The sequence below is a fragment of the Streptomyces sp. DSM 42067 genome, from assembly GCF_055792885.1.
In genome coordinates, this window is record NZ_CM147706.1 from 4,726,433 (window position 1) to 4,784,103 (window position 57,671).

Consider the following 57,671-nt stretch of genomic DNA (forward strand, 5'->3'; position numbering starts at 1 on the left):
TGGAACCGACCGGGCCACATTTCTCCCATGACCGTCCGACCCGTGGTCAAGCGCACCGCACGTGCCGTCCTTCTGGACGGCGATGACCTGATCCTGATCAAGCGGACCAAGCCCGGGGTCGACCCCTACTGGGTCACCCCCGGTGGCGGGGTCGAGCCCGAGGACGCGACCGTCGTCGACGCCCTGCATCGCGAAGTACACGAGGAACTCGGCGCCAAGATCATCGATGTGGTGCCCTGCTTTGTGGACACCGTGGAGCACATCGGCGAGGACGGTGGCGCCACGGGCGTCAAAGTGCAGCACTTCTTCGTCTGCCGACTCGAATCCATGGACGAGGCCCATCGGCATGGCCCGGAGGTGGAGGACCCGTGCGGCGAGTACGAGATCGTGCGCGTGCCCTTCACACGTGTGGGCATCGCATCCGTGCATCTCGTCCCGCTGTCGCTGCGGCACTACCTGGACGGCAACATCGAGGGCGTACGCGCGATGCATGCCCCTGACCTGGGCTGATCCCCGGAACCGAGCAGGTCAGTCCCCGACCGCGACGAGCTCCTCCACCGCGTCGTGGCGTATCCGGTTCGAGGGAATACCGATATCCCTCAGGGCATCCACGCCACGGCGGATCATGCCGGGAGGGCCCGACAGATACGCGTCGTACTCGTTCCACGGGCCGTAGGCGCGTATGGCGTCGGGAAGCTGGAGATGGGCCTGCTGATCGACGACCGGGCGCACCTCCAACCAGGGGTGGGACTGCTGCAGCCGCAGCATGGTGTCGATGTCGTACAGGTCGTGATCGGTACGCGCGCCGTAGAAGACCTCGACCGGGCGTCGCTCACCGTGCTCGGCGACATCCTCTATGAGCGCCTTGATGGGCGCGATGCCGGTGCCCCCGCCGAGGCAGAGCAGACCGCTGTCGCTGCCGTGGTCGACGGTCATAGAGCCCGCGGGCGGTCCCAGCCGGATCACATCGCCCGGGCGGGCGCGGTGCACCAGAGCGTTGGAGACCCAGCCGGCCGGTACCGCTTTGACATGGAAGGACAGCAGTCCGTCGGACCGTGGCGCGGAAGCGAACGAGTAGTGCCGCCATATCCGCGGCCACCACGGCGTCTCCAGACTGGCGTACTGACCGGCCAGAAACGGATACGGCTGGTCCGGGCGCACTGTGATGACAGCGATGTCGGACGTCCTGAGATCGTGCGAGACGACCTCGGCGTACCACCACGCGGGGGCGCGCAGCTCGTCCTCCGCCGCGGCATCGATCATGACCTGGGAGATCGTCGTGTAGGTGCGAACCCAGGCAGCCTCGGTCTCGTCGTCCCATGTGTTCGTGGCGTACCTGGTCAGCGCCGCGATCAGGCACTCGCCGACAGCCGGATAGTGCTCGGGCCGGGTGCCGTACTTACGGTGCCCGCGGCCGAGATTCTGCAGATAGGCGACGAGGACGTCGGTGTTGTCGATGTGCTCCGCGGCGGTCAGCAGCGCCTTGAGGAGACGGTCCCGCTGGGTGTCCATGGCCGCCGGGAACAGGGGCCGCAGGTCGGGGTGGCGGACGAAGAGCAACGCATAGAAATAGGACGTCACCTTGTCGGCCACAGGGCCGACCTCGGCCATGGTGCGCCGGACGAGAACGGCGTCCGGCGATGCTCCGTCCGACGCGGGGTGGCTCGCGGGGGCGCGGTCGGGGGCGGGCGCTTGTAGAGGCTCGTGGCCGTAGGCGGGGCCTGGTGCAGGAGCGGTCGCTTCAGGAGCAGGCGGCTCAGGATGCCCCGGGAAAAGGGCCGCTGGACCAGCTGCCGCCTCAGGTCGGGTGAGAAGCGTTCCGGCGCGTGCGGGGGCCGTCCGCGCGTCCGTTCCTGGGCTCGGCTTCGACGTGACGGCCGTCTCGGTGGTTGCCGTTTCGGCCGCGCGCCCGAACGATGGCGTCGGAGCCGATGTCGCGGCCGGAGCCGATGTCAGCGTCGGGGTAGCCGATGCCGGCGTCGCGGTTTCCGGTGTAGGCGTCGGGCGATGTGATGGTGTCGGCGCGGGTGATGGTTCCGATGTGGGCACGGGGCCTGATCCGGGCCTGCCGACGGGGCGTATGGCCGATATGCGACGGCCGTCAGCCGCCTCCGGCTCCTCGCCGGCGGGCCGCGCGGGCTGCTTGCGCGGCGTGAACCAGCCGCCCCCGCCGCCGCTGTTGTCGCCGGAAGTGCCGTCGTCGGCCGACTTGGTGGTCGGAGCGTCCATGCTGTGCCTCGCCTCGAACATCTTTCGGTCGTCTGCGCACTTCCCCTGTCGGAAGGTGCTTGATTCTCCCGCTGCCGCTTGATCGTTTTGTTGCACTGCCCGGATGCAATGCGATCCACATTGAACCTTGGCCTCCCGCCTCCCAGGGACAAGTAGGGCGGGATTGTGACAATGGCCGCAGCCTTCTGACGGCAGCATCCCACCCTGCGCCATGACGCCGGCCGTGTAGCGGAAAGTGCGGGTCTTCGATCTCTCCGTCCCATTAGGCTGCGAAGAACTGCGCTCGGCCCCGCGGAATACCTGAGGAGCACCGGGGCCCGAACCGGAGTCGACCATACCGGCAGATCCCCCACACACAAGTCCCACCTTCCTTCACCAGGAATTCAGCGGACTGCACCGGGAAATGGCACCAATTCGCCGGGCGGCCACGCCAATTCCTCGGTCATGCCAGGTACTTGAGGCCGGTACGCGCGACTGCCCGCCCTAGTCGGACGGCGTCACCGCCCCTGGCCCGGCCTCGTGTTTCACGTGAAACTGTGACGCCCGCAGGGCTGGACCATGCGAGGCGGCCGGGCGTGCGACGCGGCAAGGCGGGAGCACTCAACGTGGCACAGCGGGGGCCACACGACATGGCCGAAAGGTGTGTGCAGCGGTTCACAAACCGGTGGACGCCATGGCTCTGCGTCAGACAGCCTGACCTGCGTGTCGACACCTTCCCTCACCGCCCTGCCGATCCGTCGTCTCACCCCGCAAGATCTCGAGTCCTGCGCCGATCTGTCCGAGGACCGCGGCTGGCCACGCGAAGAACACAAGTGGAGTCTTCTCCTGACCGCCGGTACCGGCTATGGCATCGATGACCGCGACGGGGGCCTTGTCAGCGCCTGTGTCGTGACCGAGTACGGGCCACGGGACTGCCCTGATCTGGCGGCGGTCGGCATGGTTCTGGTCGCCGAGCGGCACGCCCGCAAGGGGGTCGGCCGCCGGCTGATGCAGCACGTCATCGCCGAAGTCGGCGCGACCCCGCTCACGCTGCACGCAACGTCTGCCGGTCGGCCTCTCTACGAAGAGCTGGGATTCAAGGCCGTGGGACAGGCGGAGATGGTTCGGGGCCACTTCCGTCCCGGCGGTCCCCCGCCCGCTGTTCGCACCCGTCGCGCCACCGCCGAGGATCTGCCCGCCATTCTCCGGCTGGACGGCGGGGTGTTCGGCCCGGACCGTACCCACATGATCACGCGACTGCCCGCGTTCGCCGACCAGTTGAGGGTTGCGGAGGAGGGGGGCGAGATCGTCGGCTACGCGGCCGCCTGGCCCAACATGGCGACCCATGTTGTCGGCCCGCTGATCGCCCGCGACACGGAGACGGCCAAGGCACTCGTCACCTCACTCGCCGCCGGCACGGACCGCCCCCTGCGCACAGACATCGACGTACGCCACGAAGAGCTGCTCGCCTGGATCAAGGAGCGAGGGGTGGAGCAGCAGGGGCTCAACTCCGTGATGACGTACGGCATCCCGGATCTGCCGGGCGACTGGACACGGCGCTTTGCACCCCTGACGGTCGCCGCAGGCTGACAGAGGCCTTGAGGCGCGGTCCCCTTGGAGAGGCCGTGAGGCCCGCTCCCCTTGGGGCGCGGGCCTCACGGTGCGTCTGGCCGGAGCAGAGCCGTTGGTCAGTGGTGGACGGGACTGGCCTGTTCGGCGGGCGTCGCGCCCGCGACAACACGGCTGGGCTGGTCCGTCCGGCGCTCCAGCGCGGCGGACAGGAATGCCAGGACGAGCGCGGCGGTCGCCAGGGAGGCGCCAACCCAGTTGGGTGCGGTGTAGCCGAGGCCGGCGTCGATGACGAGACCGCCGAGCCAGGCAGCCAGCGCATTGCCCAGGTTGAAGGCGCCGATGTTCACCGCCGAGGCCAGCGTGGGCGCCCCGTGCGCCTGGTCCAGGACGCGCTTCTGCAGCGGCGGTACGGTGGCGAAGCCCAGGGCACCGACAAGTGCGATGGTGACGGCCGCAAGTACCTTGGCGTGGGCCGTGACGGTGAAGAGGCCGAGGACGATCGCAAGCGCTCCCAGGGCCGCGTACAGCATCGGCATCAGGGCACGGTCGGCATACTTGCCGCCGACGAGGTTGCCCACGACCATCCCGAGGCCGAACAGGACCAGCAGCCAGGTGACGGAGCCGTCAGCGAAACCGGCGACATGGGTCATCATCGGCGCGATGTACGTGATCGCGGCGAAGACACCACCGAAGCCGAGAACGGTCATCGCCATGGCGAGGAGCACCTGGACGTTGCGGAAGGCAGCCAGTTCGTGGCGCAGGTGGACACCTTCCGGCTTCGGCATGTCCGGGACGAGCCTGGCGATGCCGGTCAGACCGATGATGCCGAGGGCGGCGACGAGGGCGAAGGTGATCCGCCAGCCGAGGCTCTGGCCTATGAGGGTGCCGAGCGGGACACCGACGACATTGGCGACGGTCAGGCCGGTGAACATCATGGCGATGGCTCCGGCCTTCTTCTCCGGGGCTACGAGGTCCGCGGCTACCACGGAGCCGATGCCGAAGAAGGCGCCGTGGGCCAGGGACGCGACGATGCGTCCGGCGAGCATCACACCGAAGGCGGGAGCCAGGGCGGACAGCAGGTTCCCGGCGATGAACAGCCCCATGAGCAGCATCAACATGTGTTTGCGGGTGATCTTGGTGCCCAGCACGGTCATGAGCGGGGCCCCGATCACGACGCCGAGGGCATAGCCGGTCACAAGAAGACCGGCCGCGGGGATGGAGACGCCGAAATCGCCCGCAACCTCGGGGAGCAATCCCATGATCACGAATTCCGTGGTTCCGATGCCGAAGGCCCCGATGGCGAGGGCCAGAAGCGCGAGAGGCATGGAATGTACCTTCCAGACGATTGCAGGTGCACTTAACGCGCGTCCACAATAATTGCAGACGCTCTATACTTGCAAACGCGGACTATTGCGTCCCTGTCTTATCCTGGGTGTCAGCCGCTCCGGGACGAAGGACCAAGAGCCATGACCGCTACCAACCCCGCACTCACCGCCCTCGCACAGGGCTGGTGTGCGCTCTCGCTGCTCCACGGAAGGATCGAGGCGCACATCGAGCGCGCCCTTCAGGCCAAGCACGGCCTCAGCGTCAGGGAGTACTCACTGCTCAACACCCTCAGCCGTCAGCACGACGGTGAGGGCGGCCATCTGCAGATGAAGCAGGTCGCCGATGCCGTTGTGCTCAGCCAGAGCGCGACGACCCGCCTGGTCACCCGGCTCGAGGACCGCGGTCTGCTCAAGCGCTACCTGTGCCCCACCGATCGACGCGGCATCTACACAGACGTCAGCGAAGCCGGAGCCCGGCTCCTCGCCGAGGCCCGTCCCACCAACGACACCGCGCTCCGTGAAGCCCTCGACGAAGCGGCAAAGAACCCGGAACTGGCCCCGCTGGTCAGGGCCGTGGAGTCGGCCGGCACGTCCGGCGAACCCTCGCACGGGCCAGACGAATCGTCGGACGCAGGCGCCGAGCAAGTGATCGTGCCCGCCTAGTTGCAGGTCTAGGCTGCCATTCATGGCAGATCTCGAGATACGGGCCGCCACCGCCGAGGACATCCCGGCCATCGTGGGCATGCTGGCCCCCTGGGCGCCCAGCGGGAGTCGCCGGACGATCTCCAGCCGTACACGACCGCGTATGCGCGACTGGCCGGAGACCCGCATCAGCACCTGGTCGTCGCCGTGCGCGATGGCCGGGTAGTAGGCACGCTTCAGCTCACGATCATTCCTGGACTGTCCCGGCGGGGCTCCACCCGCTCGATCATCGAAGGCGTACGGATCCATGCCGACGAACGCGGCAGCGGTCTCGGCAGCCGGCTCATCGAGTGGGCCGTCGACGAATCCAGGCGGCAGGACTGCCAGTTGGTGCAACTGACCTCCGACGCAACCCGCACGGACGCCCACCGCTTCTACGAGCGGCTCGGCTTCACGGCCTCACACGTGGGCTTCAAACGTCAGCTCTGAACACACACGGGCAGCCCAGACGCGGAAGAGCTGCCTGTTTCACGTGAAACAGGCAGCTCTTCCGTCTTCTCGACTTCCGGGACTTCTTCTCCTCGCGAGTCGGTTACTGGGGCAACGCGCGCCAACCCTCCGGGTCCACTCCGCCCGGCACTGAGGCGCCCTCCTCGTACGGCTCGCGCGTAAAGACGAACGACCCCAGGTCCATGTGGCTCACCGAGCCGTCCGGCCGCCGCACGGCCCGCAGGACCTCTCCCGCGTAATAGCCGTCCAGCCCCGTCCAGGTCCCATCACCGTTCGCCCGGAACCGCGAGCGTCGGCCCGGCCCAGACAAGGGCCCGAGCTCAAGGTCCCCGCCGGATGCCATCCGCAGCACCCCGGCCTGCGTGCCCCAGTACCAGGGACCCGCCAACTCCAGGACGGCCGTGTCGACTTCGGCCACTGGCCGCCAGGGCTCGGGGATGCGCGGCTCAGCCTCGGCGACGATCCGTACGAGATCGCCGGCGACCATCGTCACGAGCGGCCCCGATGTGGCGTTGGCGAGCACGATCGCCGCCAGGTCGTCGTCCACACTGATGGTGAGGCCCGCAAGAAAGCCGGGCAGGGAGCCGGAGTGCCCCACCAGCATCCGTCCATCCCTGTACTGAATCTGCATACCGAGGCCGTAGGCACGGCCCTCCGCAACCTCGGCAGTCTCGGGCGGAGCCGCGGGCGTACGCATCTCCAGCACGGAGTCCGCGCTCAGTACCCGCTCATCGCCCTTGGCCAGAAAGACAGCGAAACGCGCCAGATCCCCGGTTGTCGACCAGAGTTGCCCGGCCGGTGCCATGCGCCCCAGATCCTCCGCAGGCTCGGGCATCATCACATCGGCCCATGGGTGCACCGCCCAGCCACCCGCGTGTGGAGCCGCCGGCTGACCGCTCGTGCGATGCAGACCGAGCGGCTCGAGGACCTCACGGCGCAGCACCTCCTCCCACGGCGCTCCGCGGAGCTCCTCGACCAGCGAACCGAGCAGCGTATAGCCGGAGTTGGAGTAGTGGTGCCGACGGCCGGACGGGTGTCTGAAGGGCTGATCGCCGAGTACATCGGCGAGCTCGGGCCGCAGGGAGCCGGGCGTGCGCTCCCACCAGGGCCCGGGGGCCTCGGCCGCCAACCCGCCCGTGTGCGCGAGCAGTTCGCGGATCGTGACCTCCCCTGCGCCCGTGCCCGGCAGATGCTTCTCCAGCGGGTCTCCGAGATCGAGCACGCCCTCGTCACGCAACCGCATGACCAGCACAGCGGTGAACGTCTTGGTGATCGAACCGATGCGGTACTGGACGTTGTCGTCCGGGGCGTGCCCGTCCACGCAGGAGCGGGCTCCGCTCCACACCAACTCGTCGCCGCGGACGACCGCTGCCACCAGCGAGGGCGTCCTCCCCTCCGCCTGAGCCGTGGCGATACGGTGCAGCAGCGCGCGACGCGTGGCCGGCAGAAGTTCTCCATGGAGTGTTGTCATGGCCCCCAGTCCACCCGCCCGGCCACGGCACGTCGACCCATTTCCCGAGGCACCTGCAGGCGTGCCCCGGATAGGGTGTAGGACCTCGGGCTCGTGGCATATCCCGACGCGGGGGCGGTTCTTCGTCCTGGCCCATGGGGACAGAACGAAGACACGTTCGCGGCCCCTCAGTCGAGACAGAACTCGTTGCCCTCGATGTCCTGCATCACGAGGCACGACTCGTTGACTCCATCGGCAAGCAGTAGTCGCGCGCGTACCGCGCCGAGCGCGACAGTCGTGCGCACTCGGCCTCAAGTGCGGCCAGGCGCTCTTCACCCACGAGCCCGGTGCCGACCCGCACGTCAAGATGCAGCCGATTCTTGACGACCTTGCCTTCGGGAACGCGCTGGAAGAACAGCCGCGGGCCCACACCTGAGGGATCAATGCATGCGAACGCTGAACCCTGATGCTCAGGCGGCAGCGAGCGATCGAAATCGTCCCAAGTAGCAAACCCCTCCGGTGGCGGCGGTACGACGTACCCCAACACCTCGCACCAGAAACGAGCGACGCGCTCAGGTTCTGCGCAGTCGAAGGTGACTTGGAACTGCTTGATCAACGCCATCGGTCGACCATAGTGGCTCGTGCTGTTCACCGACACCCCGGATGTCATGGCCGCGCGGGGTCGAGGTCTCGCGTGACATGACTTGGTGACGCGCTGGGCCGGGTCGCATCCGCGGGCCGTTCCATCTTCGACGGCGCCGCCACCACGCACCGAATGCCGATCCCGTCCAGGGCCCGGGCCAGCACGAACCCGGTCGGCCCGGCCTCATAGGCGACTGCGGCCGGCTGCGGCAGCGTGGTCACCCACGCCAGCACGTTGTGCGTCTCGGCGTCGAGACGCTCACTGAAAACCTCGCCCGTCCCGCCGCCCAGGGCCCAGGCCGTCGTGGTGCGGGCGGCGTGGACATCCAGGCCGACCGAAGTACGCTCGGAAAACATCCGGTGCCTCCCGAGGTAATTGCGGCACTACCCGCCACCGTGCCCACCGGTAGGCCCGCGTCAACTTCCCTGCGGGGGCATCGGTCTCCGGTGCGGCAGCCGCCCTCATCACCCAGCTCAAGACGGCCACTTCATACGGTCTACACAGGGTGGATCAGGTCTGCGCCATATCCACGAACCGCGAATAGTGCCCCTGGAAGGCGACCGTGATCGTCGCCGTGGGGCCGTTACGGTGCTTCGCCACGATCAGGTCCGCCTCGCCCGCACGGGGCGACTCCTTCTCGTAGGCGTCCTCGCGGTGGAGCAGGATGACCATGTCGGCGTCCTGCTCGATGGAGCCGGACTCGCGCAGGTCCGAGACCATCGGCTTCTTGTCGGTGCGCTGTTCGGGACCACGGTTCAACTGGGAGAGCGCGATGACCGGGATCTCAAGCTCCTTGGCCAGCAGCTTGAGGTTTCGCGACATGTCCGAGACCTCCTGCTGACGGCTCTCCGCTCGCTTCGAGCCCCCTGACTGCATCAGCTGCAGATAGTCGATGACGACGAGCTTCAGATCATTGCGCTGCTTGAGGCGGCGGCACTTGGCGCGGATCTCCATCATCGACAAGTTCGGCGAGTCGTCGATGTAGAGCGGGGCCGCCGACACATCCGGCATCCGACGCGCCAGCCGCGTCCAGTCCTCGTCCGTCATCGTGCCGGACCTCATGTGGTGCAGCGCCACCCGCGCCTCCGCGGACAGCAGACGCATCGCGATCTCGTTCCGCCCCATTTCCAGGGAGAAGATCACGCTGGGCAGGTTGTGTTTGATGGAGGCGGCACGCGCGAAGTCCAGAGCGAGCGTCGACTTACCCATGGCGGGACGGGCAGCAATCACGATCATCTGGCCCGGGTGCAAGCCGTTCGTCAGGGAATCGAAGTCGGTGAAGCCCGTCGGCACACCGGTCATCTCGCCGCTGCGCGAACCGATCGCCTCGATCTCGTCGAGCGCGCCCTCCATGATGTCGCCGAGCGGCAGATAGTCCTCGCTGGTGCGCTGCTCGGTGACGGCGTAGATCTCGGCCTGGGCGCTGTTGACGATCTCGTCGACGTCGCCGTCGGCCGCGTATCCCATCTGGGTGATGCGCGTGCCCGCCTCCACCAGGCGGCGCAGGACAGCGCGCTCGTGGACGATCTCCGCGTAGTACTCGGCGTTCGCAGCGGTCGGGACGGTCTGGACGAGGGAGTGGAGATACGGAGCCCCGCCGACCCGGGTGATCTCACCGCGCTTGGTGAGCTCCGCGGCCACCGTGATCGGGTCGGCCGGCTCGCCCTTCGCATACAGGTCGAGGATCGCCTGATAGATCGTCTCGTGTGCAGGCCGGTAGAAGTCGTGGCCCTTGAGCACCTCGACGACATCGGCAATGGCGTCCTTCGACAGCAGCATGCCGCCAAGGACCGACTGCTCGGCGTCGAGATCCTGCGGCGGTACGCGCTCGAAGGAAGGACCGCCGCCGTCCCAGGAACTCCCCTCGCGGCCGCGGTCGTGCTGCTCGTCGCGGCTCCGGCCGGACTCACGGCGCGGGCGGGAGACAGGCAGACGGTCCCCTGGACCGCTGTCGGCCCAGGGTTCGTCCAAGGGCTCGGAAATACTCACCGGGCCACCTCCTCCCGTGCTCCGCGCGGACATTCCGCGCCCCTCTTTCTACGGCACGGCACTGACAAAATGAGAGGCCCAGCTCCGGTTCTGACGGTCGGTTTCTGCGACGTTCACAAGGCCGCGGAACGGGTCGGGCGCCGGACCACGGTAGGCCCCTCAGCACCGTCAGCCAATCTGGTTATCCACAGGCCCTGTGGACGACGGCGCCGATGCTGTGGAGAACCTCGCCAAACCTGTGCACGACCCGGTGGACAGCACTGTGAACAAGCCCTCAGCTTCACTGGAAAACCCATTCTGAGCTGCGGTTTTCCCGTCCACCGGCTGTGCAGAAGAAAAACTTCCCCCATCGGACCAAGTTCGCTGCGACCGGTGCATGACCGAGCGTCAACCAGACCCCTGAGTAAGGGATGAAGGGGCGTTGCATCACTTACCTGTGGACGATTACATTGGTGCACATGACACAGGCTTCCGCGACCACCAAGGTCGCCCGGCGCCGGCACGATCGAGAGATCATCGCGCTGGCCGTCCCGGCCTTCGGTGCACTCGTCGCCGAGCCCCTCTTCGTACTGGCCGACAGCGCCATCGTCGGTCATCTCGGCACCGCCCAGCTGGCCGGTCTCGGCGTGGCCTCGGCCCTTCTGATGACGGCCGTGAGCGTCTTCGTCTTCCTCGCCTACGCCACCACGGCCGCCGTCGCCCGCAGGGTCGGTGCCGGAGATCTGCAGGCAGCCATCCGTCAGGGTATGGACGGCATCTGGCTGGCCCTTCTGCTCGGTGCCGCCGTCATCACCGTCATCCTGCCCACGGCGCCAGCCCTCGTGGAGCTCTTCGGCGCCTCGGACACCGCGGCGCCGTACGCGATCACCTATCTGCGGATCTCCGCGCTCGGCATCCCGGCCATGCTCATCGTGCTCGCCGCCACCGGCGTGCTGCGCGGTCTGCAGGACACGAGGACACCGCTCTACGTGGCGATCGCGGGCTTCGTCGCCAACGCCGGCCTCAACGCGGGCCTCGTGTACGGTGCCGGGCTCGGCATTGCCGGTTCCGCATGGGGCACCGTCATCGCCCAGTGGGCCATGGCCGCTGCGTATCTCGTCGTCGTCATCCGTGGGGCCAGGCGGCACGGTGCGTCGCTGAGGCCGGATGCCGCCGGTATACGAGCCTGTGCCCAGGCCGGTGCGCCACTGCTGGTCCGCACGCTCTCGCTGCGGGCGATTCTCATGATCGCCACCGCGGTGGCCGCCCGGCTCGGCGATGCGGACGTGGCCGCCCACCAGATCATTCTGTCGTTGTGGAGCCTGCTGGCCTTTGCGCTCGACGCGATCGCCATCGCGGGTCAGGCCATCATCGGACGCTACCTCGGAGCCGGAGACGCCCAGGGAGCACGTGATGCCTGCCGCCGGATGGTGCAGTGGGGCGTCGCCGCCGGGATCGTGCTCGGCCTACTGGTGATCGTCACCAGGCCGCTGTTCATCCCACTCTTCACCGGTGACTCGGCCGTCCAGAACGTGGCGCTGCCCGCCCTCATCGTGGTGGCCGTTTCCCAGCCGATCTCGGGCATCGTCTTCGTCCTCGACGGAGTCCTGATGGGCGCTGGAGACGGTCCGTATCTGGCCTGGGCCATGCTGGTCACCCTCGCTGTCTTCACTCCCGTGGCGCTGCTCGTACCCGTCTTCGGAGGGGGACTCACCGCGCTGTGGGGTGCGATGACGCTGATGATGGCTGTGCGAATGCTGACCTTGTGGCTCCGCTCCCGCTCGGGCCGCTGGATCGTCACAGGCGCGACGCGCTGATACGTGGCGCAGGCCACTGAGGCAGTCGTTCCTTCCCCAGCTAACGCTGGGAGGTGCCGCACGACGGGAGGCAGCAGAAGCTGCGCACCCCGTTTCACGTGAAACACAGCAACGCCACCACCAAGACGTAACGCAGTAAGAAGGGCCGCACCTGGATGGGTGCGGCCCTTCTCTCAGCTCTGCCGAGCGCAGCGCTTACGCGGCGACGACCTCGATGTTGACCTTGGCGGCAACCTCGGGGTGCAGACGCACGGACGTCGCGTGGGCGCCCAGGGTCTTGATCGGCGCACCCAGCTCGATGCGGCGCTTGTCGACCTCGGGGCCACCGGCAGCCTTGATCGCCGAGGCGATGTCGGCCGGGGTGACGGAACCGAAGAGCCGACCGGCGTCGCCGGAGCGGACGGCCAGGCGGACCTTGACGCCCTCGAGGCGGCCCTTGATCTCGTTGGCCTGCTCGATGGTCGCGATCTCGTGGATCTTGCGAGCACGACGGATCTGCTCGACGTCCTTCTCGCCACCCTTGGTCCAACGGATCGCGAAGTTCCGCGGGATCAGGTAGTTGCGAGCGTAACCGTCCTTGACGTCGACGACGTCGCCCGCGGCACCGAGGCCGGAGACCTCGTGAGTAAGGATGATCTTCATGTGTCGGTCACCCTTCCCTTATCGCGCGGTGGAGGTGTAGGGCAGCAGCGCCATCTCACGGCTGTTCTTGACGGCCGTGGCGACGTCACGCTGGTGCTGCGTGCAGTTGCCGGTCACGCGGCGGGCACGGATCTTGCCGCGGTCGGAAATGAACTTCCGCAGCATGTTCGTGTCCTTGTAGTCCACGTACGTGACCTTGTCCTTGCAGAAAGCGCAGACCTTCTTCTTCGGCTTGCGCACAGGCGGCTTCGCCATGGTGTTTCTCCTGTGTGATCAAGAAGTTTGGGTACGACCCGCCCCTGGCCCGAGGGCCTAGAAGGGGGGCTCGTCCGAGTAGCCGCCGCCGGAGCCGCCGCCCCAGCCACTGCCGCCCTGCTGGCCGCCGCCGGCCGGCGCACCGGTCGCCCAGGGGTCGTCGGCGGGAGCGCCGCCGCCCTGCTGCTGACCGCCACCGGGGCCGCCGCCCCAGCCGCCGCCGCCCTGCTGGCCGCCACCGCCGTAGCCACCCTGGCCGCCTCGGCCGGAGGTCTTGGTGACCTTGGCCGTGGCACTGCGCAGGCTCGCGCCGACCTCGTCGACATCGAGCTCGTAGACCGTGCGCTTGACGCCCTCACGGTCCTCGTAGGACCGCTGCTTCAGCCGGCCCTGCACGATGACGCGCATGCCTCGCTGGAGCGACTCGGCGACGTTCTCCGCCGCCTGACGCCAGACCGAGCAGGTCAGGAAGAGGCTCTCGCCGTCCTTCCACTCGTTCGTCTGGCGGTCGAAGGTGCGGGGAGTGGACGCGACACGGAACTTCGCGACGGCCGCACCGGAAGGGGTGAAGCGCAGCTCGGGGTCATCGACGAGATTGCCGATGACCGTGATGACGGTCTCGCCTGCCATGGGGGAACCTCTCGGCGGGTTTGCTGGCTGCTTGCTGCTACTCGAATCCCGGTTACCGCTGAGCTAGGAAGCTCAGTGGGTCTCGGGACGGAGGACCTTGGTCCGGAGGACCGACTCGTTCAGGTTCATCTGGCGGTCGAGCTCCTTGACGACCGCAGGCTCGGCCTGCAGGTCGATGACCGAGTAGATGCCCTCGGGCTTCTTCTTGATCTCGTACGCGAGACGACGACGGCCCCAGGTGTCGACCTTCTCGACCTTTCCGTTGCCCTCACGGACGACGGAGAGGAAGTTCTCGATCAGCGGGGAGACAGAGCGCTCCTCGAGATCGGGGTCGAGGATGACCATCACCTCGTAGTGACGCATGTGGAACCCACCTCCTTTGGACTCAGCGGCCACGGTCGTTCCGTGGCAGGAGGGTTGTGATGCGTACGCAACGGTATCGGCCGCCACTGACAACGCCTCCGGCAGCATTACTGCCGGACACGCGCCGTTGGTGGAGTTCCCGGCCATGATCTGGGCAGGGCTGGGCAGACACCGGTGCAGACGGTACAGACTACCCGCACACCGGCTTCCGGTTGAAATCCGGCGGCGGACACCGGCAATCTGTACACATCGGGTGTGTATGGCGCTACGATGCGCCGTCTTCCGCAGGAGGTGCCCCTATGGCACAGGCAGTACGACCCAACTCCGCGACCTCCCTCTTCGCCACGGACGGCAAGCCCCACCCTCGCCAGGATGCCCTGGCCGCGGTGACGCTGGTCCTCGGCGCCATCGCCTTCATCACGGCGATGTTCCACAGCCTCCATCTGATCAGCTCATGGGCCGGGTTGATCGGGATCATCACGGGCGCCTACGGCCAGTTCATCTCGGAGACGACGCGGGAACGCTTCGGTCTGATCCTGGGCCTGGGCGCCTCGGCGATCGGGTTCTTCCTGGGCATGGCTCACGGTGGCCTGTTCGGCGGAGTCCTCGGCTGAGACCGATCGGCCGGCGGCTGATGGCGATCGATTCCTTGACTGCACAAGACCGGTCGACGGCTGCGCAGGACCGGTCGGAGATCGAGAACGATCGTGTACTCGGCTGAGTCCGCCCGCTCGGCGACCGAGGTCGATCGAGTCTTCGGTTGAGAGCCGATTGACGGTCAGAAACACCCCGGTCGGGTGCCGGCCGGGGTCAAGTTGCGTACGCCCAGACAGGGCGCTCGAACGGCGCAGTAGGCTTCGGCGCGAGAGCCGGAGCCCCTGTACCCATGGGGACACACCAGCCCGAGGAGCGCCCCGAATGAGCCTGACCCTGAGGACCATCAGCCGAGAGCAGCATCTGGCGTACATCCAGAGTCTGCCCGCGGCGAGCCACATGCAGGTCCCGGCCTGGTCCGATGTCAAGGCGGAGTGGCGGTCCGAGAACCTGGGCTGGTTCGACGATCGAACGGGTGAGCTCGTGGGCGCCGGCCTCGTCCTCTACCGGCAGCTGCCCAAGATCAAGCGCTATCTGGCGTATCTGCCCGAGGGCCCCGTCATCAACTGGTTCGCGCCGAACCTCGACGACTGGCTGCAGCCGATGCTGGCGCATCTCAAGCAGCAGGGCGCGTTCTCGGTGAAGATGGGCCCGCCGGTGATCATCCGGCGCTGGGAGGCCTCGTCCATCAAGAAGGGCATCCAGGACCCGGACGTGAAGCGCCTGCGCGACATCGAGGCGGACTTCATCGAGCCGCGCGCCTTCGAGGTCGCGGACCGGCTCCGCCGTATGGGCTGGCAACAGGGTGAGGACGGGGGCGCTGGCTTCGGCGACGTGCAGCCCCGCTATGTCTTCCAGGTGCCGCTGGCGGGCCGTTCCCTCGAGGACGTCCACAAGGGCTTCAACCAGCTGTGGCGGCGCAACATCAAGAAGGCTGAGAAGGCCGGCGTCGAGGTGGTCCAGGGCGGCTACGAGGACCTCGCCGAGTGGCAGCGCCTGTACGAGATCACGGCCGTGCGCGACCACTTCCGGCCGCGTCCGCTGTCGTACTTCCAGCGCATGTGGACGGCCCTCAACAACGAGGACCCCAACCGCATGCGGCTGTACTTCGCCCGGCACAACGGCGTGAACCTGTCCGCGGCGACGATGCTCGTCGTCGGCGGCCACGTCTGGTACTCCTACGGCGCCTCCGACAACATCGGCCGTGAGGTCCGGCCCTCGAACGCCATGCAGTGGCGGATGCTGCGCGATGCCTACGCCCTGGGGGCCACCGTCTACGACCTGCGCGGTATCAGCGACTCGCTGGACGAGTCCGACCACCTCTTCGGCCTGATCCAGTTCAAGGTGGGCACGGGCGGGCAGGCCGCCGAATACCTGGGCGAGTGGGACTTCCCGCTCAACAAGCTGCTCCACAAGGCGCTCGACATCTACATGTCGCGCCGCTGACCTCGCTTTTTCCCCTCGTTCTCCTGAAACATCGCAGCTCATACCCTGATAACCGCAATCACGAGAAAGGTTCGGGGACCGGCCATGGCGCTCACGCTCTACGTCGACACCGCGCGCTGGCGGGCACACCACAAGCACGTGCTCGACCAGTTTCCGGGGCTGGTCCCCGTCTGCAAGGGCAACGGCTACGGCTTCGGTCATGAGCGCCTGGCCGAGGAGGCCACGCGCTTCGGCTCCGACATGCTCGCCGTCGGCACCACCTACGAAGCCGCCCGGATCAAGGACTGGTTCAGCGGTGATCTACTGGTCCTGACGCCGTTCCGCCGGGGCGAGGAGCCCGTACCGCTGCCGGACCGTGTCGTCCGCTCGGTCTCCTCAATAGACGGGGTGCACGGTCTGGTGGGCGCCCGCGTCGTCATAGAGGTCATGTCCTCGATGAAGCGGCACGGCGTGACCGAGCAGGATCTGCCCCAGTTGCATGCGGCCATCGAGGACGTACGACTCGAGGGGTTCGCGATGCATCTGCCGCTGGACCGCACCGACGGCTCGGACGCCGTCGAGGAGGTCATAGGGTGGATGGACCGCCTGCGCGCGGCCCGGCTGCCGCTGCACACGATGTTCGTCAGCCACCTCAAGGCGGACGAACTCGCGCGTCTGCAGCAGCAGTTCCCGCAGACCCGGTTCCGGGCACGTATCGGTACGCGCCTGTGGCTGGGCGACCATGAGGCGACCGAGTACCGCGGCGCGGTCCTCGACGTCACGCGCGTCGCGAAGGGCGACCGTTTCGGGTACCGGCAGCAGAAGGCCGCCTCCGACGGCTATCTGGTCGTGGTGGCGGGCGGTACGTCGCACGGTGTGGGCCTGGAGGCCCCGAAGGCGCTCCACGGCGTCATGCCGCGTGCCAAGGGCGTCGCCCGTGCGGGCCTCGCCACGGTCAACCGCAATCTGTCGCCCTTCGTCTGGGCGGGCAAGCAGCGCTGGTTCGCGGAGCCGCCGCACATGCAGGTGTCGATTCTGTTCGTGCCATCGGATGCGCCGGAGCCGAAGGTGGGCGAGGAGCTGGTGGCTCATCTGCGGCATACGACGACGCAGTTCGATCGTCTCGTCGACCGGTAGAGGTTCGGCCGTACTAAGTAGGACACCGTCTAAGCCTCACTGAAACCGGAGGGGCTGCCGCATGGCGCGTCTGCGCTTCTGCGGCAGCCCCTCCGGCTCATTTCTGGGCTTCTCCGAAGCGGCTCACTCCTGGGCGGCGGTCGGTGCGGTCGGGGGGATTCCGTCGGGCTTTCTGCCCCACTCGACGTAGTGGCCTTCGAAGTGCGCGGCATGACGTGGCGGGTGAGCCGCGTAGCCGAGCACGAAGACGTCCGTCGCGCCGTCCAGCACACCGCCCGAGGGATCGTCGTCGCCCGCCCGTCGCACCACGTCACGCTCGGGCATGAGGATGTCGCGGATGACGACGCCGCACAGGTACAGCGTCCCCACCAGGTGGGCCGCGATGGCCAGGTGATAGCCGTCGGGCGGCAGTCCCTTGTGGGCGTCGCCGCTGGTCGTATAGGCGAGGTACATCCAGATGCCCAGGTAGTACGCGACCTCGCAGGCCTGCCAGATGAGGAAGTCCCGCCAGCGGGGGCGGGCCAGGGCGGCGAGCGGGATGAGCCACAGCACGTACTGCGGTGAGTAGACCTTGTTGGTGAGGATGAAGGCGGCCACCACCAGGAAGGCGAGCTGGGCGAAGCGCGGGCGGCGGGGCGCGGTCAGTGTGAGGGCGCCGATGCCCAGGCAAGCGACGATCATGAGCGCCGTGGCGAGAGTGTTGACAGAGTCGGTGCTCAGCGGGCTGTCCGACTGCTGGGAAAGGATCAGCCAGAAGGAGCCGAAGTCGACGCCCCGCTCCTGGCTGAATGTGTAGAACTTCGACCAGCCTTCCGTGGCGAGGATCATCACGGGCAGGTTCACGACGAGCCACGCGACCACCGCACCGAGCACGGCAGTCCCGTACGCACGCCATTTGCCGGCGCGCCAGCACAGTACGAGCAGCGGGCCCAGCAGCAGGACGGGGTAGAGCTTGGCGGCCGTGGCGAGGCCGAGCAGCACGCCGAAGGCCAGGGCTCGGCCCCGCGACCACATCAGCATCGCGGCGGCTGTGAGGGCCACAGCGAGCAGATCCCAGTTGATGGTGGCCGTCAGGGCGAGGGCGGGCGCAAGAGCGACGAGGAGGCCGTCCCAGGGGCAGCGCCGGTGGGTGCGGGTGACGCAGACGGCGATGACCGCGGCGCACACCATCAGCATTCCGGCATTGACCATCCAGTAGATCTGCTCCTGGCGCTGGATGGATCCGCTGCCGGGGGTCAGCCAGGCGGCGACCTCCATGAAGACGCCGGTCAGCACGGGGTACTCCAGGTACTCCATGTCGCCCGACAGCTTGTCGAAGTACGGCACGAGGCCGTCTGCGAAGCCGCGTCCCTGGTAGAGGTGCGGAATGTCGGAGTAGCAGGCGTGCGTGTACTGCGAGCCGGCGCCGTAGAACCAGGCGCCGTCGTAGCAGGGCAGCTTCTGCACCATGCCGAGCGCGAACATGCCGATCATGACGAGCGCGATGACGCGCACGGGAGTCCACCAGCTGGTCCCGGTCAGGGCCCATCGCCCGAGGGGGCCACCGATCAGCTCGCTGCCGGCCGCGGCGACCTCGTCATCCCTGGTCGGCCGCACCGGTTCCGGCTCGTACACGCTCGAGCGCGTCGTCTCTGCACTGGGCATGCCGCACATACTGCCGTACGCGCCTGAGAATGCGGCGAGGGCCGCCACACCGGTCAGGTGCAGCGGCCCTCGTTTCACGTGAAACACGCACGGGCGGCGCGAGGAGCGCTACCCCGCCGGGCCTCCGAAGAAGCCTCCATTGCCGTTGCCGTTGCCATTACTGCCACCGCTGCCGTCACTGGTCGATGGCGATGGTGATGTACCGCCGGTGCTTCCGTCGGTCGTTCCCCCGCTGTCAGTTCCGCCGTCCGTGGTTCCGCCGGTGTCGGTGCACGTCGGATCCCAGATGCTGCAGTTATTGCCGTTGCCGTTCGTCTTCGACGGGCTCGGACTGGGCGCGGTCACCGATGGGCTCGGCGCCACGCTCGCGCTGGGGTCCCCGGTGGGAGAAGTACTGGCACTCGGGGACGGGCTGGCGCCGATGATCTCGCCGATCTTCTCGGCCTCCGGGAAGGGCTTGGGGTTCACGCCCTTCATCGCCACGGCCATGTAGTCCTTCCAGACCTGGGCCGGGATGTCACCACCGTGGATGGACTCCACACCGCCGGTGCCGTTCATCGACAGCAGCTTGCCCTTGTCCGGCTCGGTCCTGAACAGGGTGACGGCCGTGGACAGCTCCCTGGTGTAGCCGACGAACCACGCCGACTTGTTCTTGTCGGTCGTACCGGTCTTGCCGGCCACCGGGAACCCGATGTCCGCGATCTTCTTGCCGGTGCCGTTCTGGACCACGTTCTCCAGGACGTCCGTCACGTTGTTGGCGACGTTCTCGTCCAGGGCGTTCTCCTGCTTCGGGGGATCGAAGCCGTCGAGCGGGTCGCCGTCCTTGACCACCTTGGTGACCGAGTACGGCTCGTAGTGCTTGCCCGACGCCGCGAAGGTGGCGTACGCATCGGCCATGCGGATGGCGCTGGGGGTCGACGTGCCGAGCGAGAAGGACACGTTGCGGAGGTTCGCCTTGTCGAAGGACTCCGGCAGGATGCCGATGGACTCCGCGGTCTTCCGGGTGTTGGAAAGGCCCACGTCGACGCCCAGCTGGGCGAACGGCGAGTTGATCGACTGCTCCATGGCCTTCCTGAGAGTCACCATGCCCCAGGGCGTGGTGCCCTCGTTCTTCTGACGGAACGGCTTGCCGTTGGACCCCATGATCGGATCACCGTTCTGGTCCTTGATCACGAGGAGGTCGTTGCCGTTGTACCGGGCCATCGGCGAAAGGGGCTCACCTTCGGTCTGGTAGGTCCCGTACTCCATCGCGGATGCCAGCACGATGGGCTTCCAGGTCGAGCCGACCGGCACACCTGTCGTGTTGGCGTTGTTGGAGTAATGGCCCTTGTCGTAGCCCTCACCGCCGTAGAGGGCGACGATCGCGCCCGTCTTCGGATTGACCGATGACGCGCCGAACTGGACGTACTTGTCCTTGGCCCGTTCCTCGGGCTTCAGGAAGCTCTTCTGCGTCTTCTTGACGGCTGCCTCGAGCTCGTTGACCTTCTTTTTGTCGAAGGTGGTGTAGATGCGGTAGCCGCCCCGGTCTAGTTCCTCGACACTCTTATCGAGCTTCTTCGCGACGTATTCCTTGGCGATGTCGACGAGGTAGCCGGTCTGTCCGGACAGTGACGAGGTGCGCTTCTTGGGCTTGGGGAAGCTGCCGACCGCCTCCCGCTCAGCCTTGGTCATGTTCCCGACCTCGACCTCACGGTCCAGGATCCAGTTCCAGCGTGCCTTGGCTCGCTCGGTGTTGGCCTCGGGCGTAGCGTTCGCCCCCACACCCCCGTCGGGGTTGTACAGGTTCGGCCCCTTGAGTACGGCCGCGAGGAAGACACACTCCTCGGTGGTGAGATTCTGGGAGTCCTTGCCGAAGTAGGCCTGGGCCGCCGCCTGGATCCCGTAGGAGTCGCGGCCGTAGAAGGCAGTGTTCAGGTAGCCCGCGAGGATCTCGTCCTTGCTCAGCTTGGAGCCCACCTTGATGGAGATGAAGAGCTCCTTGAACTTCCGCGTGATGGTCTGGTCCTGGCTCAGATACGTGTTCTTCACGAACTGCTGCGTGATGGTCGAACCACCCTGCGTGTCGCCGCCCCGGGCCATGTTGAACAGGGCACGGGCGATGCCCATCGGATCGACGCCCTTGTCGTCGTAGAAGGTGGCGTTCTCGGCAGAGATCACCGCTTTCTGCATGTCCTTGGGAATGTCCTTGATCTCCACATTCTGCCGGTTCGTGTCACCGGTGGTGGCCATCTGGGTCTTGTCGGACCAGTAGAAGACGTTGTTCTCAGCCAGGGCCGCCGCGTTCTGCTCGCTCGGGACCCCCACCATGGCGTACCCGATGCCGGCCGCGACCAGCAGACCGCCGAAGAAGGCGACGAACAGCCCGGTCACCATCCGCCACGACGGCACCCACCGCGCCGCCCCGTACTTCCCCGCGCGCGGGTAGTCGATGAACCGCTTCTTCGGGGGTACGGAGCCGCGGCCCCTGCCGCGGCCCGGAGGCCCGTCCGGCCCGCCGGGACCGCCTCGCCGGCCGCCTCCACCACCGCGGCCTCCGCCGTCGGCGGCCCTACGGCGGCCACCGCCACCGGCACGCTGTGCCGCACGGCGGGCCTCGGCGCGGCCGCCGTACGGGCGCTCCTCGCCTCCACCACCCCCGTAGCCGTACGCATCAGAGGGTGATCCGGTGGCGCCTCGCGGTGCTGCGCGGCGGCCGGATGACGAGCCGGACTGGCCACGTCGGGCCGCGGCACGTCCGCCGCCCTGTGGCTGCGGCGGTTTGCGACGGTGCTCGCTCATCGAACGACTACTCCTCGGGCAGGCGCCCTCGCGCCTGGAAACGGCGGCTGGTTTCCGGTTCCCCCCGACATACGGATGAGCCCATGACGGCACTCACCCGCACTACACCAAGGACGAGGACGTCCTCTGACGTCACTTGGTTCCCGGTGGACTGCATGGCGCACAGACTACGCACCGCCAAAACCTACCTAGGCCGAAGTTCATCCCAAATCAGGCAACTTGCTTCCTGCGAATCGGTGATGTGACGCCGTTCACCATGCCCCCCCTTGTCGCAGCCGGAAGGCCGTTCTATCGTCGTGATGTATCGAGTCGATACATCAGCACGGCATAAAGACCCGTACACGCGAACCGACGCAGTCAGGAGGCGACGATGAGCCGACGTTCCGGCATCCTCGAGTTCGCCGTACTCGGCCTGCTTCGCGAGTCGCCCATGCACGGCTATGAGCTGCGCAAACGGCTCAACACGTCGCTGGGCGTGTTCCGCGCCTTCAGCTACGGGTCGCTCTATCCCTGCCTTAAGACCCTGGTCGCCAACGGATGGTTGATCGAGGAGCCGGGCAGCACACCGGAGGACGTCCTGGCCGCTCCGCTGGCGGGACGCCGCGCCAAGATCGTCTACCGGTTGACGGCGGAAGGTAAGGAGCACTTCGAGGAGCTCCTCTCGCAGACCGGCCCCGATGCGTACGAGGACGAGCACTTCGCTGCCCGCTTCGCGTTCTTCGGGCAGACGTCGCGGGACGTACGCATGCGCGTACTCGAAGGCCGCCGCAGCCGGCTGGAGGAGCGTCTGGAGAAGATGCGCGCCTCCCTGGCCCGTACCAGGGAGCGCCTGGACGACTACACGCTTGAGCTCCAGCGGCACGGGATGGAGTCCGTGGAGCGCGAAGTGCGCTGGCTGAACGAGCTCATCGAGAGCGAGCGAGCGGGGCGGGACCAACGACGGTCCACCGACGCCTCCTCCCCCTCGGGGGACGCAGCTCGACACGACACAACAGGGCAGTCGGGCGGCCTGCCCCGGCACCGGGACACCACCGGTCCGGATCCGTCCGACGGCACCGCCACATGAGGCCGGCATCTCCGCTGGCCTCATACCGGAACACCGAGAACACACAGGGAGCAACCGGAATGGGTTCGGTTCGCGTAGCCGTCGTCGGCGTGGGCAACTGCGCCGCGTCGCTGGTACAGGGCGTCGAGTACTACAAGGACGCCGACCCGGACAGCAAGGTCCCGGGCCTGATGCACGTCCAGTTCGGCGACTACCACGTGCGGGACATCGAGTTCGTCGCCGCCTTCGACGTGGACGCCAAGAAGGTGGGCCTGGACCTCGCCGACGCCATCGGCGCCAGCGAGAACAACACCATCAAGATCTGCGACGTGCCGACCACCGGCGTGACCGTCCAGCGCGGCCACACCCTGGACGGTCTCGGTAAGTACTACCGCGAGACGATCGAGGAGTCCTCCGAGGCCCCGGTCGACGTCGTCCAGGTCCTCAAGGACAAGCAGGTCGACGTCCTGGTCTGCTACCTGCCGGTGGGTTCCGAGGACGCGGCGAAGTTCTACGCCCAGTGCGCCATCGACGCCAAGGTCGCCTTCGTCAACGCCCTGCCGGTCTTCATCGCCGGTACGAAGGAGTGGGCGGACAAGTTCACCGAGGCCGGTGTGCCGATCGTCGGTGACGACATCAAGTCGCAGGTCGGCGCCACCATCACGCACCGCGTCATGGCGAAGCTGTTCGAGGACCGGGGCGTCGTCCTGGACCGCACGATGCAGCTGAACGTCGGCGGCAACATGGACTTCAAGAACATGCTCGAGCGCGACCGCCTCGAGTCGAAGAAGATCTCCAAGACGCAGGCCGTCACCTCTCAGATCCCCGACCGGGACCTCGGCGAGAAGAACGTCCACATCGGCCCGTCGGACTACGTGGCCTGGCTCGACGACCGCAAGTGGGCCTACGTCCGCCTCGAGGGCCGTGCCTTCGGTGACGTCCCGCTGAACCTCGAGTACAAGCTCGAGGTGTGGGACTCCCCGAACTCCGCGGGTGTCATCATCGACGCCCTGCGCGCCGCGAAGATCGCCAAGGACCGCGGCATCGGCGGCCCCATCCTCTCCGCGTCCTCGTACTTCATGAAGTCCCCGCCGGTCCAGTACTTCGACGACCAGGCCCGCGAGAACGTCGAGAAGTTCATCAAGGGCGAGGTCGAGCGCTAAGCACGACGGAGCACCGGCGAGACGGAGCACCGGCGCGCGCCGAGCCTCGCCCGTCGTACGACCCTTGAGGGTCCCTGGGCACGTCGCCCGGGGACCCTCCTCGTATGTGAGGCTGTGCCCATGGCTGTGGTGCGTGACCTGCGCGTGCTCCTGCGCTTCAGGGACTTCCGGCGCCTGCTCGCCGTGCGGCTGCTGTCGCAGGGCGCCGACGGGGTGTACCAGGTCGCGCTCGCCACGTATGTCGTCTTCTCGCCGGAGAAGCAGACGTCGCCGGCCGCGGTCGCCTCCGCCATGGCGGTGCTGCTCCTCCCGTACTCGCTCGTCGGCCCCTTCGCGGGCGTCCTGCTGGACCGCTGGCGGCGTCGCCAGGTGTTGCTCTACGGGAATCTGCTGCGGGCGCTCCTGGCCGCTGTGACGGCCGTGCTGATGGTGAGCAGCGTTCCGGAGTGGCTCTTCTACGCCTCCGCGCTGTGCGTCACCGCCGTCAACCGCTTTGTGCTGGCAGGGCTTTCGGCCGCGCTGCCGCGTGTGGTCGACGCCGATCGCCTGGTGATGGCCAACTCCGTGTCGCCGACAGCCGGGACGCTCGCCGCGACGGCCGGCGGTGGTCTCGCCTTCGTCGTGCGTCTGGTGGTCTCGGACTCCAACGCCGCGGTCGTGCTGTCCGGGGCGGGGCTCTACGTGTGTGCGGCGCTCGCCTCACTGCGGATCGCGCGTGAACTGCTGGGGCCAGATCCAGAGTTGGTGCAGCCGCGCCTGTGGGCAGCGGTGGCAGGCACGGCACGGGGGCTGGCCGCGGGGGTACGGCATCTGGCCAAACGGCCGGTGGCGGCACGTGCCCTGGCCGCGATGACGCTCATGCGGTTCTGCTACGGCGCGCTGACGGTGATGGTGCTGATGCTGTGCCGGTACGCCTGGTCGTCCGGCGGGGCCAATGGGGCTGGCGGTGCTGGCGGGACGGAAGATGGACTGGCGCTTCTGGGCCTCGCCGTCTTGATCTCGGGAGCCGGCTTCTTTGCGGCGGCCGTGGTCACCCCATACGCGGCCGGGCGGCTGGGCCCCGGCGGGTGGATCACCGCGTGCGCGGCTGCCGCCGCGGTCCTGGAGCCCGCGCTCGGGTTGCCGTTCGCTCCCGCCCCCATGATGGCCGCGGCCTTTGTGCTGGGCCTGACGACGCAAGGCGCGAAGATCGCCACGGACACGGTCGTGCAGTCCTCGATCGACGACGGCTTCCGTGGCCGCATCTTCTCCTTGTACGACGTGCTGTTCAATGTCGCGTTCGTCGGAGCGGCAGGAGTGGCTGCTCTGATGCTGCCTCCTGACGGACGGTCGGTTCCGCTTGTGGGCACGGTGGCCGTGATCTACGGGGTGATTGCCGCCGCTATGGCCCGCTTTGAGCGCCAGTAAGTGTCACATCAATGCCACAGTGCCTCTTTGGGCTACAGCGTTGTCAGTAGGGCCCGGTAGCTTACGTGCGTCTTATCCACGCCCGTACGGGCGTCGTATTCGCGCCAGCGTGCGCCTAGTTCGAGGGGGACCTCCAAGTGACCACTCCGCCGCCCCAGGGCCAGAACCCGTTCGCACAGGGTCAGCAGCCCTATGGTCAGCCCGAGGGCGGGAACCCTTACGCTCAGCAGGCCACGCAGGGCCAGCCTGGTGTTCCTCCGCAGCCCAGCCCGTACATCGGCGCACCTGCCCCGGCACCGCAGCAGCCGCGCCGCGGCGTCAAGCAGTACCTCCGCATCGGCGGCTTCATCGTCGCCGCCATCGTGGTCGCCGGCGGCTGGTGGGCGAGCCAGGACGACGCGCAGTCGGCCGCCGTTGGCGACTGCATGCAGCGCGGCAGCACCGACGACAACAACCCGGACCTGGAAGTCGTCGAGTGCAGTGACGCCAAGGCCCAGTACAAGGTCCTGGCCAAGATCGAGGGCTCTTTCACCAGCCTGACGGCGGACAAGAAGTGCTCTGAGGAGGCCTCGGACTTCCAGTACGCGTACACGGAGACCGGCGGCGACAAGAGCTTCCTGCTCTGCCTGAAGGACAAGTAGAGCTCCTGCCGCGCATAGGGCTGCTACCGCGAGGGGCGGTGTTTCACGTGAAACACCGCCCCTCGCGCATGCCCGGCCGGACCCTGGGGTCATGTTTCACGTGAAACATGACCCGCGCCGACGCCACCTCCGTCAGCCCTGCGGCTGCGTCGCCCACCACTCCTTGAGCGCCGACACCGCCGCGTCATGCTCCATCGGCCCATTCTCCAGTCGTAGCTCCAGCAGGAACTTGTACGCCCGGCCGACCACCGGGCCGGGGCCGACTCCCAGGATCTCCATGATCTGGTTGCCGTCGAGGTCCGGCCGGATCGCGTCCAGCTCCTCCTGCTCCTGCAGGAGGGCAATGCGCTCCTCCAAGCCGTCGTAGGCACGCGACAGCGCGCCGGCCTTCCGCTTGTTTCGCGTCGTGCAGTCCGAGCGGGTCAGCTTGTGCAGCCGGTCCAGCATGGGGCCGGCGTCGCGTACATAACGCCGCACCGCGGAGTCCGTCCATTCGCCCGTGCCGTATCCATGGAAGCGCAGGTGCAGCTCGACCAGCCTCGAGACGTCCTTCACGAGGTCATTGGAGTACTTGAGCGCGACCATGCGCTTCTTGGTCATCTTGGCGCCCACCACCTCGTGGTGGTGGAAGGAGACCCGGCCGTCCTTCTCGAAGCGACGCGTCCGAGGCTTGCCGATGTCATGCAGGAGAGCGGCGAGCCGGAGCGTCAGGTCGGGGCCGCTGTCCTCCAGCGCCATCGCCTGCTCCAGAACGATCAGCGTGTGCTCGTATACGTCCTTGTGCCGGTGGTGCTCATCACGCTCCAGTCGCAGCGCCGGGAGCTCAGGCAGCACGTGATCAGCCAGGCCCGTATCCACGAGGAGCGCGAGTCCCTTGCGGGGATAGGCGGAGAGGATCAGCTTGTTGAGCTCGTCCCTTACCCGCTCGGCCGAGACGATCTCGATGCGTTCGGCCATCGCCTTCATCGCGGCGACCACATCGGGCGCCACCTCGAAGTCGAGCTGTGCGGCAAACCGTGCCGCGCGCATCATCCGCAGCGGATCGTCGGAAAAGGACTCCTCCGGAGTGCTCGGAGTGCGCAGCACACGCTCGGCGAGGTCCTGCAGACCGCCGTACGGATCGATGAAGTCCTTCTGCGGCAGTGCCACAGCCATCGCGTTGACGGTGAAGTCCCGCCGGACGAGATCGTCCTCGATGGAGTCACCGTAGGAGACCTCGGGCTTGCGCGAGGTCCGGTCGTAGGCCTCCGAGCGGTAGGTCGTCACCTCGATCTGGAAGTTCTGATCGACGTCTTCGACGCGGGCGCTCTTCTGGCAGCCCACCGTGCCGAAGGCGATCCCGACCTCCCATACGGCGTCCGCCCACGGCCGTACGATCTTCAGGACGTCCTCGGGACGGGCGTCCGTCGTGAAGTCCAGGTCATTGCCGAGCCGGCCCAGCAGCGCGTCCCTGACCGATCCTCCGACCAGGGCGAGAGTGAACCCGGCTTCCTGGAACCGACGGGCAAGATCGTCTGCGACAGGTGACACCCGCAACAGTTCGCTGACCGCGCGGTGCTGCACCTGGCTCAGGGCACTGGAGTTTTCTTCGTTGGCGTTCGGCACAACAGAAAAGGGTACGTGCCCGGGACGACCGCGGGCGCACTCCTTTTTGTCTCCGCTCTGTCTCCACTGACCGAGCACCCGGCCTGCGGCTCCCGGTGAGCCCCGGTAGTCTGCCCGGTCCCGGTCGTCCGATCTTGCGGAGCGCTCCGCGGCACTTCACCGGAGCGCACATCGTTACCATGCGTGGACGCACATTCCGACGACCACTGACGACACGAGGACGGACGAGCGCGTGGCCGAGGCGGCAGACTTCCCGGGGACAAGTCCCTCACCTGCCCGCCGGTGGCTGCGGCGTGCAGGGGCTCTGCTCGTCGCGGTGCCGCTGCTGGCCGGTCTGGTCCAGCTGCCCCAGACCCCTGTCTCACACGCCGCCGCGAAGACCTCCGCGGCCGAGGCGACCGGTTCGCGCACCGTCGATGTCGCCGTGAATTCGCTCACCCCCACCGCCCCGGGCGAGGACGACACCCTCACCATCTCCGGAACGGTCACCAACAGCGGCAAGCAGCCAGTGACCACCGCCGAGGTCGGCCTGCGGGTGGGGCCGCCCCTGAACAGCCGTAGCGCGATCGACAGCGCGGCACAGCGCACCAGCTACGTCCCGGGGGCGGACGGCAACCAGATCAGCAGCGAGTACGTCAAGGAGTTCGCCAAGCTGGCGCCCGGCGTCCCGCAGACCTTCAGCATCTCGGTTCCCGTCAAGGAACTGGACCTCGGTGCCGACGGTGTCTATCAGCTCGCCGTCACCCTGACGGGTCAGACCGCAGCTCAGCCCTGGACGCAGGTGCTCGGCGTCCAGAGGACGTTCCTGCCGTGGCAGCCCGGCGAGACGGACACCAAGACCAGGACGACGTATCTGTGGCCGCTGATCTCGTCCACGCACGTCACCGCGGAGACCGGCTCGGACGAGCAGCAGACTCCGGTCTTGGAGGACGACAGCCTGGCCGAGGAGATCTCCCCGGGCGGCCGACTGGAGCGGATGGTGGCTCTCGGCGCCGCTCTGGACGTCACCTGGGTCATCGACCCGGATCTCCTGGCCTCCGTCGACGCAATGACCAGGAGCTACCGGATCCGGGCAACCAACGGCACCACCGCCGGCAAGAACCAGGCTGTCGCCAAGCAGTGGCTCGACAATCTCGAGAAGGCCGTGGCGGACAAGAAAGTCGTCGCGCTGCCCTTCGCCGACCCCGACCTGGCCTCGCTCGCGCACAACGGCAAGAACGTCTCCGGCTCCCTGGGTCACCTCAAGGACGCCACTGACGCGGCAGTCAGAACCGTGGAGACGGTCCTCCACGTGGAACCGAGCACTGACTTCGCCTGGCCCGTGGAGGGAGCGGTCGACCCCTCCATCGTCGAAGTGGCCACCTCTGCGGGCGCCGACATGGTGATCGCCCGGAACGACAGCATGCAGGAGACCAGCGGGCTGACGTACACCCCCAATGCGGCCCGGCCGATCGGCGGGGGCACCACGGCCGTGGTCGCCGACGCCCGCCTGTCGACCGCCTTCGAAGGAGACATGACGGGCGCGGAGAAGTCCACGCTCGCCGTGCAGGAGTTCCTCGCACAGAGCCTGATGATCACGCTGCAGGAGCCGCAGAAGCAGCGCAGCATCGTTGTCGCCCCGCAGCGCATGCCATCCGCGAGCCAGGCGCAGACCATGGCCACGGCGCTGACGGCACTCGACGAGGACCGCTGGTCCGAGGCCCAGGATCTGTCCGCGGCTGCCAAGGCCAAGCCCGACCCGGACGCCACGACGCAGGTGCCTTCGACCAAGCAGTACCCGTCGGCGCTGCGCAAGCAGGAACTGCCGCAGTCCGCCTTCGAAGCCATCCAGAAGACACAGAAGGCACTCGACAGCTTCACGGTGATCCTCACCGACTCGTCCCGCGTGGTCACGCCCTTCGGCCGCGCCATCGACCGGCAGATGTCGACGTCCTGGCGAGGTCGCGCGGCTGAGGCCCAGCAGTTCCGTGACGGCGTGCAGTCGTACCTGGAGGGCCTCACCCAGCAGGTGAAACTGATCGACAAGTCCCCTGCGAAGCTCTCCGGCCGCAGCGCGACGATCCCGGTGACGGTGCAGAACAACCTCGTGCAGGGCGTCGACCGTCTCGTGCTGCGCCTCACCTCGACGAAGCCGAAGCGACTCCAGATCGGTGACGGCGACTATCAGGAGCAGCCCGTCAAAGTCGCGGGCGGGCACAGCCAGACGGTGAAGTTCACCACGACGACCAATGCCAACGGCCCCGTCCCGGTGATCGCCCAGCTGTACACGGAGGACGGGCAGCGATACGGCCCTGAGGTGCGCTTCGACCTGGAGGTCACCGAGGTTCCGCCCTCCGTGATGCTGGTCATCGCGGGCGGTCTGCTCCTGCTCGTACTCGCCGGTTTCCGGATGTACACACAGCGTAAGCGCGCGACCGCCCGGCAGACAGACGCGCCGGAGGGCGGCCCTGAGCAGGAGTCCCGCGCGGAGAGCGGTGCCGCCGATCCCGGGCAGCCGAGTGACCCGACGCCGGACACCGCACCGGAAAGCACCGACCCGTCCGGCACGGGTGAGAGAGTGGACCGTTGAGCGATGTCGTGGCCGGTGGGCCCGGGGACGATGAGGTGGGGTAGACCATGAACGCGCCGTACGACGGTGACCGTGGCCAAGGCGCGGGCGGTTCCGCATCGTCCGAGGGCATGCCACCCGGCCCTCCCGAGGGAGGCCAGGGACCTGCCGCCGACCTGTACTTCCAGGACGCCTACGCCCAGGATCCGTACCGCGATCAGGACCTCACCGCCCAGGACCCGGTGACAGAGGCGCTCTACGACCGCTCGGCGCACCCTCCGCCGCCTCCCGGCGCCTACCCGGAGACGCAACAGCTCTACGCACAGCCGACGACCCCCCAGCACGCTCCTGACCCGCGCATCTGGGCGCAGACGCCGCCGCCCGAGCCCGAGGGCCCGAGCCGGCAGCTGCCGTACGGCGACGACGCGCGCACCACGCAGTTCGTCGGCGTCGACGACCTTGTCACCGAGGCCGGCGACGAGCGCCACGAGCCGGACGCCTTCGCGCATCTCTTCCGGGACCAGAGCGGCCCCGGCGGACGTCCGCCGGCCGGCCCCTCGGCCGTCCCGGCTCCGTCAGCGGGGCCGTCCTCGCCGCCTACCGCGCCCACTGTGCCCGCTCCGGCCCCAGCTCCTTCGTCCGTCTCCGCGCCGACGAAGGGCGGCAGGGCGGCAAGCCTCCTGAAGTCGAGCGCGGTGATGGCGGCGGGCACGATGGTGTCCCGGCTCACCGGCTTCATCCGCTCCGCGCTGATCGTCTCGGCCCTGGGCCTCGGCCTCCTCGGCGACTCCTTCCAGGTCGCCTACCAACTGCCGACGATGATCTACATCCTGACCATCGGCGGCGGACTCAACTCCGTCTTCGTGCCGCAGCTCGTGCGCGCCATGAAGGACGACGAGGACGGCGGGGAGGCCTACGCCAACCGCCTGCTGACCCTCGTCATGGTGGCCCTCGGCGTACTCACCGTGCTCGCGATGTTCGCCGCGCCGCTCCTGGTCCGCGCGCTGTCGGTACCGGTTGCCAGTAACCCTGCTGCCGACGAGGTCGCCGTCACCTTCACCCGCTACTTCCTGCCCTCGATCTTCTTCATGGGCATCCACGTGGTGATGGGGCAGATCCTCAACGCCCGCGGCAAGTTCGGCGCGATGATGTGGACTCCGGTCCTCAACAACATCGTCATCATCGTGACGCTCGGCATGTTCCTCTGGGTCTACGGCACCGCGGCGAACTCCGAGATGACGGTCGAGACCATTCCGCCCGAGGGCCAGCGGCTCCTGGGCGTCGGAATCCTCCTCGGGCTCGTCGTCCAAGCCCTGGCGATGATCCCGTATCTGCGCGAGACCGGGTTCCGGCTGCGGCTGCGCTTCGACTGGAAGGGCCATGGCCTCGGCAAGGCCGCGATGCTGGCCAAGTGGACGGTGCTCTTCGTCCTCGCCAACCAGGCGGGCGCAATCGTCGTCACGCAGCTGTCCACCGCCGCGGGTAAGGACTCCGACGTCGACGGCACCGGCTTCGCCGCCTACGCCAACGCGCAGCTCATCTGGGGCCTGCCGCAGGCGATCATCACCGTCTCGCTCATGGCCGCGCTACTGCCGAGGCTCTCGCGATCCGCTCACGATGACGACGCCGGCGCAGTACGCGACGACATCTCCCAGGGCCTGCGCACCACAGCCGTCGCGATCGTTCCCATCGCCTTCGGCTTCATCGCACTCGGCATCCCGATGTGCACGCTGATCTTCGGCTCCTCAGGCAGCGCCGAAGCCACGAACATGGGCTACATGCTGATGGCGTTCGGCCTCGGCCTGATCCCGTACTCCGTGCAGTACGTCGTGCTGCGTGCCTTCTACGCATACGAGGACACCAGGACCCCCTTCTACAACACGGTCATCGTCGCCGCCGTCAACGCCGGAGCCTCGTGGCTCTGCTTCGTCGTGCTTCCGTCCCGCTGGGCCGTGGTCGGCATGGCCGCCTCGTACGGCCTCGCGTACGCGATCGGTGTGGGCGTCGCCTGGCGGCGGCTGCGCAAGCGCCTGGGTGGCGACCTGGACGGCTCTCATGTCATCCGTACGTATGCCCGACTCGGTATCGCTTCGCTGCCCGCTGCACTGCTGGCCGGCGCTGCCTGTTACGGGATCACCCAGGCCCTGGGGCAGGGCGTCTTCGGTTCGCTGGCCGCCCTCCTCGGCGGCGGCATCGCGCTCCTCGCAGTCTTCTACGTCGCCGCAAGGCGGATGCGGATCGCCGAGCTCAACTCGATGGTCGGTATGGTTCGCGGACGCCTGGGTCGCTGAACTCCGGGTACGCGCACAACCATCGCCGACCACCGTGTGTCGTGCATAGCGTCGGACTGTGGGCACAATTGGCTTTGGCGTCTGAACAGAGCGCAATGGATGGGGAGGCAGGAACGACGGTGGCGGAACGGAGCACGGCTGCCGTCGACGTGGCAGACAACAGCGGTGATGAGCCGCTGGCCGCCAAGGCGGACGAGGCCACGGCCGACGGGGAGGCCCAGACTGGGGAGCGGGACACAGCGGGCGATGAAAAGGACGAGGCGCGCGGGGACGTCACCCCGGAGACCGCGCCGGTCCAGGCCTCGCCACCGGAACTGCACAGCGGCCACAAGCTCGCCAGACGCTACCGGCTCGAGGAATGCGTCACCCGTCTGGACGGGTTCAGCAGCTGGCGTGCGGTGGACGAGAAGCTGCGCCGCGCCGTCGGCGTGCATCTGCTGCCTGCCGATCATCCACGGGCCCGTTCGGTGCTGGCCGCGGCCCGTTCGTCGGCGCTGCTGGGCGATCCCCGCTTCGTCCAGGTCCTGGACGCTGTCGAGGAGAACGACCTCGTCTATGTCGTGCACGAGTGGCTGCCGGATGCCACGGAGCTGACGACTCTCCTGGCCGCCGGCCCGCTCGAGGTGCACGACGCGTACCAGCTGGTGAACCAGGTCTCCCAGGCCATGGCCGCCGCGCATCGCGAGGGCCTGGCCCATCTGTGTCTGACGCCGAGCTCCGTGCTGCGGACCTCGTCCGGGCAATGGCGTATCCGCGGCCTCGCTGTGAACGCAGCCCTCCGCGGCATCAGCTCCGACACCCCCCAGCGCACCGACACCGAGGCCATCGGCGCGCTGCTCTACGCGGCATTGACCCAACGCTGGCCGTACGAGAGCGCCGCCTTCGGTCTCTCCGGGCTGCCCAAGGACGTCGGGCTGATCGCCCCCGATCAGGTACGGGCAGGAGTGCACCGGGGCCTGTCGGAGCTCGCGATGCGCGCCCTGGTCAACGACGGCGCCACGGCATCGCGCCAGGAGCCTCCGTGCACCACGCCGGAGGAACTGGTGAAGGCGATCGGCGAGATGCCCCGCATCCGCCCGCCGGAGCCGGCGTTCACGACGCCGCCCGAGTACCAGCGCACGACCTACCAGCAGGGCACATACGCCCGCGCCCAGGCCGTTCCCGGCGCCACCGCCCCGGTGCCGACACCGCCGCCCCCGCTGCAGAGCCGTACCGGCAAGGCTCTCAAGTGGGCCGTGTCCGCCTTGCTCATCGCGGCGCTCGGCCTCGGCAGCTGGCAGCTCGCGGACGCCCTCATGGACCAGGGGAAGTCCAAGGACACCACCCCGACGCAGAACAACGACGGCAACGACAAGGGCAACGCCAAGTCCGAGCCGTCGGCGAAGCCCATCACCATTCAGGGCGCCCAGGAGTACGTGGCGAAGGGCGATGCCCAGGCCCCGTCCGACGTGGGCAAGACGTACGACGGCGACAGCTCGACGTACTGGCGGACCAGGAGCTACATAGACGGTCCGGATATGAACCCCGCCTATAAGCCGGGCGTCGGTATCGTCTACGACCTCGGCTCGGAGCAAGCGGTGTCGGCAGCCTCAATAGGGCTCCGATATGCCGGTGACCACACGACGGTCACTCTGTACGCGACTGACTCCATGAGTTCGTCGACATCACTCAGCTTGATGAAGAAGATCGGGACCGTGACGACGAGCGGCGACACCGCAAAGGTGAAGGCCGACAAGCCGGTGAAGAGCCGATACGTGCTGGTCTGGTTCACCGCGCTACCGAAGGCGCCCGCGGACGAGTACAGCAACGCGGGCTACAAGCAGGCCGTCACGGACGTGAAGTTCAGGGGCTGAGCACTCACCGAGGGGAGGGGGGCCCGGTGGTGGACGACGCCGGATTCGGCGCAGCAAGCGATCAGGACCTCCTTGCCCGCCACGTCGCGGGGGACAAGGACGCGTTCGGCGAGCTCGTACGGCGCCACCGCGACCGACTGTGGGCGGTTGCGCTGCGCACGCTGGGAGACCGAGAGGAAGCCGCCGACGCGGTCCAGGACGCGCTGGTCTCGGCCTACCGAGCGGCTCATACGTTCCGCGGACAGTCCGCCGTCACGACATGGCTGCACCGGATCACGGTGAATGCCTGCCTGGACCGGGCACGCAAGGCCGCCTCCCGAAAGACGTCCCCCGTCAACGAAACGGAACGGCTGGAGCAGCTCCTCGAGCCGCACGAGTCCGCGGCCGCGCCTGCCGAGCGCAATGACCTCCACCGCGAGCTTCTGGAGGCGCTGCACACCCTGCCCGCAGATCAGCGTGCAGCTCTGGTCCTGGTGGATATGCAGGGCTACCCGGTCGCCGAGGCCGCCCGCATTCTCGATGTGCCCACAGGAACGGTGAAGAGCCGCTGCGCGCGCGGCAGAGCCAGACTGCTCCCACTGCTCACGCATCTGCGGGCAGGAGCCGGCAGCAGCGGTGAGAGCGGCAGCGAGAGCAAGAAGCCGGATACGGGTGCTGGAAGGAACCGGACGCAGGAGACATCCGTCCCACCAGCAGCAGAGCCGAAAGACCCAGATGCAGTGAAGGGCGGAGGTGGGCGCGCGTGAGTTCCTCGACCGGCACGGCCGGGCATCCGGACGTCACCGAGATCTCCGACCTGACCGAGGGTCTCCTCTCTCCCTCGCACACTGACGATGTGCGGCGGCACCTGGAGTCCTGTGCGCTCTGCGCCGATGTGTACGACTCCCTGGAGGAAATCCGAGGCCTGCTCGGCACCCTTCCGGGCCCGCCGCGGATGCCTATTGACGTCGCGGGGCGGATCGACGCGGCGCTGGCCGCGGAAGCGCTGCTTGACGCTACGGCGCCAGCGACCGCAGAGACCACCGTCGTCCATGTTTCACGTGAAACAGCGGGGGCGGCTGAACCTGACAGCGCGGCTGAACCTGACAGTCCAGCGGACCGGCCGGCGGGACGCCCGCGCGGGGCCACCGGCCCTGGGCGCCAGAGCCAGGTCCGCCATCGCCGCCGCAGGACTCTTGTGCTCAGCGGCGTCTTCACGGCGGCCGTGATAGGACTGGGCACCCTTCTTGTGCAGTCGCTCAGCGGCTCCCCGTCGGACGAGCCCACGCAGGGGCACGCCGCTTCCGCGCGCGCCTTCTCTACAGCGACGCTGGAGGAGCAGGTGGCGGATCTCCTCGCCAAGGATTCGTCCCCGGAACCCCGAGCTGGCAGCTCCCCGCCATCCTTCGACGCCGAGACCACTCCTGAAGACCCGAAATCGAACGCGCCCATGATGAAGCCCACGGACCAGGTTCCAGACTGCGTCCGGGCAGGCATCGGCCGAAGGGATGCGGCCCTCGGCATAGAGAAAGGCACCTACGAGGGCACAAGCTCCTATCTCGTCGTGCTGCCGCATCAGTCCGACCCAGCGAAGGTCTCGGCCTATGTGGTCGATGCTGCCTGTACGGAGCAGTCACCGGGCTCGGAGGGCAAGGTCCTGCTCACCCGCTCGTACGCCCATCCCTGATCGCCTGCATCATCGGAACGCCGGAGTCTCACGCGTCGGCACACCTCCGGGTGCTCGGACACGTGGGGAATGCGCGCCCCGTAGGATCCGTTGGGTGGGGTGAGAGCCCGGAAACGGGCTCCACCGGCACTAGGTGAAGCAGTCCCCAGAGACGAGGAATCAAGCCGTGAGCGACGTCCGTAACGTGATCATCATCGGCTCCGGGCCCGCCGGCTACACGGCGGCGCTCTACACTGCGCGCGCGTCGCTGAAGCCGCTGGTGTTCGAGGGTGCCGTCACCGCGGGTGGCGCCCTGATGAACACCACCGAGGTCGAGAACTTCCCCGGCTTCCAGGACGGCATCATGGGCCCCGAGCTCATGGACAACATGCGCGCGCAGGCCGAGCGCTTCGGTGCCGAGTTGGTTCCGGACGATGTCGTCGCCGTGGACCTCAGCGGAGACGTCAAGACCGTCACGGACACGGCGGGCACTGTGCACGAGGCCAAGGCCGTCATCGTCGCCACCGGCTCCCAGCACCGCAAGCTCGGCCTGCCGAACGAGGACGCTCTCTCGGGACGTGGCGTCTCCTGGTGCGCCACCTGTGACGGGTTCTTCTTCAAGGATCAGGACATCGCCGTGATCGGCGGCGGCGACACCGCGATGGAGGAGGCCACCTTCCTCTCGCGCTTCGCCAAGTCGGTGACGATCGTCCACCGCCGCGACAGCCTCCGGGCCTCGAAGGCGATGCAGGAGCGCGCCTTCGCCGACCCGAAGATCAAGTTCGTGTGGGACAGCGAGGTGGCCGAGATCCACGGCGACCAGAAGCTCTCGGGGCTGACGCTGCGCAACGTCAAGACGGGCGAGACCTCCGAGCTGCCCGTGACGGGTCTGTTCATCGCGATCGGCCACGACCCGCGCACTGAGCTCTTCAAGGGTCAGCTCGACCTCGACGACGAGGGCTACCTGAAGGTCGACGCGCCCTCGACCCGGACGAACATCACCGGCGTCTTCGCCAGCGGCGACGTCGTCGACCACACCTACCGGCAGGCGATCACCGCCGCCGGCACCGGTTGCTCCGCGGCTCTCGACGCCGAGCGCTACCTCGCTGCCCTCTCGGACAGCGAGACCGCTGCTGCCACCGTCTGACCATCACCCGCCCCACCGCACAACAGTTAAGGAGCCCGCCGTGGCCGGCACTCTGAAGAATGTGACCGATGATTCCTTCGAGCAGGACGTGCTCAAGAGCGACAAGCCCGTTCTGGTGGACTTCTGGGCCGCCTGGTGCGGTCCGTGCCGCCAGATCGCGCCGTCCCTCGAGGCGATCGCGGCCGAGTACGGCGACAAGATCGAGGTCGTGAAGCTCAACATCGACGAGAACCCCAACACTGCCGCGAAGTACGGCGTGATGTCCATTCCGACGCTGAACGTCTACCAGGGCGGCGAGGTGGCGAAGACCATCGTCGGTGCGAAGCCGAAGGCCGCGATCGTTCGCGACCTCGAGGACTTCATCGCCGAGTAAACGGCGGCGCTGTTTCACGTGAAACACGAATGGGCCAACCCTTCGGGGCTGGCCCATTCGTCTTGTTCTAGCGGCTCTACAGGGGCCGCAGTGCCGGCTCCTTCTGGACGGCTCCGAGCAGTCGGTCCAGGGCCATCTCGACGTCTTCCTTCCATGACAGCGTCGTACGCAGCTCAAGCCTCAGCCGTGGATACGTGGGATGGGGCCGGACCGTCTTGAAGCCCACCGCGAGCAAATGGTCCGCCGGCAGCACACAGGCGGGTTCCTTCCACTGTGCGTGGCCGAATGCCTCGATCGCCTTGAAGCCTCTGCGCAGCAGATCCTTGGCCACCGTCTGGACCATGACGCGACCGAGACCTTGGTCCTGATAGCCGGGGGTGATGAAGGCGGTCATCAACTGGACGGCGTCCGGCGAGACAGGGCTTGTGGGGAAGGCCATGGATCGGGGCACATACGCCGGGGGCGCGTACAGGACGAAGCCCACAGGAACATCATCGACGTAAACGACTCGTCCGCAGGAGCCCCACTCCAGGAGCACGGCAGAGATCCAGGCTTCCTTCTCCAGCTCCTGCGTCCCCGCCTTCAGCGCGGCTTGCCCACTGACCGGATCCAGCTCCCAGAAGACACATGAGCGACAGCGCTTGGGGAGATCCGGAAGGTTGTCCAGCGTGAGCGGTACGAGCCGACGCCCCATGAAGGCAGTTCCTCACTTCCCTCGCCCGCCGCATCACGGGCGGCTGTCAGAGCGCTCCGTTCCCTGAGCAGACTACCGACGAACCCGCCGACCGCCCCAAGCCCGAGGCCTGTCGTCACCAGTCCGGTGCGGCTCACCGATCGCATGGCCCCCGCCTCCCCAATAAGGTGCCGCCAGAGAGATACGCCAAACCCGTTCGCATGGTATCCGCGCAGCGATTGCATCGATACCGACTGAAAGCAAAGAGCAGGCCGTGTTCCGGTACAGACCGGACAGGGCCCGCTCTTTCTGCGCGGCAGATCGTTTAGCCGCTCGATGGCGCTCAGTCTCCGTCGAGCGCCGTTCAGTCTTCCGTTTCCTCTGAAGCGTCCCCCGTGACGCCGTGCTGCAGAACCGGTCCTTCGCCCGGGGCGAGCGTTCCCAGGATCCGCTCCAGGTCGTCCATCGACGCGAACTCGACGACGATCTTGCCCTTCTTCTGGCCGAGGTCCACCTTCACCCGCGTCTCGAAACGGTCCGAGAGACGAGTGGCGAGATCGCTCAGCGCGGGGGAGACACGGCCTCCGGCTCGGGGTCCCTTGGACCTCGCCGTGCTCTTCGGCCGCGAACCCATCAGGGTCACGATCTCCTCGACCGCCCGCACGGAGAGCCCCTCGGCCACGATGCGGTGCGCGAGCCTGTCCTGCTCCTCCGAGTCCTCGACGGACAGCAGAGCGCGCGCATGACCTGCGGAGAGAACCCCGGCGGCAACCCTGCGCTGCACGGCTGGCGAGAGTTTCAGCAGCCGGAGCGTATTGGAGACCTGGGGGCGGGACCGGCCGATCCGATCCGCCAGCTGATCGTGCGTGCAGTTGAAGTCCTTGAGCAGCTGGTCGTAGGCAGCAGCCTCTTCCAGCGGGTTCAGCTGAGCGCGGTGCAGGTTCTCCAGAAGCGCGTCCAGGAGGAGCTTCTCGTCCTCCGTCGCCCGCACAATCGCCGGGATGGCGTCCAGTCCTGCCTCACGGCAGGCGCGCCAGCGCCGCTCGCCCATGATGAGCTCGTAGCGCGAGGGCGCCAGCTGCCGGACGACGACAGGCTGGAGAAGCCCGACCTCCTTGATCGAGGTGACGAGCTCGGCCAGGGCGTCCTCGTCGAAGACCTCGCGCGGCTGGCGTGGGTTGGGCGTGATGGAGTCGAGGGGCAGTTCAGCGAAGTGAGCTCCGGCCGGGCTCTGCGGAGACTCCGCCTCAGCATTCGACGGCTCCGCCGTTTCATGTGAAACAGAGCCCTGGGGCAGCGTGGTCACCTTCGCCGCCGCCACTCCTCGTTCCGCGGTCAGGACAGGCGCGGTGGAGGATGCGGCCGGTGCACCATTCGCCGCCGGGGACACCGGTTTCTCGCCTGTCGGGGCCGCTGGGATCAGGGCGCCGAGGCCGCGCCCCAGACCCCTTCGTCGCTCACTCACTGGATCCCCTCCGCCATATTCTGCTGATCATTCTGAGCGCCCGCGTGGGCCTGCTGTGCGTCGTAATGGATGCCCACCCCGCGCAACGCGATTTCCCGCGCCGCCTCCAGGTACGAGAGAGCACCGCTCGACCCTGGATCGTATGTCAGCACCGTCTGCCCATAGCTCGGCGCCTCGGAAATACGTACGGAGCGCGGGATGCTCGTGCGGAGAACCTCTTCGCCGAAGTGGTTGCGCACCTCTTCCGCCACCTGAGACGCCAGTCGGGTCCGGCCGTCGTACATGGTGAGCAGAATCGTCGAAACATGCAGGGCAGGGTTGAGGTGACCGCGTACTAGATCCACATTGCGGAGAAGCTGACCCAGCCCCTCCAGCGCGTAGTACTCGCACTGGATCGGAATGAGCACCTCGGCGCCGGCCACAAGGGCATTGACCGTCAGCAGACCCAGCGACGGCGGGCAGTCGATGAGGATGTAGTCCAACGGCTGCTCGTACGCCTGGATCGCCCTCTGCAGTCGGCTCTCCCGCGCCACCAACGACACCAACTCGATCTCCGCACCGGCGAGATCGATCGTGGCAGGGGCACAGAAGAGGCCCTCGACATCGGGCACCGGCTGGACGACTTCGGAGAGCGGCTTGCTCTCGACCAAGACGTCATAGATGGACGGGACTTCGGCGTGATGGTCGATGCCCAGTGCGGTGGATGCGTTGCCCTGGGGGTCAAGGTCGATCACCAGGACGCGTCCGCCATGCAGAGCAAGCGAGGCGGCAAGGTTGACCGTCGTTGTGGTCTTGCCCACCCCGCCCTTCTGGTTGGCGACGACCATGACTCGGGTTTCCTCAGGTCGCGGCAGTCCCTCCCCGGCGCGGCCTAGAGCCTCCACCGCTAGTTGGGCAGCGCGACCGATCGGGGTGTCGTCCATCGGGGGCGGTGTTTCACGTGAAACATCCTCCCCTGCCGACTCGGTACGGGGACCGGGGACCGGATCGGTCATCGGCCCTGCGATGTTGGCGTCGGACCGCAACGATTCACTCTCCTCGACTACAGGCTCGCAATGAACAGAGCCTCCCATGCTTTCGGGGTCGTGAACCAGCGAGGCCCGGTCTTCTGTGGACGATTCCACCTCTGTGGAAAACCCCGTGCCCCCTCCGAGGGAACCGAGAGGCCGACGGTCGCGCGGTTCGGCGGCAGCGCGGCCGCGACTGATGATGCCATGCAGCAGTGAGCGACGTTTCACGTGAAACACGATGCATAGCGGCCCCTGGCCGGGCTCGCACGACACTCCGACTTGCGTCGGTTTGGCAGCTTGTGTGGAGTACGGGGTGATCGTGAGGACGGATCAGCGACGGCGCCGAGACCGCCCTGTCCGTGCGGCCTTGGCCCGCTTGGCGGCGAACCGTACGCCACCCGGACTCTCCCCGACCTCGACGCGCACCACCGTGGAGGGCGGGTCCACGACTCCGTCCCCAACGTGCAGGACCGAAACGTCGACCGCACCGAGCTTGCTCAGGGCAGCCCCTGCGCTCTTGACCTCTTCCTCGGCGGTGTCGCCCTTGAGAGCAAGCATCTCGCCGTACGGACGCAGCAGAGGGACGCCCCATGCCGCCAACCGGTCCAGGGGGGCCACAGCCCGTGCCGTGACCACATGGACAGGCGGCAGCTTGCCGAGAACCTCCTCGGCGCGGCCACGCACGACCGTCACATGGTCGAGGCCGAGCAGTTCGACCACTTCGGTGAGAAAGTTCGTGCGCCGCAGCAACGGCTCCAGAAGCGTGATCTTCAGGTCGGGCCTCACGAGGGCCAGCGGGATACCGGGAAGCCCTGCGCCGGAACCCACGTCGCAGACCGTCACGCCCTCGGGTACGACCTCGGAGAGCACGGCACAATTCAGCAGGTGCCGCTCCCACAGCCGGGGGACTTCGCGAGGACCGATGAGACCGCGCTGCACTCCCACATCGGCCAGCAGCTCCGCGTACCGCACTGCGTCCGCGAAGCGATCGCCGAATACCGCCCGGGCCTGCTCCGGAGCCGGGGGAAGCTCCGCTGCCTCCGTCACGGGGACCGTCCTTCCGTACCGCGCTACCGAAATGGATGCTGACTATCAGGCTGACAAAGACCGGCCCCGCCTGCGAACAGACGGGGCCGGGACGACAAGGTGCCGATCAGGCAGGGAGCACGACGACGAAGCGCTGAGGCTCCTCGCCTTCCGACTCGCTGCGCAGTCCGGCGGCCTTGACCGCATCGTGCACGACCTTGCGCTCGAAGGGAGTCATCGGCTTGAGCTTCACCGCTTCGCCGGTGTTCTTGACCTCGGCGGCGGCCTTGGCGCCCAGCTCGGAGAGCTCCTCACGCTTCTTCGCGCGGTAGCCGGCGATGTCCAGCATCAGCCGGCTGCGGTCGCCGGTCTCGCGGTGCACCGCGAGGCGGGTCAGCTCCTGCAGAGCCTCGAGCACCTCGCCGTCGCGGCCGACCAGTTTCTGCAGGTCACGGCTGCCCGTGTCGCTGACGATCGAGACAGCGGCCCGGTCGGCCTCGACGTCCATGTCGATGTCGCCGTCGAGGTCGGCGATGTCCAGCAGACCCTCGAGGTAGTCCGCCGCGATCTCACCCTCCTGCTCAAGGCGGGTCAGGGTGTCGCCACCCTCAGGAGCGGCGGAGGTGGTGCCTTCCGTCACGGGAGGGACTCCTTACTTCTTGGACGGGTGCTTGGGCCGCTGCTGGCCCCTGCGCTGTCCGGACTTGGCTTGGCGTGCGGTACCGGCGCCGGACTGGCTGCCCGCCGGCTTGTCCTGGGGAGTGGCGTCCTGAGGCTCGTCCTTCTTCTCCAGCGACGCCTTGGGGGCGGCCTCAGCCGCCGTCTTGGGGGCCGCCTGGGACCCGGCGGCATGGCGCTGCGCCTTGGACTGGCGCTTGGGCTGCTGACGCTTCGGAACGGCGCCTGCAGGAGCGCCGTCGCCCGGCTCCGCGGCCACCGTGGTCTCGCTCACCACCACGGTGCCGTCGGCCTGGGCGGCAAGGCCCGCCTTGTTCAGGCCGTTGATGAACTTGCGCTCGTATTCGTTGCGGTCGCGCCCCTTGGCGACGATCGCCTTCACCGCGGCGCGGTCGCGACGGGTACGGACCTTGTCGGCGTGCGTGACGTGCTTCAGCAGACGCTCCAGGTACGCGCCCTGGGCCTTGCTGCCCGGAGTCGGGTTCTGGCGGATGACGTACATCTGCTGGCCCATGGTCCACACGTTCGTGGTCAGCCAGTAGACGAGGACACCGACCGGGAAGTTGATACCGAAGACGGCGAACATGATGGGGAAGACGTACATCAGCATCTTCTGCTGCTGCATGAACGGCGTCTTCACCGTGGTGTCGACGTTCTTCGTCATCAGCTGGCGCTGTGTGTAGAACTGCGACGCCGACATCAGAACGATCATGATCGCGGTGACGATCCGGACGCTGGTCAGTGAGGCGTCGAGCGCCGTGACGTCCGCGGCGCTGTCGGTGAACTTCGCGGCCAGCGGGGCCCCGAAAATGTGCGCCTGCTGCGCGCTCTGCAGAAGACGCTCGTTGATCACGCCGACGGTGTCGTTGTTCGCGATGCTGTTGAGCACGTGGTACAGCGCGAAGAAGAACGGCGACTGCGCCAGGATGGGAAGGCACGAGGAGAGCGGGTTGGTGCCCGTCTCCTTGTACAGCTTCATCATCTCTTCGGACTGACGCTGCTTGTCGTTCTTGTAGCGCTCCTGGATCTTCTTCATCTCGGGCTGGAGCGTCTGCATGGCCCGGGTCGCCTTGATCTGCTTCACGAAAAGCGGGATCAGGCAGATGCGGATCAGGATCACGAGGGACACGATGGACAGGCCCCAGGCCCAGCCCGTGTCAGGGCCGAAGAGCGCCCCGTACAGCGAGTGGAACTGGACGATGATCCACGAAACTGGTGTCGTGATAAAGCTGAAAAGACTGGCAATCGTGTCCACTAATCAGGCTCCTTGAGCATGGGACGGGGTCTCGGCGGCCGGGCTCGAGGGGTCAGGACGGCTTTCCCTGGAAGGCACGCCCTCGGCGGAGGTCCCGCCCTTGCGTTCGCGCCATGCGTTCCGCAGCATTTCGTGCCACCGCGGACGCTTACGCGGAGGAACATGGTCGACACCGCCGAGCGACCACGGATTGCACCGGAGGATGCGCCAGGCGGTGAGTGCCGTTCCCTTGATCGCACCGTGCCGGTCGATGGCCTGGTAGCCGTAGTGGGAACACGACGGGTAGTACTTGCACACCGGCCCCAGCAGCGGACTGATCGTCCACTGGTAGAGCTTGATGAGAGCCAGCAGCGGGTACTTCATCGCGCGCCCCCTCCCAGCAGTCGTTGAAGGGCGGCATCCAGGTCTCGGGCCAGCTGTGCGTGGTCGGCGTCACCCGCACCGGGCAGCGCTCGTACGACTACCAGGCTACCGGGGGGCAGCTGAGGCAACCGATCACGCATCAGATGGCGAAGTCTGCGCTTCACCGTGTTGCGTACGACCGCACCACCCACTGCCTTGCTCACGACGAAACCCGCACGCGACAGGGAGACGCTCTCCCCAGGCGCGTGCGGGTCCGTTGCACCGCTGCGTAGATGGACGACGAGAAGCGGGCGTCCGGCCCGGCGTCCTCGGCGTACCGCGGTCGCGAAGTCCTCGCGCCGCCTCAGCCGATGCTCGGAAGGCAGCACGACGTCATGACCTGTGTGATCAGGCGGACAGGCTGGCGCGACCCTTGCTGCGGCGGTTCGCGAGAATCGCGCGGCCGGCGCGGGTGCGCATCCGCAGGCGGAAGCCGTGGGTCTTCGCGCGACGACGGTTGTTCGGCTGGAAGGTGCGCTTGCTCACTCGGGGGCTCCAGAAATGATTGGGTGGCTGGCGGGGTGTCGGCTGGCTGTCACCGTGCGCCCACGAGTAGCTCGCAATACGCCCGAGTGCACCGCTTCCCGATCACTGATCGTGATCTATGCCCATCGGAGGCAGGCGGCAGCAGCCATCGACAACTCGACCTGGTTACGGTACGCGGGGCTACGCCATCCGGTCAAACCAGCGGCGCCTGAGGGACACTATCCACAGGCTGGGGACAACAACTTGAACCGTACCGGTCGCCCTGACTACCGTGGCTGGACTCCGATTCGTTCCCCTTCCCCTGCCCCTCCCGGTTTACATCCGGACCCATCCCGACCCGTCCCGAGAACCACACGTTCGTGGGACCCGTGAGAGAGCGTGCCCTGTGGCTGACGTACCTGCCGATCTTGCCGCAGTGTGGCCACGAGTACTGGAACAGCTCCTCGGGGAGGGCCGCGGTCAGGGCGTCGAGGCGAAGGACGAGCACTGGATCAGACGGTGTCAGCCGCTGGCACTCGTGGCCGACACCGCGCTGCTCGCCGTGCCGAACGAATTCGCCAAGGGCGTTCTCGAAGGCCGGCTCGCGCCCGTCGTCAGCGAGACGCTGAGCCGCGAGTGCGGCCGCCCCATCCGTATCGCGATCACGGTCGACGACTCCGCCGGCGAGCCCCCGGCCCCACCGGTGCCGCCGTCCCCGGACTCGGCACGAGCGGGCGGACCCTCCTCGCAGCGCTACGAGGAGCCCGAGCTTCCCTCCGCCTCTGGCCAGGGCCGCGAGACGTACGAGGGATACGGCCGGCCTCCCGCCGGCGAGCACACGGGAGGCCACCGCGATCAGCTGCCGGGCTCGCGCCCGGACCAGCTCCCGACGGTCCGCCCTGCCTACCCGGGCGACTACCAGCGGCCCGAGCCGGGTGCCTGGCCGCGCCCGGCCCAGGACGAGTACAGCTGGCAGCAGCCACGGCTCGGCTTCCCGGACCGCGACCCGTATGCGACGCCGTCGTCAGCACCACAGCACGACTACCGGTCGCAGTCCGGAGACCGCTCTCCGTATGAGCCGGACCGCTCCTCCTACGACGACCGTTCACCGTACGAATCGGACCGCCAGCGCTACGAGACAGAGCGCTCGCAGTACGACTCGGAACGTTCGCAGTACGACCCGGACCGCCCTCAGTACGAGCAGCAGCGTTCCGAGTACGAGCAGCGTGCCCGCCGCGATCTTCCCGACAGGCCGTCGGGACCGGCTGGGCACGGTGGCCGCACAGGGCCGGGGGTGCACGGCATGCACGGCGGCGGTCCCGTCGGCTCCGCGCTGCCGGCACCGAGCGGCGCACCCGGCCCGTTGGCCGCACAGCCGGCTCCCGCGACGGGTCCCGGCGAGCCTACCGCCCGCCTGAACCCCAAGTACCTGTTCGACACGTTCGTGATCGGCGCCTCGAACCGCTTCGCGCACGCGGCAGCCGTCGCCGTCGCCGAGGCACCCGCCAAGGCGTACAACCCCCTCTTCATCTACGGGGATTCGGGGCTCGGCAAAACGCATCTGCTGCATGCGATCGGGCACTACGCCCGCAGCCTCTACCCGGGCACGCGCGTGCGCTACGTGAGCTCCGAGGAGTTCACCAACGAGTTCATCAACTCCATCCGCGACGGCAAGGGCGACAGCTTCCGCAAGCGCTACCGCGAGATGGACATCCTGCTCGTCGACGACATCCAGTTCCTCGCGGAGAAGGAGTCGACGCAGGAGGAGTTCTTCCACACCTTCAACACGCTCCACAACGCGAACAAGCAGATCGTGCTGTCCTCGGACCGGCCGCCCAAGCAGCTGGTGACCCTGGAGGACCGGCTGCGCAACCGCTTCGAGTGGGGCCTGATCACCGATGTCCAGCCGCCCGAGCTGGAGACGCGTATCGCGATCCTCCGTAAGAAGGCGGTGCAGGAGCAGCTCAACGCCCCGCCGGAGGTGCTGGAGTTCATCGCCTCCCGTATCTCGCGCAACATCCGCGAGCTCGAGGGCGCGCTGATCCGGGTGACGGCCTTCGCGTCCCTCAACCGCCAGCCTGTGGACCTCGGCCTGACGGAGATCGTCCTCAAGGACCTGATCCCCGGGGGTGAGGACTCGGCGCCGGAGATCACGGCGACCGCCATCATGGCCGCGACCGCCGACTACTTCGGGCTGACGGTCGAGGACCTGTGCGGATCCTCGCGGAGCCGCGTTCTCGTGACGGCCCGCCAGATCGCGATGTACCTCTGCCGCGAGCTCACCGATCTGTCGCTGCCGAAGATCGGCGCGCAGTTCGGCGGCCGGGACCATACGACGGTGATGCACGCGGACCGCAAGATCCGCGCGCTGATGGCCGAGCGCCGCTCCATCTACAACCAGGTCACCGAGCTCACGAACCGCATCAAGAACGGCTGACGGCTCGCGCGGGAGGCAGCCACTGACAGCATGCGCAGGAGCGGCTGACCGCACATTCGAGAACGGCTGACGGCAGCGCGCACGCGCGCGTGCAGGGCGTCCAGGGACAGGTTCCCGGGGCGCCCTTCGTCGTTCTGCGGCTGCGACGCGGCTCCCGGGCGGCCGCCGAGGGTTATCCGGCTGTTCGATTACAAGGCCCGGCTCGCCCCTTCTCCACAGAAACGAGGGGTTTCCCTCCTCCACACCCTGGGGACTGCCGAGTTGTCCAGATCGTGTCCACAGCGGGGCCCGATGAGAGACCATCTACCGAGGCCAGGCGCCTGTGGATCCGTGGATGAACGGTCTCCACAGACTGTGGACAGAAAAATGATCCACAGGGGGAACCGGGCGTTGTCCACCGGCGGCCCACAGGAACGAGGGCGTTGTCCCCAGCTTCTCCACATGCCTGTCCACTGTTCGGCAACGAAACGCACGCTCTCACCGGCGCGAGTGAAAGGCGTCACACCAAGATGCCGGATTGGGCTGTGGGGAACGTGGGTAAAGCTGGGGACGGCGTTGGGGAGAAGTGGCCTGGTCCTGTGCATCGGGTGTGCAGAACTTTTCCCCGTCCACAGCCGCGCCCGGTTGTCCACCGCTCGCGCCCACAGGCCCGGTGGACAAAAAACCGGCTCTGACCTGCGCACTCGCGGTTATCCACGGTTTCCACAGGCCCTACTACTACCCCTGACTAGATAGACCGGGGAAATTGCCTCGAAGGGGGGCCTGTGCACAACTCGCGGTCCGGTGCTCCGGTGCCGCCCGGTACGACTTGACCCTGAGGGGCACCAGCTGTCAGTGCCGTGCGTCAGACTGGTCTCCCGGTGTCCTTCCCTCCCGAGGGCCTAGCGACACCGAGCCAGACGACGAAGTGAGCAGGCGAGAGCGCCGGCAACAGCAGGAGGCGGCTTACGGTGAAGATCCGGGTGGAACGCGACGTACTCGCGGAGGCAGTGGCCTGGGCGGCGCGCAGCCTTCCGGCCCGTCCGCCTGCGCCCGTCCTCGCGGGCCTTCTGCTGAAGGCCGAGGACGGCGTACTGAGCCTGTCGAGCTTCGACTACGAGGTGTCGGCGCGCGTCTCCGTGGAGGCGGAGGTCGAGGAGGAGGGCACCGTGCTCGTCTCCGGCCGGCTCCTCGCCGACATCTCCCGCGCCCTCCCCAACCGCCCGGTGGAGATTTCCACAGACGGTGTACGGGCGACCGTGGTCTGCGGCTCCTCCCGGTTCACACTCCACACACTGCCTGTGGAGGAGTACCCGGCGCTGCCGCAGATGCCGAACGCCACGGGCACGGTCCCCGGCGAGGTCTTCGCCTCCGCGGCCGCCCAGGTGGCCATCGCCGCCGGCCGTGACGACACGCTCCCTGTCCTGACCGGTGTGCGCATCGAGATCGAGGGCGACACGGTCACGCTGGCCTCCACCGACCGCTACCGCTTCGCGGTCCGCGAGTTCCTGTGGAAGCCGGAGAACCCGGACGCCTCCGCGGTTGCCCTGGTCCCGGCCAAGACGCTTCTCGACACGGCCAAGGCGCTGACCAGCGGCGACAGCGTGACGCTGGCGCTGTCGGGCTCTGGTGCCGGCGAGGGCCTGATCGGTTTCGAGGGCGCCGGGCGGCGTACGACGACGCGGCTGCTGGAAGGCGACCTGCCCAAGTACCGCACGCTCTTCCCGACGGAGTTCAACTCGGTCGCGGTCATCGAGACCGGCCCGTTCGTCGAGGCCGTCAAGCGTGTGGCTCTGGTGGCCGAGCGGAACACTCCGGTGCGGCTCAGCTTCGAGCAGGGTGTCCTCACCCTGGAGGCCGGTTCCAGCGACGATGCACAGGCTGTGGAAAGGGTTGACGCCCAGCTGGAGGGTGACGACATCTCGATCGCCTTCAACCCGACGTTCCTGCTGGACGGCCTGAGCGCCATCGACTCCCCGGTGGCCCAGCTCTCCTTCACGACGTCGACCAAGCCGGCGCTGCTCAGCGGCAAGCCCGCCGTGGACGCCGAGGCGGACGAGGCGTACAAGTACCTGATCATGCCGGTCCGGCTCTCGGGCTGATCACCACGGGCGGGCATCACCGCAGGTGGGATCGGTTGAGCGGCTGAGCCCACAGGTGTGCACGCAAGTCCGGGCGTAGGCTCGGACGCGGGTACGAAAGTGCCGGAAAGCCACCTCGCTAAGTGAAGGAACACCACTGATGGAGCTCGGTCTCGTCGGCCTCGGCAAGATGGGCGGCAACATGCGCGAGCGGATCCGCCGCGCAGGTCACACCGTCGTCGGATACGACCGCAACCCGGACCTCGCCGATGTCCACAGCCTCGAAGAGCTTGTGGGCAAGCTCAAGGGCCCGCGTGTGGTGTGGGTGATGGTCCCGGCCGGTGCCGCGACCCAGTCCACCATCGACGAGCTCGCCGAGCTGCTGAGCCCCGGCGATGTCGTCGTGGACGGCGGCAACTCCCGCTGGACGGACGACGAGAGGCACGCCGTCGAGCTGGGCATCAAGGGCATCGGCTTCGTCGACTGCGGCGTCTCCGGCGGTGTCTGGGGCCTGGAGAACGGCTATGCGCTGATGTACGGCGGCGACAAGGAGAACGTCGCCAAGGTGCAGCCGATCTTCGACGCCCTGAAGCCGGAGGGCGACTTCGGCTCGGTGCACGCGGGCAAGGTGGGCGCCGGTCACTTCGCGAAGATGGTCCACAACGGCATCGAGTACGCGATGATGCAGGCCTACGCCGAGGGCTGGGAGCTGCTGGAGGCTGTGGACTCGGTCACCGACGTCCGCGAGGTTTTCCGGTCCTGGCAGGAGGGCACGGTCATCCGCTCCTGGCTGCTGGACCTCGCGGTCAACGCCCTCGACGAGGACGAGCACCTCGAGCAGCTCAAGGGCTATGCGCAGGACTCCGGCGAGGGCCGGTGGACGGTTGAGGCCGCCATCGACAACGCGGTCCCGCTGCCGGCGATCACCGCGTCGCTGTTCGCCCGCTTCGCCTCGCGCCAGGACGACTCCCCGCAGATGAAGATGATCGCGGCCCTGCGCAACCAGTTCGGCGGCCACGCGGTCGAGAAGGCGTAAGCACTACCAAGCAACACCCGAAACACCCTGGGGGAGGTCGGCGAACGACCATGCACGTCACGCATCTGTCGCTGGCCGACTTCCGCTCGTACGCCCGGGTCGAGGTCCCGCTCGACCCGGGCGTCACCGCTTTCGTAGGCCCGAACGGGCAGGGCAAGACGAACCTCGTCGAAGCCGTCGGCTATCTGGCGACGCTCGGCAGCCACCGCGTCTCCTCGGACGCCCCGCTGGTACGCATGGGAGCCGAGCGCGCGATCATCCGGGCCGCCGTACGGCAGGGTGAGCGCCAGCAGCTGGTCGAGCTCGAGCTCAACCCGGGCAGGGCGAACCGCGCCCGGATCAATAGATCCTCGCAGGTCAGACCGCGCGATGTGCTGGGCATCGTACGAACGGTGCTGTTCGCGCCCGAGGACCTGGCGCTCGTCAAGGGCGATCCCGGAGAGCGCCGGCGCTTCCTCGACGAGCTGATCACCGCGCGCGCCCCGCGCATGGCCGGGGTGCGCTCTGACTACGACCGCGTCCTCAAGCAGCGCAACACCCTCCTCAAGTCGGCCGCGCTTGCCCGCCGGCACGGCGGCCGTTCCATGGACCTGTCCACACTCGACGTATGGGACCAGCACCTCGCGCGCGCGGGCGCCGAGCTGCTCGCCCAGCGGCTGGACCTGATAGCCGCGCTGCAGCCCCTGGCCGACAAGGCGTACGAGCAGTTGGCACCCGGCGGCGGACCGGTCGCGCTGGAGTACAAGCCGTCCGCGCCCGGCGAGGGCCACACGCGCGAGGAGCTGTACGAACAGCTGATGGCCGCGCTCGCCGAGGTGCGCAAGCAGGAGATCGAGCGGGGCGTGACCCTGGTGGGCCCTCACAGGGACGATCTACTGCTCAAACTTGGCCAGCTGCCCGCGAAGGGATACGCGAGTCACGGCGAATCCTGGTCGTTCGCGCTGGCCCTGCGCCTCGCCTCGTACGACCTGCTGCGGGCCGAAGGCGCTGAGCCGGTGCTCGTTCTCGACGACGTGTTCGCCGAGCTGGACGCCCGGCGCCGCGAACGGCTCGCGGAGCTCGTCGCCCCGGGCGAGCAGGTGCTGGTCACGGCCGCGGTCGACGACGACGTACCGGACGTACTGACGGGCGCACGGTTCGTGGTGTCCGAGGGCACCGTGGAGCGCGTATGAGCGATATCACATCTGGTGGTGCGGGCGGGGTCCCCGAGGAGCGGCCCGCGGAGCCCGGCCCCAAGGTCCCCGAACCCAGCGGCGTGGACCTCGCCCGCGTCGCCCTGCGCGCGGCGAAGGAACAGGCACGCGCGCGTGGTGCCGCAGCACAGCAGAAGAAGCAGGCCCGAAGGGGCGGTCTGCGCTCCGGCGCGCGGGCCGACGGCCGCGACCCGATGGCGCTGGGCGCCGCCATCAACCGGCTGATCACCGAGCGCGGCTGGGAGACCCCGGCCGCCGTCGGCGGTGTCATGGGCCGCTGGCCGCAGATCGTCGGCGCGGACCTGGCCAGGCACTGCGTACCGCAGCGATACGACGAGGACGAGCGCGTACTGACGGTGCTCTGCGACTCCACGGCCTGGGCGACACAGCTTCGGCTGCTGGCTCCGCAGCTGGTGGCGCGCCTCAACGAGGACCTCGGCCACGGCACCGTGAAGCTCATCAAGGTCCACGGCCCCGGCGGCCCCGCCAGTCGCTTCGGCCCCCTGCGCGCCCCCGGAAGCACGGGCCCCGGCGACACATACGGCTGACTTCCGGCGGACGGTAGCGGGGGGTTGACACCTCGAAGCGCTGAGTGCCGCTGTGAGCCTCTTGGAGCCCCGCTCCGCATATGGGGAGTCGGCCGAGACCGGTTCAGGGCGGCACATGCGGACTCAGGTACCGGCAAACCCCCATCACCGTCGGCGCTACCGGTAGACTGGGTGAGAATCCCGCCCCGCTTGCGGGGACCGAACGGGCAAAGCTGAGCAAGAGCTGAACAAGGCTTACCACCGCATCACGCCGCAGCCGCTCCGGCCGCCACCGGGAGCTTGGCTTGTGCTGTGCCAGAAAGGGCGCTTCGTGGCCGATTCCGGCAACCCCAACGAGAACATTCCGTCCACTGCCGCCGGCGCGTCCGGCGAGATGCCCGCCGGGGTGCCCAACGTGGCCCCCGGCGAGGCAGGCTCGTCGTACGACGCCAGCGCCATCACCGTCCTCGAGGGTCTGGACGCGGTCCGCAAGCGCCCCGGCATGTACATCGGCTCGACCGGTGAGCGCGGACTCCACCACCTCGTGTACGAGGTCGTCGACAACTCGGTCGACGAGGCCCTGGCCGGGCACGCGGACACGATCGACGTGACGATCCTCGCCGACGGCGGTGTGCGAGTCGTCGACAACGGCCGTGGCATCCCGGTGGGCATCGTCCCCTCCGAGGGCAAGCCGGCCCTCGAGGTCGTGCTGACCGTGCTGCACGCGGGCGGCAAGTTCGGCGGCGGCGGGTACGCGGTCTCCGGCGGTCTGCACGGTGTCGGCGTCTCCGTCGTGAACGCCCTGTCGAGCAAGGTCTCCGTCGAGGTCAAGACCGACGGCCACCGCTGGACGCAGGAATACAAGATGGGCGTCCCGACGGCCCCGCTCGACAAGCACGAGGCGACGGACGAGACCGGCACGTCGGTGACCTTCTGGGCCGACCCGGACATCTTCGAGACCACCGAGTACTCCTTCGAGACGCTCTCGCGGCGCTTCCAGGAGATGGCGTTCCTCAACAAGGGTTTGACGATCAAACTCACCGACGAGCGCGAGTCGGCGAAGGCCACATCCGGGGCGGACGAGGCGGGCGCGGACGAGACCGCCGAGGTCAAGACCGTCACGTACCACTACGAGGGCGGCATCGTCGACTTCGTGAAGTACCTCAACTCCCGCAAGGGAGACGCGGTGCACCCCACAATCATCGACCTCGAGGGCGAGGACAAGGACAAGAGCCTGTCCCTCGAGGTCGCGATGCAGTGGAACAGCGGCTACACCGAGGGCGTGTACTCCTTCGCCAACATCATCCACACCCACGAGGGCGGTACGCACGAGGAGGGCTTCCGTGCAGCGCTGACCTCGCTGATCAACAAGTACGCGCGCGACAAGAAGCTGCTGCGCGAGAAGGACGACAACCTCACGGGTGACGACATCCGCGAGGGTCTGACCGCGATCATCTCGGTGAAGCTCAGCGAGCCGCAGTTCGAGGGCCAGACCAAGACCAAGCTGGGCAACACCGAGGCGAAGACCTTCGTCCAGAAGGCCGTCTACGAGCACCTCAACGACTGGCTTGACCGCAACCCCAACGAGGCCGCGGACATCGTCCGCAAGGGCATCCAGGCGGCCACCGCGCGCGTGGCGGCCCGCAAGGCCCGCGACCTCACCCGCCGCAAGGGCCTGCTGGAGAGCGCCTCGCTGCCCGGCAAGCTCAGCGACTGCCAGTCGAACGACCCCACCAAGTGCGAGATCTTCATCGTCGAGGGTGACTCCGCCGGCGGCTCGGCCAAGTCCGGCCGGAACCCCGAGGTTCAGGCCATCCTGCCCATCCGCGGCAAGATCCTGAACGTCGAGAAGGCGCGGATCGACAAGATCCTGCAGAACCAGGAGATCCAGGCGCTGATCTCGGCCTTCGGCACCGGAGTCCACGAGGACTTCGACATCGAGAAGCTCCGCTATCACAAGATCATCCTGATGGCGGACGCCGACGTCGACGGCCAGCACATCAACACGCTGCTGCTGACCTTCCTGTTCCGCTTCATGCGCCCCCTGGTCGAGGCCGGTCACGTCTTCCTGTCGCGCCCCCCGCTGTACAAGATCAAGTGGGGCAGGGACGACTTCGAGTACGCGTACTCGGACCGCGAGCGCGACGCGCTGATCGAGCTCGGCCGCCAGAACGGCAAGCGCATCAGGGACGACTCGGTCCAGCGCTTCAAGGGCCTCGGCGAGATGAACGCCGAGGAGCTGCGCATCACCACGATGGACCAGGAGCACCGCGTCCTCGGCCAGGTCACCCTCGACGACGCCGCCCAGGCCGACGACCTGTTCTCGGTCCTGATGGGCGAGGACGTCGAGGCGCGCCGCCAGTTCATCCAGCGCAACGCCAAGGACGTCCGCTTCCTCGACATCTGAGTCGGTCACCGCTGACCGCACCAGGAAGGATCTTCACCAGCAATGGCCGACGAGAACATTCCGAGCATCCCCGAGGACGAGGGTCAGACGCTCCGCGTCGAGCCCGTCGGGCTCGAGACCGAGATGCAGCGCTCGTATCTCGACTACGCGATGTCCGTGATCGTGTCGCGCGCGCTGCCCGACGTACGGGACGGCCTCAAGCCCGTCCACCGCCGTGTGCTGTACGCCATGTACGACGGCGGGTACCGGCCCGAGCGCGGCTTCTACAAGTGCGCCCGCGTCGTCGGCGACGTCATGGGCAACTACCACCCGCACGGTGACTCCTCGATCTACGACGCGCTGGTCCGCCTAGCGCAGCCGTGGTCGATGCGGATGCCGCTGGTGGACTCCAACGGCAACTTCGGCTCTCCGGGCAATGACCCGGCGGCCGCCATGCGCTACACCGAGTGCAAGATGGCGCCGCTGTCCATGGAGATGGTCCGCGACATCGACGAGGAGACCGTCGACTTCACGGACAACTACGACGGCCGTTCCCAGGAGCCGACCGTCCTGCCGTCCCGCTTCCCGAACCTGCTGATCAACGGCTCGGCGGGCATCGCGGTCGGCATGGCCACCAACATCCCGCCGCACAACCTGCGCGAGGTCGCGGCGGGCGCCCAGTGGTACCTGGAGAACCCGGAGGCCACGCACGAGGAGCTGCTCGACGCGCTGATCGAGCGGATCAAGGGCCCCGACTTCCCGACCGGCGCCCTGGTGGTCGGCCGCAAGGGCATCGAGGAGGCGTACCGCACCGGCCGCGGCTCCATCACGATGCGTGCGGTCGTCGAGGTCGAGGAGATCCAGGGCCGCCAGTGCCTGGTGGTCACCGAGCTCCCGTACCAGGTCAACCCGGACAACCTCGCGCAGAAGATCGCCGACCTCGTCAAGGACGGCAGGATCGGCGGCATCGCCGACGTCCGCGACGAGACGAGCTCCCGCACGGGCCAGCGCCTGGTCATCGTGCTGAAGCGCGACGCGGTCGCCAAGGTCGTCCTGAACAACCTCTACAAGCACACCGACCTGCAGACGAACTTCGGCGCCAACATGCTGGCGCTCGTCGACGGCGTGCCGCGGACGCTCTCGCTGGACGCGTTCATCCGCCACTGGGTGACGCACCAGATCGAGGTCGTCGTCCGCCGTACGAGGTTCCGGCTGCGCAAGGCCGAGGAGCGCGCCCACATCCTGCGCGGTCTGCTCAAGGCGCTCGACGCGATCGACGAGGTCATCGCCCTCATCCGGCGCAGCGACACCGTCGAGATCGCGCGCGAGGGCCTGATGGGCCTGCTGGAGATCGACGAGATCCAGGCCAACGCCATCCTCGAGATGCAGCTGCGCCGGCTGGCCGCCCTGGAGCGCCAGAAGATCGTCCAGGAGCATGACGAGCTCCAGGCGAAGATCACCGAGTACAACGCGATCCTGGCCTCGCCGATCCGCCAGCGCGGCATCATCAGCGAGGAGCTCACCGCGATCGTCGAGAAGTACGGCGACGACCGCCGCTCCAAGCTGATTCCCTTCGACGGTGACATGTCCATCGAGGACCTGATCGCCGAGGAGGACATCGTCGTCACGGTCACCCGCGGCGGCTACGTCAAGCGCACCAAGACCGACGACTACCGCGCCCAGAAGCGCGGCGGCAAGGGTGTCCGCGGCGCGAAGCTCAAGGAAGACGACATCGTCGACCACTTCTTCGTGTCGACCACGCACCACTGGCTGCTGTTCTTCACCAACAAGGGCCGCGTATACCGGGCCAAGGCCTACGAACTCCCGGACGCCGGACGCGACGCGCGCGGTCAGCACGTGGCGAACCTGCTGGCCTTCCAGCCGGACGAGACGATCGCACAGATCCTCGCCATCCGGGACTACGAAGCGGCGCCGTATCTGGTGCTCGCCACCAAGGGCGGCCTCGTCAAGAAGACCAGCCTCAAGGACTACGACTCCCCGCGCTCGGGCGGCGTCATCGCCATCAACCTCCGCGAGACCGCGGACGGTTCGGACGACGAGCTGATCGGCGCCGAACTGGTGTCGGCCGAGGACGATCTGCTGCTCATCAGCAAGAAGGCCCAGTCGATCAGGTTCACCGCAACGGACGAAGCGCTGCGCCCGATGGGCCGCGCCACTTCGGGCGTGAAGGGCATGAGTTTCCGCGAGGGCGACGAACTGCTCTCGATGAATGTTGTCCGTCCCGGTACGTTCGTGTTCACTGCCACCGACGGTGGGTACGCGAAGCGGACCGTCGTCGACGAGTACCGCGTCCAGGGCCGTGGCGGCCTCGGTATCAAGGCCGCCAAGATCGTGGAGGACCGCGGTTCGCTCGTCGGAGCGCTGGTGGTCGAGGAGACCGACGAGATCCTCGCCATCACGCTGGGCGGCGGCGTGATTCGTACGCGAGTCAATGAGATCAGGGAGACGGGCCGTGACACCATGGGCGTCCAACTGATCAACCTGGGCAAGCGCGACGCCGTGGTCGGCATCGCACGTAACGCCGAGGCCGGTCGTGAGGCCGAGGAGGTCGAGGGCGCAGACGCCGTCGACGAATCGGCCGGCAACGCAGCGGCCGTCGGTACGGACGAGGGCACGGAGTCCACGGCCGAGTAGCACGAGGAGTGAGCCAGCGTGAGCGGAGCCACGAGCGCCGGAGCGAACGACACCGGAGCGGACGGCGCCCGTGGCCCCGCCACCGACTCGGCAGACTCCCATGACTCTCATGGATCCCAGGGGGGAACTGTGACGGATACCCGAGGACCGGGGACTCAGCAGTACGACGGATATGCGCCCGGCCCGGACGGGGCGGCAGGCCAGGCCGGCGGTCCCGTCGGCCCGCTGCCGGGGGAGCAGGGGGCCCCCCAAGCCCACCAGCAGCCTCCCCAGCCGTACCAGCCGCCGCAGGCGTATCAGGCGCCCGCGCCTGCGACCGAGGCCGTCCGCCGGCCCCGGACCGGGGCGCGGACGATGCCGCGTACACGCAAGGCACGGCTGCGGGTGGCCAAGGCCGACCCGTGGTCGGTGATGAAGGTGAGCTTCATGCTCTCCATCGCGCTGGGCGTCTGCACAATCGTTGCCGCAGCCGTGCTGTGGATGGTCATGGACGCCATGGGGGTCTTCTCCACGGTGGGCGGCACGATCGCCGAGGCGACGGGCTCCAACGAGTCCAACGGCTTCGACCTGCAGGCGTTCCTCTCGCTTCCGAACGTCCTGATGTTCACGTCGATCATCGCGGTGATCGACGTGGTCCTCGCCACGGCGCTGGCGACGCTCGGCGCCTTCATCTACAACCTCTCCGCGGGCTTCGTCGGCGGTGTCGAGCTGACCCTCGCCGAGGACGAGTAAGGCCGTCCGATTACCGATTTTGGGACTGGCCGCGTCGTGCGCTAATCTTCAGAGGTCAGCGCGCAGCGCGCGGGGCTATAGCTCAGACGGTTAGAGCGCTTCCCTGATAAGGAAGAGGCCACAGGTTCAAGTCCTGTTAGCCCCACCACCGATAAGACCCTCAGTCGATCACGACTGGGGGTCTTTGACGTTCGTGGTCCTGTTGTCGTCTGCCGTGTGGCTCTGCTTCGGGCTTCTGCCTCGGACCGCGGGACGGCTTGTGCTGCGTCGCGTGCTGCGATGCGGCGCGTGCTACGAGCGTCGCGTTCTACGAGGCTTGGGCGGAAGGCGGGAAAGGCGGGGGACCGGCG

The 57,671-nt window shown here is 67.8% G+C and carries 47 protein-coding genes, 1 tRNA gene and 2 pseudogenes; 28 read left to right on the forward strand and 22 right to left on the reverse strand.

Annotated features, from left to right (window positions below; translation table 11 throughout):
* Window positions 1–27 precede the first annotated feature (27 nt).
* Window positions 28–510 carry an NUDIX domain-containing protein gene (locus ACSMXV_RS21690; RefSeq protein WP_181656322.1) on the forward strand — a complete coding sequence of 161 codons (483 nt, stop codon included), beginning with the start codon at window positions 28–30 and terminating at the stop codon, window positions 508–510.
* An 18-nt stretch (window positions 511–528) separates the two neighbouring features.
* Here ACSMXV_RS21690 and ACSMXV_RS21695 read toward each other — a convergent pair whose 3' ends face one another.
* A complete protein-coding gene (locus tag ACSMXV_RS21695) occupies window positions 529–2,250 on the reverse strand; it encodes a globin domain-containing protein (protein ID WP_473172991.1) in 1,722 nt (573 codons plus the stop codon).
* Between the two features lie 681 nt (window positions 2,251–2,931).
* On the opposite strand from ACSMXV_RS21695, the gene ACSMXV_RS21700 reads away from it, so the two are divergent.
* On the forward strand, window positions 2,932–3,798 hold the full coding sequence (locus tag ACSMXV_RS21700; protein ID WP_473172992.1) for a GNAT family N-acetyltransferase: 867 nt from the start codon (window positions 2,932–2,934) through the stop codon (window positions 3,796–3,798).
* A 98-nt stretch (window positions 3,799–3,896) separates the two neighbouring features.
* On the opposite strand, the gene ACSMXV_RS21705 is transcribed toward ACSMXV_RS21700, so the two are convergent.
* Window positions 3,897–5,105, reverse strand: a complete 1,209-nt coding sequence (locus ACSMXV_RS21705; protein ID WP_473172993.1) for an MFS transporter — start codon at window positions 5,103–5,105, stop codon at window positions 3,897–3,899.
* Between the two features lie 141 nt (window positions 5,106–5,246).
* Here ACSMXV_RS21705 and ACSMXV_RS21710 point away from each other — a divergent pair, with 141 nt between their 5' ends.
* On the forward strand, window positions 5,247–5,768 hold the full coding sequence (locus ACSMXV_RS21710) for a MarR family winged helix-turn-helix transcriptional regulator (RefSeq protein WP_473172994.1): 522 nt from the start codon (window positions 5,247–5,249) through the stop codon (window positions 5,766–5,768).
* 22 nt (window positions 5,769–5,790) lie between these two features.
* Window positions 5,791–6,236, forward strand: a pseudogene (locus ACSMXV_RS21715) (GNAT family N-acetyltransferase).
* A gap of 103 nt (window positions 6,237–6,339) precedes the next feature.
* Here ACSMXV_RS21715 and ACSMXV_RS21720 read toward each other — a convergent pair.
* From ACSMXV_RS21720 to dnaB, 4 genes and pseudogenes are all read right to left on the reverse strand, one after another.
* Window positions 6,340–7,728 (reverse strand): serine hydrolase domain-containing protein, encoded by a 1,389-nt coding sequence (locus tag ACSMXV_RS21720; protein WP_473172995.1) that lies wholly within the window; start codon window positions 7,726–7,728, stop codon window positions 6,340–6,342.
* A gap of 167 nt (window positions 7,729–7,895) precedes the next feature.
* Window positions 7,896–8,329, reverse strand: a pseudogene (locus tag ACSMXV_RS21725) (VOC family protein).
* 44 nt (window positions 8,330–8,373) lie between these two features.
* A complete protein-coding gene (locus ACSMXV_RS21730; RefSeq protein WP_473172996.1) occupies window positions 8,374–8,706 on the reverse strand; it encodes a hypothetical protein in 333 nt (110 codons plus the stop codon).
* Between the two features lie 154 nt (window positions 8,707–8,860).
* Window positions 8,861–10,339 (reverse strand): replicative DNA helicase, encoded by a 1,479-nt coding sequence (gene dnaB / locus ACSMXV_RS21735; protein ID WP_473172997.1) that lies wholly within the window; start codon window positions 10,337–10,339, stop codon window positions 8,861–8,863.
* A gap of 458 nt (window positions 10,340–10,797) precedes the next feature.
* Here dnaB and ACSMXV_RS21740 point away from each other — a divergent pair, with 458 nt between their 5' ends.
* Window positions 10,798–12,135 carry an MATE family efflux transporter gene (locus ACSMXV_RS21740; RefSeq protein WP_473172998.1) on the forward strand — a complete coding sequence of 446 codons (1,338 nt, stop codon included), beginning with the start codon at window positions 10,798–10,800 and terminating at the stop codon, window positions 12,133–12,135.
* Between the two features lie 195 nt (window positions 12,136–12,330).
* On the opposite strand, the gene rplI is transcribed toward ACSMXV_RS21740, so the two are convergent.
* The 4 genes from rplI to rpsF all read right to left on the reverse strand — a co-directional run bounded on the left by rplI (window position 12,331) and on the right by rpsF (window position 14,025).
* A complete protein-coding gene (rplI, locus tag ACSMXV_RS21745) occupies window positions 12,331–12,777 on the reverse strand; it encodes a 50S ribosomal protein L9 (RefSeq protein WP_473172999.1) in 447 nt (148 codons plus the stop codon).
* Window positions 12,778–12,795: 18 nt separating this feature from the next.
* Complete coding sequence (rpsR, locus tag ACSMXV_RS21750) at window positions 12,796–13,032, reverse strand: 30S ribosomal protein S18 (protein WP_003949403.1); 237 nt, start codon at window positions 13,030–13,032, stop codon at window positions 12,796–12,798.
* Between the two features lie 57 nt (window positions 13,033–13,089).
* Window positions 13,090–13,662, reverse strand: a complete 573-nt coding sequence (locus ACSMXV_RS21755) for a single-stranded DNA-binding protein (RefSeq protein ID WP_473173000.1) — start codon at window positions 13,660–13,662, stop codon at window positions 13,090–13,092.
* 72 nt (window positions 13,663–13,734) lie between these two features.
* On the reverse strand, window positions 13,735–14,025 hold the full coding sequence (gene rpsF, locus ACSMXV_RS21760; protein WP_093655579.1) for a 30S ribosomal protein S6: 291 nt from the start codon (window positions 14,023–14,025) through the stop codon (window positions 13,735–13,737).
* 299 nt (window positions 14,026–14,324) lie between these two features.
* Here rpsF and ACSMXV_RS21765 point away from each other — a divergent pair, with 299 nt between their 5' ends.
* The 3 genes from ACSMXV_RS21765 to ACSMXV_RS21775 all read left to right on the forward strand — a co-directional run bounded on the left by ACSMXV_RS21765 (window position 14,325) and on the right by ACSMXV_RS21775 (window position 17,181).
* Window positions 14,325–14,639, forward strand: coding sequence for a hypothetical protein (locus ACSMXV_RS21765; RefSeq protein ID WP_181656311.1), 315 nt, complete (start codon window positions 14,325–14,327; stop codon window positions 14,637–14,639).
* A 304-nt stretch (window positions 14,640–14,943) separates the two neighbouring features.
* Window positions 14,944–16,065, forward strand: coding sequence for a peptidoglycan bridge formation glycyltransferase FemX (femX, locus tag ACSMXV_RS21770; RefSeq protein ID WP_473173001.1), 1,122 nt, complete (start codon window positions 14,944–14,946; stop codon window positions 16,063–16,065).
* An 84-nt stretch (window positions 16,066–16,149) separates the two neighbouring features.
* Window positions 16,150–17,181: an alanine racemase gene (locus ACSMXV_RS21775; protein WP_473173002.1), complete on the forward strand. Its 1,032-nt coding sequence runs from the start codon at window positions 16,150–16,152 to the stop codon at window positions 17,179–17,181.
* A gap of 123 nt (window positions 17,182–17,304) precedes the next feature.
* Here ACSMXV_RS21775 and ACSMXV_RS21780 read toward each other — a convergent pair whose 3' ends face one another.
* Complete coding sequence (locus tag ACSMXV_RS21780) at window positions 17,305–18,834, reverse strand: glycosyltransferase family 87 protein (protein WP_473179026.1); 1,530 nt, start codon at window positions 18,832–18,834, stop codon at window positions 17,305–17,307.
* 99 nt (window positions 18,835–18,933) lie between these two features.
* Window positions 18,934–21,603 carry a transglycosylase domain-containing protein gene (locus ACSMXV_RS21785; RefSeq protein ID WP_473173003.1) on the reverse strand — a complete coding sequence of 890 codons (2,670 nt, stop codon included), beginning with the start codon at window positions 21,601–21,603 and terminating at the stop codon, window positions 18,934–18,936.
* A 370-nt stretch (window positions 21,604–21,973) separates the two neighbouring features.
* Between ACSMXV_RS21785 and ACSMXV_RS21790 the strand changes: the two genes are divergently transcribed.
* The 4 genes from ACSMXV_RS21790 (at window position 21,974) to ACSMXV_RS21805 (ending at window position 25,859) form a co-directional block, all read left to right on the forward strand.
* Window positions 21,974–22,669: a PadR family transcriptional regulator gene (locus ACSMXV_RS21790; RefSeq protein WP_181656306.1), complete on the forward strand. Its 696-nt coding sequence runs from the start codon at window positions 21,974–21,976 to the stop codon at window positions 22,667–22,669.
* 59 nt (window positions 22,670–22,728) lie between these two features.
* A complete protein-coding gene (locus tag ACSMXV_RS21795) occupies window positions 22,729–23,811 on the forward strand; it encodes an inositol-3-phosphate synthase (protein WP_473173004.1) in 1,083 nt (360 codons plus the stop codon).
* 120 nt (window positions 23,812–23,931) lie between these two features.
* The gene (locus ACSMXV_RS21800) at window positions 23,932–25,218 is read left to right on the forward strand and encodes an MFS transporter (RefSeq protein WP_473173005.1); all 1,287 of its coding nucleotides are present in this window, start codon (window positions 23,932–23,934) and stop codon (window positions 25,216–25,218) included.
* 137 nt (window positions 25,219–25,355) lie between these two features.
* A complete protein-coding gene (locus tag ACSMXV_RS21805; protein ID WP_473173006.1) occupies window positions 25,356–25,859 on the forward strand; it encodes an LppU/SCO3897 family protein in 504 nt (167 codons plus the stop codon).
* 132 nt (window positions 25,860–25,991) lie between these two features.
* Here the strand turns inward: ACSMXV_RS21805 and ACSMXV_RS21810 are convergent, their stop codons facing one another.
* A complete protein-coding gene (locus ACSMXV_RS21810) occupies window positions 25,992–27,464 on the reverse strand; it encodes a CCA tRNA nucleotidyltransferase (protein WP_473173007.1) in 1,473 nt (490 codons plus the stop codon).
* Window positions 27,465–27,696: 232 nt separating this feature from the next.
* Between ACSMXV_RS21810 and ACSMXV_RS21815 the strand changes: the two genes are divergently transcribed.
* From ACSMXV_RS21815 to trxA, 7 genes are all read left to right on the forward strand, one after another.
* Window positions 27,697–30,033 (forward strand): DUF6049 family protein, encoded by a 2,337-nt coding sequence (locus ACSMXV_RS21815; RefSeq protein ID WP_473173008.1) that lies wholly within the window; start codon window positions 27,697–27,699, stop codon window positions 30,031–30,033.
* A 47-nt stretch (window positions 30,034–30,080) separates the two neighbouring features.
* On the forward strand, window positions 30,081–32,303 hold the full coding sequence (murJ, locus tag ACSMXV_RS21820; RefSeq protein WP_473173009.1) for a murein biosynthesis integral membrane protein MurJ: 2,223 nt from the start codon (window positions 30,081–30,083) through the stop codon (window positions 32,301–32,303).
* A gap of 119 nt (window positions 32,304–32,422) precedes the next feature.
* Complete coding sequence (locus tag ACSMXV_RS21825) at window positions 32,423–34,156, forward strand: protein kinase family protein (protein WP_473173010.1); 1,734 nt, start codon at window positions 32,423–32,425, stop codon at window positions 34,154–34,156.
* A gap of 29 nt (window positions 34,157–34,185) precedes the next feature.
* Entirely contained in the window at window positions 34,186–34,902 is a 717-nt protein-coding gene (sigM, locus tag ACSMXV_RS21830; RefSeq protein ID WP_473179027.1) for an RNA polymerase sigma factor SigM, read from the forward strand.
* On the forward strand, window positions 34,899–35,822 hold the full coding sequence (locus tag ACSMXV_RS21835; RefSeq protein WP_473173011.1) for an anti-sigma factor: 924 nt from the start codon (window positions 34,899–34,901) through the stop codon (window positions 35,820–35,822). Before sigM ends, ACSMXV_RS21835 begins: the two co-directional genes overlap by 4 nt.
* Window positions 35,823–35,988: 166 nt before the next feature.
* Window positions 35,989–36,948 carry a thioredoxin-disulfide reductase gene (gene trxB, locus ACSMXV_RS21840; protein WP_181656297.1) on the forward strand — a complete coding sequence of 320 codons (960 nt, stop codon included), beginning with the start codon at window positions 35,989–35,991 and terminating at the stop codon, window positions 36,946–36,948.
* Between the two features lie 40 nt (window positions 36,949–36,988).
* Window positions 36,989–37,321: a thioredoxin gene (gene trxA, locus ACSMXV_RS21845; RefSeq protein ID WP_067281759.1), complete on the forward strand. Its 333-nt coding sequence runs from the start codon at window positions 36,989–36,991 to the stop codon at window positions 37,319–37,321.
* A gap of 76 nt (window positions 37,322–37,397) precedes the next feature.
* On the opposite strand, the gene ACSMXV_RS21850 is transcribed toward trxA, so the two are convergent.
* From ACSMXV_RS21850 to rpmH, 9 genes are all read right to left on the reverse strand, one after another.
* Window positions 37,398–38,015 carry a GNAT family N-acetyltransferase gene (locus tag ACSMXV_RS21850; protein ID WP_181656296.1) on the reverse strand — a complete coding sequence of 206 codons (618 nt, stop codon included), beginning with the start codon at window positions 38,013–38,015 and terminating at the stop codon, window positions 37,398–37,400.
* Window positions 38,016–38,358: 343 nt separating this feature from the next.
* The gene (locus ACSMXV_RS21855; RefSeq protein ID WP_473173012.1) at window positions 38,359–39,459 is read right to left on the reverse strand and encodes a ParB/RepB/Spo0J family partition protein; all 1,101 of its coding nucleotides are present in this window, start codon (window positions 39,457–39,459) and stop codon (window positions 38,359–38,361) included.
* Complete coding sequence (locus ACSMXV_RS21860; RefSeq protein ID WP_181656416.1) at window positions 39,456–40,532, reverse strand: ParA family protein; 1,077 nt, start codon at window positions 40,530–40,532, stop codon at window positions 39,456–39,458. The genes ACSMXV_RS21855 and ACSMXV_RS21860 overlap by 4 nt, the downstream gene beginning before the upstream one ends.
* A gap of 267 nt (window positions 40,533–40,799) precedes the next feature.
* Window positions 40,800–41,516: a 16S rRNA (guanine(527)-N(7))-methyltransferase RsmG gene (gene rsmG / locus ACSMXV_RS21865; protein WP_473173013.1), complete on the reverse strand. Its 717-nt coding sequence runs from the start codon at window positions 41,514–41,516 to the stop codon at window positions 40,800–40,802.
* A gap of 106 nt (window positions 41,517–41,622) precedes the next feature.
* On the reverse strand, window positions 41,623–42,135 hold the full coding sequence (locus tag ACSMXV_RS21870) for a Jag family protein (RefSeq protein ID WP_181864680.1): 513 nt from the start codon (window positions 42,133–42,135) through the stop codon (window positions 41,623–41,625).
* 12 nt (window positions 42,136–42,147) lie between these two features.
* On the reverse strand, window positions 42,148–43,428 hold the full coding sequence (yidC, locus tag ACSMXV_RS21875) for a membrane protein insertase YidC (RefSeq protein WP_473173014.1): 1,281 nt from the start codon (window positions 43,426–43,428) through the stop codon (window positions 42,148–42,150).
* Between the two features lie 3 nt (window positions 43,429–43,431).
* A complete protein-coding gene (gene yidD / locus ACSMXV_RS21880; RefSeq protein WP_473173015.1) occupies window positions 43,432–43,791 on the reverse strand; it encodes a membrane protein insertion efficiency factor YidD in 360 nt (119 codons plus the stop codon).
* Window positions 43,788–44,159 carry a ribonuclease P protein component gene (gene rnpA, locus ACSMXV_RS21885; RefSeq protein ID WP_473173016.1) on the reverse strand — a complete coding sequence of 124 codons (372 nt, stop codon included), beginning with the start codon at window positions 44,157–44,159 and terminating at the stop codon, window positions 43,788–43,790. The genes yidD and rnpA overlap by 4 nt, the downstream gene beginning before the upstream one ends.
* 19 nt (window positions 44,160–44,178) lie before the next feature.
* Window positions 44,179–44,316 carry a 50S ribosomal protein L34 gene (gene rpmH, locus ACSMXV_RS21890; protein ID WP_005482975.1) on the reverse strand — a complete coding sequence of 46 codons (138 nt, stop codon included), beginning with the start codon at window positions 44,314–44,316 and terminating at the stop codon, window positions 44,179–44,181.
* A gap of 385 nt (window positions 44,317–44,701) precedes the next feature.
* Between rpmH and dnaA the strand changes: the two genes are divergently transcribed.
* The 9 genes from dnaA to ACSMXV_RS21935 all read left to right on the forward strand — a co-directional run bounded on the left by dnaA (window position 44,702) and on the right by ACSMXV_RS21935 (window position 57,469).
* Window positions 44,702–46,732 carry a chromosomal replication initiator protein DnaA gene (dnaA, locus tag ACSMXV_RS21895; RefSeq protein ID WP_473173017.1) on the forward strand — a complete coding sequence of 677 codons (2,031 nt, stop codon included), beginning with the start codon at window positions 44,702–44,704 and terminating at the stop codon, window positions 46,730–46,732.
* A gap of 950 nt (window positions 46,733–47,682) precedes the next feature.
* Window positions 47,683–48,813 (forward strand): DNA polymerase III subunit beta, encoded by a 1,131-nt coding sequence (gene dnaN / locus ACSMXV_RS21900; RefSeq protein WP_473173018.1) that lies wholly within the window; start codon window positions 47,683–47,685, stop codon window positions 48,811–48,813.
* Window positions 48,814–48,952: 139 nt separating this feature from the next.
* A complete protein-coding gene (gene gnd, locus ACSMXV_RS21905; protein WP_473173019.1) occupies window positions 48,953–49,828 on the forward strand; it encodes a phosphogluconate dehydrogenase (NAD(+)-dependent, decarboxylating) in 876 nt (291 codons plus the stop codon).
* 50 nt (window positions 49,829–49,878) lie between these two features.
* A complete protein-coding gene (gene recF, locus ACSMXV_RS21910) occupies window positions 49,879–51,000 on the forward strand; it encodes a DNA replication/repair protein RecF (RefSeq protein WP_473173020.1) in 1,122 nt (373 codons plus the stop codon).
* Window positions 50,997–51,569, forward strand: a complete 573-nt coding sequence (locus ACSMXV_RS21915) for a DciA family protein (protein ID WP_473173021.1) — start codon at window positions 50,997–50,999, stop codon at window positions 51,567–51,569. The genes recF and ACSMXV_RS21915 overlap by 4 nt, the downstream gene beginning before the upstream one ends.
* A gap of 286 nt (window positions 51,570–51,855) precedes the next feature.
* On the forward strand, window positions 51,856–53,955 hold the full coding sequence (gene gyrB, locus ACSMXV_RS21920) for a DNA topoisomerase (ATP-hydrolyzing) subunit B (protein ID WP_473173022.1): 2,100 nt from the start codon (window positions 51,856–51,858) through the stop codon (window positions 53,953–53,955).
* Window positions 53,956–53,997: 42 nt separating this feature from the next.
* A complete protein-coding gene (gene gyrA / locus ACSMXV_RS21925) occupies window positions 53,998–56,589 on the forward strand; it encodes a DNA gyrase subunit A (protein ID WP_473173023.1) in 2,592 nt (863 codons plus the stop codon).
* A gap of 18 nt (window positions 56,590–56,607) precedes the next feature.
* Window positions 56,608–57,321 (forward strand): DUF3566 domain-containing protein, encoded by a 714-nt coding sequence (locus ACSMXV_RS21930; protein ID WP_473173024.1) that lies wholly within the window; start codon window positions 56,608–56,610, stop codon window positions 57,319–57,321.
* Between the two features lie 71 nt (window positions 57,322–57,392).
* Window positions 57,393–57,469: transfer RNA gene (locus ACSMXV_RS21935), tRNA-Ile, on the forward strand.
* The last annotated feature ends 202 nt before the right edge of the window (window positions 57,470–57,671 follow it).

Bases quoted from the DNA above. Each gene is read 5' to 3' on its own strand.
- ACSMXV_RS21790 (WP_181656306.1), top strand. From the start codon at position 21,974: ATGAGCCGACGTTCCGGCATCCTCGAGTTCGCCGTACTCGGCCTGCTT.
- rplI (WP_473172999.1), bottom strand. From the start codon at position 12,777: ATGAAGATCATCCTTACTCACGAGGTCTCCGGCCTCGGTGCCGCGGGC.
- ACSMXV_RS21720 (WP_473172995.1), bottom strand. From the start codon at position 7,728: ATGACAACACTCCATGGAGAACTTCTGCCGGCCACGCGTCGCGCGCTG.
- ACSMXV_RS21850 (WP_181656296.1), bottom strand. From the start codon at position 38,015: ATGGGGCGTCGGCTCGTACCGCTCACGCTGGACAACCTTCCGGATCTC.
- gnd (WP_473173019.1), top strand. From the start codon at position 48,953: ATGGAGCTCGGTCTCGTCGGCCTCGGCAAGATGGGCGGCAACATGCGC.
- gyrA (WP_473173023.1), top strand. From the start codon at position 53,998: ATGGCCGACGAGAACATTCCGAGCATCCCCGAGGACGAGGGTCAGACG.
- ACSMXV_RS21800 (WP_473173005.1), top strand. From the start codon at position 23,932: ATGGCTGTGGTGCGTGACCTGCGCGTGCTCCTGCGCTTCAGGGACTTC.
- ACSMXV_RS21690 (WP_181656322.1), top strand. From the start codon at position 28: ATGACCGTCCGACCCGTGGTCAAGCGCACCGCACGTGCCGTCCTTCTG.
- recF (WP_473173020.1), top strand. From the start codon at position 49,879: ATGCACGTCACGCATCTGTCGCTGGCCGACTTCCGCTCGTACGCCCGG.
- ACSMXV_RS21765 (WP_181656311.1), top strand. From the start codon at position 14,325: ATGGCACAGGCAGTACGACCCAACTCCGCGACCTCCCTCTTCGCCACG.
- rpsF (WP_093655579.1), bottom strand. From the start codon at position 14,025: ATGCGTCACTACGAGGTGATGGTCATCCTCGACCCCGATCTCGAGGAG.
- ACSMXV_RS21705 (WP_473172993.1), bottom strand. From the start codon at position 5,105: ATGCCTCTCGCGCTTCTGGCCCTCGCCATCGGGGCCTTCGGCATCGGA.
- ACSMXV_RS21795 (WP_473173004.1), top strand. From the start codon at position 22,729: ATGGGTTCGGTTCGCGTAGCCGTCGTCGGCGTGGGCAACTGCGCCGCG.
- ACSMXV_RS21695 (WP_473172991.1), bottom strand. From the start codon at position 2,250: ATGTTCGAGGCGAGGCACAGCATGGACGCTCCGACCACCAAGTCGGCC.
- ACSMXV_RS21780 (WP_473179026.1), bottom strand. From the start codon at position 18,834: ATGTGCGGCATGCCCAGTGCAGAGACGACGCGCTCGAGCGTGTACGAG.
- ACSMXV_RS21755 (WP_473173000.1), bottom strand. From the start codon at position 13,662: ATGGCAGGCGAGACCGTCATCACGGTCATCGGCAATCTCGTCGATGAC.
- yidD (WP_473173015.1), bottom strand. From the start codon at position 43,791: ATGAAGTACCCGCTGCTGGCTCTCATCAAGCTCTACCAGTGGACGATC.
- ACSMXV_RS21730 (WP_473172996.1), bottom strand. From the start codon at position 8,706: ATGTTTTCCGAGCGTACTTCGGTCGGCCTGGATGTCCACGCCGCCCGC.
- femX (WP_473173001.1), top strand. From the start codon at position 14,944: ATGAGCCTGACCCTGAGGACCATCAGCCGAGAGCAGCATCTGGCGTAC.
- ACSMXV_RS21710 (WP_473172994.1), top strand. From the start codon at position 5,247: ATGACCGCTACCAACCCCGCACTCACCGCCCTCGCACAGGGCTGGTGT.
- ACSMXV_RS21915 (WP_473173021.1), top strand. From the start codon at position 50,997: ATGAGCGATATCACATCTGGTGGTGCGGGCGGGGTCCCCGAGGAGCGG.
- ACSMXV_RS21860 (WP_181656416.1), bottom strand. From the start codon at position 40,532: ATGGGAGGCTCTGTTCATTGCGAGCCTGTAGTCGAGGAGAGTGAATCG.
- ACSMXV_RS21785 (WP_473173003.1), bottom strand. From the start codon at position 21,603: ATGAGCGAGCACCGTCGCAAACCGCCGCAGCCACAGGGCGGCGGACGT.
- rpsR (WP_003949403.1), bottom strand. From the start codon at position 13,032: ATGGCGAAGCCGCCTGTGCGCAAGCCGAAGAAGAAGGTCTGCGCTTTC.
- ACSMXV_RS21775 (WP_473173002.1), top strand. From the start codon at position 16,150: ATGGCGCTCACGCTCTACGTCGACACCGCGCGCTGGCGGGCACACCAC.
- ACSMXV_RS21740 (WP_473172998.1), top strand. From the start codon at position 10,798: ATGACACAGGCTTCCGCGACCACCAAGGTCGCCCGGCGCCGGCACGAT.
- murJ (WP_473173009.1), top strand. From the start codon at position 30,081: ATGAACGCGCCGTACGACGGTGACCGTGGCCAAGGCGCGGGCGGTTCC.